Raw genomic sequence first — 57,671 nt, 5'->3', positions numbered from 1 at the left:
GCCGGACGGTTCCATCAGCTCCACTATCAGGACACGCCGTTGCTGCTGCCCAATGTGTGGGACTTCGCGACCGCGGCGGCGCTGGTCGCGGACGGTCATCCGGCGATCGGGACCACCAGTCTCGGAGTGGCTGCGGCGCACGGACTTCCGGACGCGGCCGGATCGACCCTGAACGAGACTCTCACGCTGGCAGCCGCACTCGTCCGGCTCCCGGTCCCGGTGACCGTCGACATCGAATCGGGATTCGGCGCGGATCCGCGCGAGCTGGCCGCGCGCCTGTGGGAAATGGGTGTGGCGGGAGTGAACGTGGAAGACGCCGCCGGCGATCCCGGCGCGCACGCCGATCTGGTTCGTGCGCTCAAGGACGGTGCGCCCGGATTGTTCGTCAATGCCCGCGTCGACACCTACTGGCTGGACCGCGAACACGACACCACCCTCGACCGCGCCCACCGCTACGTGGATGCCGGCGCCGACGGCATCTTCGTGCCCGGTGTCACCCGCGACGACGACATCGCGGCGCTCGTCACGGCGATTCCCGTGCCGCTCAATGTCCTTGCGCAGCGCCCGCTCGCCGACCTGGCGCGGCTGGGCGTCCAACGCGTCAGCACCGGTTCCCTTCTCTACCGCGCGGCCCTGGACGCGGCACTGACCGCGGCACACACGGTCCGCAACGGCGGTCGCGTCGAACCGGCGACGTCCTACGGGGACATCGGGGGTCTGATTCCCGCCCCCGAAAGATGAGCAGGTGTGTCTCCGAGTTGCAGAGATAGCGGCGGCGATGGGCTCGAGTTCCGCGACGCCGCAGGTCAGAGGCCCTCTCGGCGATCATGCGGGCGCGTGCGGAAAGAGAGTAGAAGGTGAGCACTTCGTCGCTTTAGAGTTCGATCACGCCGATGACGTGCGTGGATCGGAAGGAGTCGACGATGACTACTGCTGGAGCGCTGCGAGGCGGCCTGATCGTCTCCGGACAGCCGATGTCCACCCCATTGCAGGACGTCCGCAGCGTATCCCGCCGACTGGTGGGACATTTCGTCGACAACGTGATTCCCTGCGGCACGCTGCCCGGGGACATCATCTCCGGTGACGTGACCGCCGTGACCCGGGTGTGCCTGGAACTGGCCGTCGCGATGCTGGACGGCAAGGACGTTCCCGAGAAGGCCGGTCGGCTCGCGGAGGCCGCGGCCGGCTGGGCCCGCGAGGGCGTGCCCATCGACACCGTCCTGCACTCCATTCACGAGGGCTTCCGGATCGGCATGGATCTGGTGCTCTCGAGGGCGACCGAAAACGACTTCGGCAGTCTGCTGGATGGCGCGAAACTGGTGGTGACCATGCTGGATACGATCAACGCCACCGTCTCCCGCGCCTACGTGCGCGAATTCAAGGCGGTGGTGAGCGAGCATCACACCGCGGTCCACACGCTCACCTCGGCGCTGATCGGGGGCCACCCGACCTCGACCATGGCCCGCGAGTGCGGCATCGAGATCGCCGCCGAGTATTCCGTGCTGGCACTGGACATTCCGGAGCACCCGGACGAGCGCCATCCGATGCTGGACGGGAAGGTCGTCGCGCGCCGGAAGCTGCGGCGGTTGCAGGCCGAACTCGCCATCCGCTGTGGTGAGCGCGCTCTCGCCCTGCTCAGCGTCGACGGGGGGACCGTCCTCATCCCGGCGGGCGCCCTCGCCGGCGAGGCCCTCGACGAACTCGTGGCACGACTCTCGGCCGCCGCGCATGTACCGGTCACGGCGGCCCTGGTCGTCTCGCCCGTGGACGAGGTGTCCGCCGCCGTGGATCGCGCCCACGAACTGCTCGACATGGTGCAGCGCCTGGAATGTCTGTCCGGGCTGTACCGGTTCGCCGACATGGCCCTGGAGTACCAGCTGACCCGTCCGGGCCCGGGCCGGGAATCCCTGGGCGCACTGCTGAATCCGCTCGACGCGCACCCCGAGCTCTTGCAGACCCTGCGCTGTCACATCAGCAATAATCTCAGCCGGCAGCGCACCGCGCGGGTGATGCATATTCATACGAATACCGTCGATTATCGGCTCAAGCGTATCCACCAGCTCACCGGATTCGATCCGACGGTGAATTCCGGGCTGTGGCAACTGCGTTCGGCGCTCATAGCGCGGACGTTCACCGGCCGCGGCAAGGAACGCTGAGAACGGCGAATTGCCCGGCAATATCACCAGCGCGCCGGAACAACTGGTGCGAAAGCGACTTCCGCGCTGGAGTATCCGAAAAGTCTGCGGCCCCGTGATTTCGCCTCGATCGCGACGGTGGCGGTGCGGTGGCGGTGATCCACCGCGATGACACGGCCGCCGAATTCGATCTCGGCGGCTTCGGTCTCCGAGACCGCCAGATAGTGCACCTGATTGGCGAACTCGGCCCGGTATTTCGTCACCGCGGCCGGGTCGCGGGTCCACGAGGTGAGATACCCGGCGGCCAATCCGAGGATCAGCTGGTGTCCGAGGAAGGTGTCCGCAGGCGAATCACCCGCCAGGCGTGCGTAATTCGCCAGATCGGCGGCGGTCACCGTGGCGCCTGCGCGCGGGAGCTCGGTATCGACGGCGAGCCGGTCGAAGTCGATGCGGGTGCACGCCGGGCGGGTGCTGCCGCGCAGCGAGGCGGGAATCGCTGGCACGGACTCCGATGGGCCGGTGAGTGTCACGGAGTCGCCGGCGCGGTGGTGTTCGGTGCCGTCGACGCGAGCCAGCAGCGCGGTCGAATCCGTCTGCACCGGATTCCCGTGCCGGTCGAGGAGTACGCCGGTGACGGTGATGACGTCGAAAGTCTTGAACTGCCGGAACGATTCGATATACACATCGCAGGTGATCACGTCCCCCGCGAGCAAGGGACGGCCGATATCGAGCGTCTGGTCGACGTGCACGATCCGGTCCGAGTGGTATCCGGTGATCAGCTGCTCCAGCGCCTCGCGGCGGGCCTGCCGCCAGATCGACGCCGCGAAAGTGGGCGGTGCGAGGATCTGGTCGAATCCCAGGTGCGCGGCCGCCGACTCCTGCCAGTAGGCGGGGTGGAATGCCTGGACGGCACGGGCGAATTCCCGGATCCGCCGGTGCTCCACCACGAAGGGTCGCGCGCACCGATACCGGTACCCGACCATGGCCCGCGCGTGCTCGGCTCCCGTGCCGAAGGTCCTGCCACCCATGGCCTCTCCTCTCCGGATGCGTTCCCTGACCGGCACGGCCCGGATACCAGGTCCGCCGGAATCTCCGACGATCCTTTTTCCGCGGGCGTTCGGGGCCATTCGGCGCCGATTCTTGGATATTTCACGGAATCGGGGCGCCCTGCTTTGTGAAGGACACTGGGAGCGGCCGTATTTGTGACGGCGTCCCGAAACGCCTGCCGAATATTGGTGAGCGGGTCCATATTTCGACCAATTGCCTTCTGTGCGTCTTTCGCAGCGGCCTACCGTGAGCGCGGTTTCGTCGCCGGCCATCGACTGCCGGCGCCCGGAAACCGATTCATGCACGGCAGCAGGAGGGCACGAAATGAGACGAAGTACCCACCGCGGGGTAGTGCGGGCATCCATCATGATGGGCGTCTCGCTGCTGGCGGTCGGATTCGCCGGGGCGGGCGCCGACGCCGCACCCGACCCGGCGCTCACCGATCGGCAATTGGCCGATTACATCGCCGCGGGCCTGAAACAGGCCGGTCCGATCGCCGACTCCGGATCCGCGTGCACCTCCGGCAGCGGCGCCGGCTCGGGCAATGGATCGGGTAACTGCTACGGCGGGTCCGGTTCCAGTTCGGGCTCCTCGGGCGGATACGCCACCGACACACAGGGTTACGGACCGTCCATGACCTCGTGGCTGGCGGCGTTCGGCTACGGCATCGCGCACCCGGACGCCACCCCACCGGGCGCCAACGACTGGAACTGCAAGCCGACCGTGGAGCATCCGCGCCCGGTGATCCTGGTGCACGGCACCTGGATGAACGCGTTCAACGGTTTCGCCTTCATGGGGCAGCCCATCAAGGACGCCGGATTCTGCACCTTCACCCTCAACTACGGCCGGTCGAATCTGATCGAGGGCGGCGGCCTCGGGTCGGTGCTGCCCGGCACCATGGGCACCGGCTATATCCAGGATTCGGCGAAACAGCTGTCCGCCTTCGTGGATCGCGTACTCGCCGCCACCGGCGCACCGCAGGTGGACATCGTCGCGCATTCACAGGGCGGTGCGATGGCCAACTGGTACACCAAGTTCGAGGGCGGCGCCGCCAAGGTCCACAATATGGTGACCTTCGGTGCCACCCACCACGGCACCTCGCTCGACGGCATCGGCGCGCTCGGCCGGGCGGTCAACAACTTCGGCATCGATATTCTCGGGTTCGTCGAGATGTTCGTGGGTCACGCCGGAATCCAGCAGACCATCGGGTCGGATTTCGTCAACAAACTGAACGCGAACGGGGACACCGTGCCCGGCATCGACTACACGGTGGTCGGCACCCGCTACGACGAGGTCACCAATCCCTACGACCTGACGTTCCTGAAGGCCGGGCCGGGCGCCCAGGTCACCAACATCACGCTCCAGGACGGGTGCGAGCAGGACGTCTCCGATCACCTGACGATGATGTACTCGCCGCGGGCGCTGTCCATCGCGCTGCGTGCCCTGGACCCGGCGAAACACCCGGATCTGCAGTGCACGTTCAATCCGTGGCTGCTGGGCGGCGGCGGGTCACTGTAGCGGGAGGATCCCGGCGGTCTCATGATCCGTTGTGCCGGTGGCGGTTCGGGCCTCGGCCTCGAGCCATGCGGTGATCATCTGCGCGGTCAGGGCGATCGCCTCCTCGCGCTCGCGATCGCCGACCTCGAACGCCGATGCTCGCAGCACGCTCGCGAAGCCGGTATTGATCAGCACGAAGCTCATCGCATCGTATCGGCGATCGTCGCCGGGGCCGAGGATCTGGATCAGCAGCACCTTGACCAGCAGGCGCAACCGCGGCTCGAACTCGGGCAGCCCGCTGCTGTAGAACTGCACGCCCGCCACCAGCGCGCGCACCAGTTTGGCATTGGCCACGAGTTCCGCGGTGAACAGCTCCAGCATCTCGGTGATCAGCCGCAGGCTCGACCGCGGCGGACTGCCGGCCGGTGGCCGCGACAGCTCCGAAACCCATTGGGTGAAACGGCGTTCGATTTTCTCGATGAGGCGGCTGAGGAGCTCGTCGACGATCACGGCCCGATCCGAGAAGTACCGGTACAGGGTCCCGATGCTCACCCCGGCCGCCGTGGCGATCCGGTTGGTCGAGGTGTTCGGGATCCCGCGTTCGCCGAACAACTGCGCGGCGGTGTCGAGAATGTGTTCCCGGGTCGCCTTCGAACGCTCCTGCGTGGGGCGGCGGCGCTCGCGAACAGCCTTCGGCGGCAACGCTGCCTCCTCACTGCAGAGAAAATGAGCGATTCTCAGTTTAGCGGAGGGGACAGTGATGATGTTGCCCCCGAGTGCGCCACGCATGTACTCCACGATCTGCTCACGCCCCTTGAACTCCGCGGGCATATCACCCGAGGATGAGCCGTACGCGGCGACGACGTCCTAACGTCTCCCCGAACTCGTCCCACAGTTTCAGATCCAGCGTGCGCAGATACCGATACTCGAGTGCACGGATCGCCTCGAATGCTCCATTGCTCATGTCGCCGAAGCTGAGTCCTCTCGCCCAGCGGCCCCGGCGGGTTCGCCATCTTCGTCCGGTGAGTAAGACGGCGACGCCGCCGACGCCTGCGTCGAACTTCGGTAGCGGAAGTGTCGCGGTGAGGGGCCGGCGGAGGTGGCATGCCTTCGCCGGCGCTGCGGCGAGGTGGTGTTATAGCTGCGGGGGCGCGGCGCGAGGTTGGTTGATTGGCTGGGTCTACAGTCGGAGGGTGTCCCCGGAGCTGCGTCATCTGCGGTATTTGCTGGCCGTGGCCGAGCATGGCAGCTTCACTCGCGCGGCCGAGGATCTGCATCTTTCGCAGCCGACGCTCTCGCAGCAGATTCGGCAGCTCGAGCGGCTGGTGGGGGCGCCGCTGCTGGATCGAACCGGTCGCGCGGTGCGGCTCACCGACGCGGGGGAGGTGTATGCGCGGCACGCGCGGCTGGCGCTGGCCGAGTTGGATGCGGCTGATCGGGCCGTTCATGATGTCGAGGATCTGACTCGCGGTCATCTGCGGCCGGCCTATACGCCGACTTTCGCGGCGTATCTGATCGGACCGCTCATCGCCGAACTGCGGGCCCGTCATCCCGGCATCACCCTCGACATTCGTGAAACCAGTCAGGACGTCATCGAATCCGGACTGCTCGCCGACGACATCGACGTCGGGATCGGGTTCGCGGGCGGCCATCTGCCCGGTATCGAGGCCGCCACGCTGTTCACCGAGACGCTGAGCGTGGTCACAGCGGATCGCCGGAGCCGGCGCTCACGTCTGCCCGCGGCGAAACTCGCCGAATACGATCTCGCGCTGCTGAATCGCGAGTTCGTCACCCGGCTGCACATCGACGCCTATTTTCGCGAGCAGGGGGTGGGTCCGCGAATTCTGTTGGAGGCCAACTCGATTCACGCCGTCATTGAGGCGGTGCAGCTCACCGACCTGGCCACGATCCTGCCGGACGGCATCGCACGCGAGCATGCGCGGCTGAGGGCCGTGGCCTTGGATCCGCCGCTGCCGACGCGAATCGCGGTCCTGCTGTGCCGCGAGAACGCCTATCGGACCGCGGCCACGCGCGCCTTCTGCGGGCTCGCGCAGGACTGGAGTGCCGCCCAGCCCGGGCCGCTGCCCAACTCCTGTCCACCCTTCGCGCCCGACATTCGCGGGTCATCACCGGGGCCGACGTGGCCGCAAGCACTGCGCAAATGGGCCACTGGCCCGAAAGCGGCTCAGCGCGCGAGGCATTCAGAGTGAAACGTACGTTGCTCAACGGTAGGGTAAACGGCCGTGACCCGATTGTTATCGGGTTCGTTCGGACTATTTGGAGATCCATGACTTCCATGAAGTACACAAAGTTCGTGGCCACCGCGTTCATCGCCGCCGCCTCGACCGGTATCGCCGCGGGCACCGGCTACGCCGTCCCCGTCGACCCGGCGCCGGCCGTGGAGCAGTCCCCGTCCGCGCTGCACGGCACCCAGCAGGGCGTCGACTACAACGTGGCGCTCACCGACGCGAACGACATCGTCACCCAGGTGACCGGTGGCCGGTTCAGCCTGGACGCGGCGAGCCAGACCGTGTTCCTGAAGAACCAGGCCGGTGACGTGGTCACCCAGGTGCCGCTGAACGGCACCCTGGCCGGCAAGCAGTACGGGCTCACCGCCGCCATCGACAGCGCGGGCACCCAGCTGACGCTGACCCCGGTCTCCGCGCCGGTGTCGACCGCCAAGGACATCGACTCGCAGTCGGACTTCTTCGGCCAGCTGCAGCACGCCGCGCTGGGCGGCATCATCGGCGGCATCCTGGGCGCCTTCCTGTTCGGCATCGGCGCGATCCCCGGCGCCATCATCGGCCTGCTGATCGTCGGCGGACAGCCGCTGATCGACTCGGGCTCGGCCTACTTCAGCGGGCAGCCCTGAGAACCCTGATTCTCGGCGGCACCCGGGAAGCCCGGGAACTCGCCGACGTCGCGTCGGGCGAGCGAGGATTCGAGATCGTGTCCTCGCTCGCCGGGCGTGTGCGCGAGCCGGTGCTACCGGTCGGCGAGGTGCGCCTGGGGGGATTCGGGGGGATCGACGGACTGCGGGAGTGGCTGCGCGACAACGGGATCGAGGCCGTGGTCGATGCCACACACCCGTTCGCCGGAGGGATCACCGCCAACGCCGCCGCCGCGGCCGGTGCTGTCGGACTCCCGGTGTTGCACGTACGGCGGCCGGGATGGACCGAGCGGCCCGGCGACCGCTGGATGCGTGTACCGGATCTGGCCCTCGCGGCGGAAGCCGCCGCGGCCCTGGGTAAACGAGTCTTCCTGTCCATCGGCCGCCAAGGGGTGGCCGCGTTCGCGCACTCGGACGCCTGGTTCCTGATCCGTGCCATCGACCCGCCCGACGGCGCGGTGCCGGTGAATCACGAATTGCTGCTCGCCCGTGGGCCTTTCGGCGTCGACGAGGAGATCGCACTGTTGACCGGGCGTGACATCGACGTCGTGGTGACCAAGGACAGCGGAGGAACGCTCACCGAGGCCAAGCTCACCGCCGCGCGTGCCCTCGGCATCCCGGTGGTGATGATCGATCGGCCGGCGCTGCCAGAGGGTGCGGAGCGGGTGGAGACCGTTGCGGCGGCCTGGGATTGGCTGCGCGCCCGGCGCGGAGCCGGGCGCTAGTCCGCGCTCAGGACAGGCGGCTGGTGCGGTCGAGCAGCTCCGGCAGCCGATCGAACCACTCCAGTACCGCGCGCTCGTAGCGGATGCCGAAATCCAGGGTGGCCCGCTCGTAGGGCGACATGCGCTGCTCGTCGTGACCCGACAGGTAGCCGGACAGCCGCTGCTCGTGGACCGTGCGATTGGCCGCGACAATGCGTTCGAGCCGCTCGAGGTCGATGAATTCACCGAAGGAGAGGGTCAGCAGCAGTGGGACCCGGATGGTCTCCGCGCCGGGATCGCGGGCGATCCATTCGGCGAAGGCCTCCCGGCCGTCCTCGGTGATCCGGTAGGGGGTGCGGTCGCGAGCGCCGGCCGCACCCTTCTCCAGCAGCCCGTGCTGGTGCATGGTGGCCAGCTCGCGGTAGACCTGGCTCTGGGTGATGGTCCAGAAGTCGCCGATGCGGTCCTGGGCCAGCGCCACCAGATCCCATCCGGACATTTCGCCCTGGTGTAGGAATCCGAGTAGGGACGCGGCCGTCGAGTTGAGCGGGCGTCGAGCATTGTCTTCAGGCACCGGCACTCCTTCCAGCCTACGTTCTACAGTGGAATATTAATCTCCATAGCGGCGCGACGTGAACACCCGCGGCCCACCGGCCGCGTCGAACACCGTGGTGGTGGACGCACCGATGATCAACAGGGTCCGCATGTCCACTTCGGTCGGATCCAGCTCCGCCAGCGTTACCACCCGCACCGACTCGGCCGGGCCGCCCACATCGCGGCCGATCACCACCGGCGTCTGCGGCTTGCGATGCTCGAGCACGAGATCCCGCATGGCGGCCACCTGCCAGGTGCGCTGCGACGACGCCGGGTTGTAGACGGCGAACGCCATATCCGCCGACGCCACCGCCGAAATCCGTTGCGCCACCGTCTCCCACGGCTTGAGCCGATCCGACAGCGAGATCATGGCGAAGTCGTGCCCCAGCGGTGCGCCCATCCGGCTCGCCACCGCGCTCGCCGCGGTCACCCCGGGCAGCACCCGCACCGGCACCTCCCGCCACTGCGGATCCGCCGACTCCTCGATCACCGCCGCCGCCATGGCGAACACGCCCGGATCCCCGGACGACACGACCACGACCTTCGCCCCCTGCTTGGCCATGTCCAAAGCCATTCCCGCACGCTCGGACTCGACCCGATTGTCACTGGCATGCCGCCGCTGCCCGGCCCGTACCGGCACCCGATTCACATACGTCGTGTACCCGACGATGTCGGTCGCCTCGGCCAGCGCCTCCCGCACCTCCGGCGTGGTCCAGCCCGCCGACCCGGGCCCGAGGCCCACGACTACGACTTCGCCGACCGACCCCGGCTGCGCCACAGCGGGTTCCGCGTCGGCTGTGATGACGGAGGCGGTCCCCGTCGCGGATGCGCCGGCGACGATCACGCCGCTGCCACCAGCCGAATTCTCCTCCGCCGCAGTCGATCCGGCCTGGGTAGCGGTCGCGGCGAGGGCACTGTCCGTGCCGGTCCGGCTGAGCTGGTCCTCGGCTGCGACGGTCAGCGGAATGCGGGTGGCGGGCGTGGGGCCGGGCACGACGGTGATGGCGAAATACGGCACGCTCGCCTCGTCCACGTCGGCCGCGCGCAGCACGCGCTGCCGATCCGAGCTGGCGCGTTCGACGTAGTAGGCGTCGGCGAGGCGGCCGGAGTCGGAGAGGGCCTGGCGGACACCGGGATAGGTGCGGCCGAGCTTCATGATGGCGGCGGCGTCGGCTTCGCGCAGGCGGCGGGTGAGTTCCTCGGTGGGCATGGTGCCGGGGAGGATGGTCAGCACCTGCTCGCCCTCCACCAGCGGGGTGCCGAGGGCCGCGGAGGCGGCGCTGACCGAGGTGACGCCGGGAATGATCTCGGTGTCGAAGCGGCCGGCCAGGCGGCGGTGCATGTGCATGAACGAGCTGTAGAACAGCGGGTCACCGGCCGCGAGCAGCGCGACCGTGCGGCCCGCCGAAAGGTGTTCGGCCAGTGCGGCGGCCGCGCCCTCGTAGAACTCGTCGATCGCGCCCTGGTAGCCGCCCGGGTGATCGGTGGTCTCGGTGGTCACCGGGTAGACCAGGTGCTCCTCGAGCTGATCTGCCCGCATGTACGGGGCGGCGATGGCGCGCGAGATGCTGCGGCCGTGCCGGGCGCTGTGGAAGGCGATGACGTCGGCCTCGCCGATGACCCGCGCGGCCTTCACGGTCACCAGTTCCGGATCGCCGGGTCCCAGCCCGACACCCCAGAGCTTGCTCATTCTTGTTCGCTCGCAATCGCATTGAGGGCGGCGGCGGTGATGGCGCTGCCGCCCCGCCTGCCCCGCACGGTCAGGAATTCGACGCCGCCGTATTCGGCCAGGGCCTGCTTGGATTCCGCGGCCCCGATGAATCCGACCGGAATGCCGAGCACGGCGGCCGGGCGGGGCGCGCCCGCGTCCAGCATGTCGAGCAGATGGAACAGGGCGGTCGGCGCATTGCCGACGGCCACCACCGCGCCGTCGAGCCGGTCGCTCCAGAGTTCCAGCGCCGCAGCGGATCTGGTGTTGTCCATGCGGGCGGCCAGTTCCGGCACCCGGGGATCGTCGAGCAGGCACAGCACGTCGTTGCCGGCGGGCAGCCGCTTGCGGGTCACGCCCGAGGCGACCATCTTGGCATCGCACAGGATCGGCGCGCCGCCCTGCAGCGCGGCCCGCGCCTTGGCCACCACATCGGTGCTGAACTCGACGTCACCGGCCAGATCCACCTGCCCGCAGGCGTGGATCATGCGCACCACCACCTGCGACACGTCCGCCGGGAACCGGGCCAGATCGGCCTCGGCCCGGATGGTCGCGAACGAGCGCCGGTAGATCTCGGCCCCGTCTCTGAGGTAGCTGGCACGCACGTCGGACATGGTGTCCACCCTAGATTTCGCCGTCGGAGCCATGCTGAGCGGGTCGCGTGCCGTCATCCCGGGCCCGGGTTCACGCCGCGTCACGGCGGGGTTCAGCTGCCACAGTGGACCGTTCGGCAACCGGGCCGGATCACGTGCGAGGCCGTTCGAGCAGCCGGGACATGACGATATTGCTGCGCGTGCGCCCGACCCGCGCGTTCTCGCGGATCCGCTCGACGGTCGCCTCGATCTCGGCCATATCGGTGGCTATCACATGGACCAGCGCATCGGCCTCGCCGGCGATGGTCCACACCCCGACCACCTGCGGGATGGGTTCGAGGCTGCGGCGCAGCTCCGCCGGGGAGATGTTGTCGCGGTAGAAGACTTCGACATACGCCTCGGTGCGCCAGCCCAGCGCCGCCGGATTCACCACCGCGGTGAAGCCGGTGATCTGCCCGCCCGCCACCATCTTGTCGACCCGGCGTTTGACCGCGGGCGCGGACAGGCCGATCTCGGAGCCGATGTCCTGGAACGAGGCACGCGCGTGCTTCAGCAGATGCGCCAGGATCCGCCGATCGAGTTCGTCCACGGTCGCCCCCTTCTCGCAATGATGCGTATGCCTCGGTGTCGCGCAATGAATCACCGAGCAAGTCGATATCAACGCAACAATTCGCTATTTCTAGCGCAACGGTACGCCATTTACCGTCAGGTCAACCCCGTCCACGCCGCTTCCGAGGGAGTCTCGTTGACGTCCGTAGCCACGCTGCCCGCCCGTGATCCCGCCGCCCGCCGGCCCATTCCCCGCCGCTTCCTCATGTGCCGCCCGGAACATTTCGACGTCACCTACGCCATCAACCCCTGGATGGATACCTCCGAACCGGTGAACCGCGCCCTGGCCCTGTCCCAGTGGAACGGGCTGCGCGCCATCTACGTGGCGCACGGGCATCGGGTCGAGGTCATCGAGCCCGTCGCCGGACTTCCCGACATGGTGTTCGCCGCCAATGGCGGGCTCGTGCTCGGGGACCGGGCCCTCTCGGCCCGCTTCGCCAATCCCGAACGCGCGGAAGAAGGTCCGGCCTACCACCGGTGGATGGCGGACCGCGGTTTCGCCACCGTGGCCGCCGCGTCCGAAACCAATGAGGGCGAAGGCGATTTCGCCATCGTCACCGATCGCATCCTCGCCGGGACCGGATTCCGCAGCGCCCCCCGCGCGCATCAGGAGGTGGCGGATTTCTTCGGATTGCCCGTCGTCTCACTGGATCTGGTCGACCCCCGGTTCTACCACCTCGACACCGCGCTCATGGTGCTCGACGACACCATCGCCTACTACCCGGGCGCATTCAGCGGGCCCAGCGCCCGGCTGCTGGCACGGCTGTACCCGGACGCGGTGATCGCCGAGGAGGAGGACGCGAACGTGCTGGGCCTCAACGGCGTCTGCGACGGCTACCACGTCTTCCTCAGCGAGAAGGCCACCGGATTGGCCGAGCAGTTGCGGGCACGCGGCTATCGGCCCGTCGGGGTCGACCTGTCCGAGTTGCTCAAGGCCGGCGGCAGCGTGAAGTGCTGCACGCTCGAATTGCACCCGGTCAGAACGGCAGCCGGGTCCGGAACGGATTGATCGCCGGGTCGTGCAGCGGATGCGCCAGGATCAGAAAGCGCAGCAGCAGGATCGCACCGGTGATCTGCAGCAGCGCCAGCGGGATCTCACCGATGATCGCCGTGCCCGCCGACACCCACACGTCCCGGGCGTCGGCGGTCACGATGTCGAACCAGGCGTCCACGAGTAGGAGCAGCCCGGTGCCGAAGGCCGGGAGCAGCAGCGCCACCCGCCGCTTCCAGCCCAGGTAGGCGGTGGTGGCCATCATCAGCACCAGCACGATGTCGTACCCGATCCAGGCCAGCGACCAGTTGTGCGCGTTGTACTCCGCCGGTAGCGAGAACCCCAGGTAGACGATCCACGGAATCAGGGCGAGACAGCCGCCGACCATGAGCGCCAACCGGACCCGCCGATGCACCCGCACCACCTCCGGCCGCGGCAGCAACCGTTCCGGTGGCGGCTGCAGCCGCCGGATCAACTCCCGACGCTCATCGTCCGACATCGCCGCGATCTCTTCATCGCTGAGCTTCGGCACAGCCATGACCGCCTCCCGTCTCCGATGCCGGCCGCTGCCATGGACAACCCACTGTGCGCCGATTTCCTCGACGCCCGCACCGGCGTGTTCCGCGGGCCGGGTGCGGAACGGGGCCGAGAGCGGGCGCGCTGCCGAGCGCTCGGCAGCAGCCCTCGGGGTTATCCGGCGGGGACGATGCGGTAGCCGTCGACCGTGGCGATGATGTCGGTGACCGCGCCCTTGGGGCGGCCGCAGCGGCGGTCGCAGCCGGACCAGTGCTGGCGGCCGGCGGCCACGATGTCGTCGGCGTCGAGGCCCTCGCGGGCGAATTGCGGTGCGCCGGTGGGGACTACGCGGCCTGTGTCGACGGCCTCGGAGGCGTCGGCGCGGACATCGGTGCGGGACTTCGCGCAGCCGGGACGGCCGGCGCAGGCGCTGACCAGCAGCCAGGGCGAGTTGGCGTCGAAGATCAGGCCCATGGGGGCCAGGACGCGGACCACCTGCTCGGCCATCCATTCGTCGAGATCGGCAAGGACCAGGCTGCGCCACGGGGTGAGGAATACCGGACGCTCGACGGCGGCGATGAATTCGGCGGTGCGGGCGGGCAGGGAGCCGAGACGGACGCCGGCGCCGAGCGCGACCTTGTCGTCGTCCTGATTCAGCCAGCCGATCGGAATGTCCTGGCGCACCGGCAGTTCGATGGGGTCGCCGGACGCGTCGAGGTCCGGACGGGCCGCCAGCAGGTGATCGGTGAGCCGGGCACTGCCCTGCGGTATCTCGTGCAACCGCCACTGGCCGTCGCGCAGTTCCAGGAAACCGTGGGCGGCGGCCAGCATGAGATCGACCGCATCGGCGGGGGAGACGCGGATGCCGGAGTCGTTGCCCGCCAACAGGAGTGCGTAGGTGTTCTCGTCGAGCGCGTGCACCCCGATGTCCCCGCCCAGGCCGCTGACATCGCCGCGGCCGTCGTCGAGGGTGAACAGCACCCGGCCCGGGAGCTCGGCCAACCGCGGATGGGCTCGCAGGCCCCCGTCGAGGGCCGGAACCAGGGGATGCACGTCGGTCCACCCGCCGATCCGCCCGGATAGTGGCGAGGCGACGATGTTCCGCACCCGCTCGTGGGTCGCGCTGGGCAGCAGGCCCGCGCCGGTCAACCGCTCGGTGAGCGCCGCCGCATCCCGCACCTGCCGCAACTGCACGTTGCCGCGGGAGGTGAGCTCGATATTGCCGTCGCTCAGATCGACGGCCGCGGCGGCCAGGTCCTGCAATTGCTCGGGGGAGAGGCGTCCACCCGGCACCCGGATGCGAGCGAGGGGACCATCGGCCGCTTGGTGCAGGCGCAGTACGCCCGGGCAGGAATCGGGATCGGTTCGCGTCATGACGCCCCCCAGCCTACGGAGGATGCCGAGGCCGAGCACCCACCGGCCAGGGGAAGGCCACTCTTCCAGTCACACGTATCCACATCTGGAGATATTGCAATCTGAGCATGTGTTACGAAGTGTCGCCCCTCGCGGAACTGAGAGCACAGATTGCGGAGCGGCAGTTCGCCTTCCGCCGAACAGCGGAATTCCGGGGCGGTGGGCCCCGGAATTCTGGTGGTGGGTTGGGTCGGTTCGGGTGGGTCAGCGCATCCGTCGGGGTTCGATGGCCTGGGGAGCGCCGCGGCGGCGGGCGAAGCCGGGAGTGGTCTCCCAGGTGTCGTTGAGGAGGCTGGGCACGTTGTGGTGGTCGACATGGTCGCGGTGGACGGTCGTCGTCATGACCGTGAGGCCGAACAGGATGGTCGCGGCGCAGATGATGCCGGCGAGCATGGCCCACTCGGTGTGGCCGGAGCCGGCGGCGGTGAGGGCCATGGCCAGCGTTGCGAAGGCAACCAGCGCGCAAAAGTATCCCGACCAGGCAGCAAAGCGATTCCGCCTGACCCATCCCGGAGTGGTTGGCATAACGGCAGCGTACGCGTCGACTGGTCGGTCTCCCAGGGATGCAGAGCAGCCTTTGCCGCACTGTGATCCGGGCGCGGTACCGGCCCGCCGGACCGGGCGCGATAGCATCGGCGAGCTCGTCGAACGGAAGAATCCGGTGCAATTCCGGTGCGGTCGCGCCACTGTGACAGTCAGACCTTCCCGGCGGGCGCCGAACCGTGCTGGGCGCGTCACCCTAGGAAGGCCTGAAACCTGTGATCCTGCTGCTGTCCACCTCCGATACCGACCTGCTGAGCGCGCGTGCGAGCGGCGCCGAGTACCGGCTCGCCAATCCCGCGCGCCTGCTGCCCGCGGACCTGCCCGCCCTCCTCGAGGGCGCCGAGCTGGTGATCGTGCGCATTCTCGGCGGCAAGCGCGCCTGGGAAGCCGGGCTGGACACGGTGCGCGCCAGCGGTATTCCGATGGTCGCGCTCGGCGGTGAGATCGCGCCCGACGCCGAGCTCATGGAGTGCTCGACGGTGCCGGGCGGCGTGGCGGCCGACGCCCACAACTACCTGGCGGCGGGTGGCCCGCGAAACCTGCTGCAACTGCACAACTTCCTGTCCGACACGGTGCTGCTCACCGGGCACGGCTTCGAGCCGCCGGTGGAGATGCCGAGCTGGGGTGCGCTGGAACGCGATTCGCGCCCGGTCGCCGCGGACGCGCCGACGGTGGCGGTGGTGTACTACCGCGCCCAGCATCTGGCCGGGAACACCGGCTACATCGACGCGCTGTGCTCGGCCATCGAGGACAAGGGCGCGCGAGCGCTGCCGGTCTACTGCGCTTCGCTGCGCACCGCGGAACCCGAACTGCTGGCGGAACTTCGCACGGCCGACGCCCTGGTGGTGACCGTGCTGGCGGCGGGCGGCACCAAGCCCGCGACCGCGTCGGCCGGTGGCGACGACGAGGCGTGGGATGTGGGCGCCCTCGCCGACCTGGATGTGCCGATCCTGCAGGGACTCTGCCTGACCAGCGGCCGCGAGCAGTGGGAGGCCAATGACGACGGCCTGTCCCCGCTGGATGTCGCCACCCAGGTGGCGGTGCCGGAGTTCGACGGGCGCATCATCACGGTCCCGTTCTCGTTCAAGGAGTTCGACGCCGACGGGCTGTCGACCTACGTGCCCGATCCCGAGCGCGCGGCCCGGGTGGCGGGCATCGCGGTGCGCTACGCGCGCCTGCGGCACATTCCGGCCGAGCGCAAGAAGATCGCCCTCGTGCTGTCGGCGTACCCGACCAAACATGCCCGCATCGGCAACGCGGTCGGCCTGGACACCCCCGCCAGCGCCATCCGGCTGCTCAACGAAATGCGGCTCGCCGGTTACGATCTCGGCTCGCCGGGGGAGATCCCGGGACTGGAGCAGGCCGACGGCGACGCGCTGATCCACGCGCTCATCGCCGCGGGCGGGCAGGACCCGGACTGGCTCAGTGCCGAACAGCTGGAAGGCAACCCGATCCGCATCGGCGCGGACCTGTACACGCAGTGGTTCGAGACACTGCCGGCGGATCTGCGCGACGCCGTGATCGAGGCGTGGGGGCCGCCGCCGGGCGAGCTCTACGTCGACCGGTCCGTGGACCCGAAGGGCGAGATCGTCATCGCCGCATTGCGTTTCGGCAATGTGGTGCTCATCGTGCAGCCGCCGCGCGGCTTCGGCGAGAACCCGGTCGCCATCTACCACGACCCGGATCTGCCGCCGAGCCACCACTACCTGGCCGCCTACCGCTGGCTGGCCGCGCCGGAGGGTTTCGCCGCCGACGCCGTGGTGCATCTGGGCAAGCACGGCAATCTGGAGTGGCTGCCGGGCAAGACCCTCGGCATGTCGGCCTCCTGCGGCACCGACGCCGCCCTCGGCGACCTGCCGCTGATCTACCCGTTCCTGGTCAACGACCCGGGCGAGGGCACCCAGGCCAAGCGCCGCGCTCACGCCACCCTGGTCGACCACCTGATCCCGCCCATGGCGCGCGCCGAAACCTACGGCGACATCTCGCGTCTGGAGCAGCTGCTCGACGAGCACGCCAACATCTCCGCCCTCGACCCCGGCAAGCTGCCCGCCATCCGCCAGCAGATCTGGACGCTCATGCGCGCGGCCAAGATGGACCATGATCTGGGCCTGACCGAGCGGCCCGACGAGGAATCCTTCGACGACATGCTGTTGCACGTCGACGGCTGGCTGTGCGAGATCAAGGACGTGCAGATCCGCGACGGCCTGCACATTCTCGGGCAGGCCCCGGCGGGGGAGGCCGAGGTCGACCTGGTGCTGGCCATGCTGCGCGCCCGGCAGCTGTGGGGCGGCGAGGTCAATGTGCCCGGCCTGCGAGAAGCGCTGGGGCTCAGCGAATCCGGTGATGAGGTCCGTCAGCGGGTCGACGCGTTCGAGACGCTGGCGCGTGAACTGGTACTGAGCATGCAGGAGGTCGACTGGGACGTCGACTCCATCGACGCGATCACCGAGACCCTGCTCGGCGGGGAGCTCGCCGAGGCGGCCGGCCTCACCGAGGTCCCGGTCCGGCTGGTCGAGGTACGCAAGGTGCTGGGCTTCGCCGCCACCGAGGTGGTGCCGCGGCTGCGGCAGACCGGGGTGGAGATCGCGCGAATCCTGCACGCGCTCAACGGCGGATTCATTCCGGCCGGGCCCAGCGGTTCGCCGCTGCGCGGCCTGATCAATGTGCTGCCCACCGGTCGCAACTTCTACTCGGTCGACCCCAAGGCGGTGCCGTCGCGGCTGGCCTGGGAAACCGGTCAGGCCATGGCGGATTCGCTGCTCGAGCGATACCGCGCCGACCACGGCGAGTACCCGCGCTCGGTGGGCCTGTCGGTGTGGGGCACCTCGGCCATGCGCACTTCCGGCGACGATATCGCCGAGGTGTTCGCGCTGCTGGGCGTGCGGCCGGTCTGGGATGAGGCCAGCCGCCGGGTGACTCGCCTCGAGGCCATCTCGCTCGAGGAGCTGGGCCGGCCGCGCATCGACGTGACCGTGCGCATCAGCGGCTTCTTCCGTGACGCCTTCCCGCACGTGCTCGCGCTGCTCGACGATGCTGTGCGCCTGGCCGCCGGTCTCGACGAGCCCGCGGAGTCCAACTTCGTGCGTGCCCACGCGCAGGCGGACCTGGCCGAGCACGGCGACGAACGTCGCGCCACCACCCGCATCTTCGGGTCCAAGCCGGGCACCTACGGTGCCGGCCTACTGCAGTTGATCGACTCCAAGAGCTGGCGGACCGACGATGATCTGGCCCAGGTGTACACGGCCTGGGGCGGTTTCGCCTACGGCCGCGACCTGGACGGCGCCCCCGCCGCGGAGGACATGCGCACCGCGTACCGGCGAATCGCGGTGGCGGCCAAGAACACCGACACCCGCGAGCACGACATCGCCGATTCCGACGACTACTTCCAGTACCACGGCGGCATGGTCGCCGCGGTGCGCGCGCTGACCGGCAGGAACCCCGAGGCCTACATCGGCGACAGCACCCGCCCGGACGCGGTGCGCACCCGCACCCTGTCCGAGGAGACCACCCGGGTGTTCCGGGCGCGCGTGGTGAATCCGCGCTGGCTCGAGGCCATGCGCCGGCACGGCTACAAGGGCGCGTTCGAAATGGCCGCCACCGTCGACTATCTGTTCGGCTACGACGCCACCACGAATGTGGTCGCCGACTGGATGTACGAAAAGCTCGCCGAATCCTATGTTTTCGACGAGACCAATCGGAAGTTCATGGAGCAGTCGAATCCCTGGGCGCTGCACGGTATCGCGGAGCGGCTGCTGGAAGCGGCGGAACGGAAACTCTGGGAACAGCCCGAAAACGAAACGCTGGATCGGTTGCGGCAGATCTATCTGGAAACCGAAGGCGAACTGGAGTAATCGAATTCGACCGGTGTACGACCGGTCGCGGCGGGCCGGGCGACGCGCAGGACAGGGGCGGACAACCCCGGCACCTCCGTCTTTCCTGCTCTCGTCCCTGAGGGGGTCATGAGAAAACATGGCCGCCGGAGCGCTCTTCGCGGTCCGGCGGCGTGCGGCGCGTGAATTTCGTTATGCCGGAACGATTTCGATGCCGATTGTGCCCTCGCTGCCGCGGCGCAGCTTGCTGAAGGTGATAGCCAGCCAGCCCTGAATGCCGTAGCGCCGCTTGATGAGGTCACGCACCCGCTCACTGCCGGCCGCGTCGAGCACGGTCGCGCTGCCCTTCACGATCTCACCGTGGGTCTTGCCGCGCAGATCGCACGGCTGCAGTGTGACGGCGGGATTGCGGCGGACGCGCTTGACCTTCCAGCTGTCAGTGACGGTCCAGACATAGAGGCGGTCATTGTCGAGCGCGGCCCATACCGGAGTTCCGACCGGCGTGCCGTCCTTCTTGTAGGTGACGAGATTGACGTAGTTCGCGGTGCCCACGGGGCCGAACGGGTTGTCCACGTTCGCAGCCTATCCGGAACCGGCGGGCGAGGCGGATCGCGGGCCGCGCCATAGGCGCGTAGCCCCGCCGATTCCGTAGCGTGGACCGCCGGTGGGCAATGCCGTCATCTATATCCAGCGCGATGAGCCCGACCCCGAATACGGCGGTGCGAAGGGACTCGAGGGCCTGGCCCGGGTGATCGATAATGCCCGCATCTTCCGCGATCTGAAGAACGACGACGGGACCGCCGTGCGGGTGCTGGAAACCGGCCTGCGCCGGTTCGGGGATGCCGCCCCGGCCGAGGACAAGGCGCGCGCCCTGGCCATGATCGCCGAAATCGCCGGTGCGGCACGCGATTCCGGAGAGAATTGACCTGCCTGTCGTCGCCTGGGCGGGGGTGAGCGCGCCCGCGGCGCCGCGAAATCCGCGACAAGCTCGGTGAACGTGGCGGCGCGGTCGATCTCGTGATGAACGGCCTGACCACGAGGCGCGGCGCGCTAGGCGGGATCGACTCCGACCATCCGCAACGCCAGCACGGCGTAGTCGGCGCCGATCTCCTCGGGCGAGCGGCGGTAGTCCTGGTAGTACCAGCGCGCGGTGTCCACACACAGCGACATCAGCGCCAGCGTGGCGGCATTGGTGTCGGAGACGTCGAAGACGCCGTCGGCGCGGCCCTGGGCGACGAGATCGCGGACCAGGCGGTGGATGGCGACCTGGATGTCGATGACCTCGGAGCGGTGCTCGGGGGTGAGGTCGGTCATGTGGTGCAGGACCACGCGCACCGAGGCGGCATGCTCGGCATGCCAGACCGTGAGGTCGCGAACCACGGCGCTCAGGTGGTCGGCGGCACTGCCCGGGCCGGCGGCCGCGGCCGCCGCGACCTGGTGCGTCAGGCGCATCGACGACAGCGAGATGCGGTAGAGCACTTCCTCTTTGGAGCCGAAGTGCACATACAGCCCGGCCGGGCTGAGACCGGCGCGGGCGGCGATATCGCGGGTGGTGGTGGCGTGGAAGCCGCGCTCTGCGAAGGCGTCGATGGCGGCCAGGAAGATCCGGCGCTGGCCCTCGGGGAAGCGGCGCTGGGTGAGCTCCAGATGCGCCACCGCGGCGGTGTCGCTGGTGCCGCGAGTGCCGTCTGCGGCGGTGTCGTCGTTGCCCATCGAATGAGTATCTCCCAGAGAATGTTTCACCCGTTCACCGGCCGGGCGCGAGGGACGCCCGGCCGGTGGGGAAGCACCGGGCCCGGGATGACGACCGGACCCGGCGCGGGCTCGGGTCAGCTCGCGGGCTTGGGCGCGGGCGGGGTGAAGGGGGCGTTGATGGTGGTGAAGTACTGGACCGCGGCCGCGATCGCCACCGGGGCGGTCACCAGCAGTTGACCGGCCAGGGTGCCCAGGAAGCCGACCGCGGCCGCGCCGCCGATGCAGCCGGCCAGCGGGCCCGCGCCGAACAGGGCCAGCATCGGGGCGGTGGCCACGCCCGCGACGCCCGCGCCGACCAGGCAGCCCAGCGTCGCGCCGCCGATACCGCCGACGAAGGTGCCGACGGTGGCGCCCATGCCGACGGTGTCGCGCAGGCGGTTCCAGGCGTACTGCTCGCGCTCGAACTGGCTCTTGAATCCGGCCTGGTCCTCGTAGGGGAGAGCGACCGGCTGGTAGACGGCGTGTGCCTGGTCGAACCGGGGGGTCAGGGTGGCGGTGCGGTCGTGGATCTCGGCGGCGATGGGGAAGACGAAATCGTCGACGCGGAAGGACAGTTCGGCGCCGGTGAGGACGGTGCCGTCGGCGGCCGCGATGGTGAACACGCCGTTGTCGACGCGCATCGAGCCGGCGTCGGTGCGGATCACGGTCGCGCCGTCGGCGCCGGTGTTCGCGACGTAGTTCACCGGGGCCTGGCCGGCGGTCGCCGGGGCGGCGTTTGCCGTCGCGCATCCGATGACGGCGGAGCCGATCAACAGGGCGGAGGTGGCGGCGATTGTCCTCATCTGCGGTCCTTCACGAGCCTGCACCTGGCGGGACCAGGTGTTCGACGGACCGGATCCCCGTCGGGGATGACGTGGCTCCGGTCACATGTAGGCTAAGCGGGCGCTTAGTTCGCGGCGAGAAGTTAGCTGGATCACAGCGATGCGGTCAAGCGCGCTGCGCACGAGCACGGAAGGGAGCTCTGGATCCACATGAGCGGGCATTGCGGCCGGTATCCGCCGAGCCGCACAGTCATTGCGCGCGGATCGCTACCGCGATCGCGCCGCGAGTCGCACAGGTGCGCGGAACTGGTTGTGCTGTCGGTAGATTCGCGCCCGCAGCCACCGGAGAGGTTGCGCGAGTGGAGGATCGAGGCGACATATCTGGGGATGCTCGGCCTGCGCCCACTTCGACACCGATGCCCTGGAACCGATGCTGACGCAGCCGATTCCGGGGTCCGGGCGGGCAGCGCCGCTCGCCCGGACCCGGGTCTTGTCACGCGGCGCGGGTGAGGATCTGCGCGCCCGTGTCGGTGATGGCGATGGTGTGCTCGGAGTGGGCGGTGCGCGAGCCGTCGGCCGAGCGCAGGGTCCAGCCGTCCGGATCGGTGACGATGCGGTCGGTACCGCGCGCGAACCAGGGCTCGATGGCGAGGGTGAGGCCCGGGCGCAGGCGGAAGCCGCGCCCGGCGCGGCCGCTGTTGGAGACGTGCGGGTCCTCGTGCATGGTGCGGCCCAGGCCGTGGCCGCCGAACTCGGTGTTGATCGGGTAGCCGCCGGCGCGGGCGACCTCGGCGATGGCCGTGGACAGGTCGCCGATGGCGTTGCCGGGCCGGGCCACCGCGATGGCCGCGTCGAGGGCCTGCTCGGTGGCGCGGACCAGGCGCGCGTCCTCCGGATCGGGGGTGCCGACGATGGTGGTGACCGCGGAGTCTGCCACCCAGCCGTCGATGCTCACCGCCAGATCCATGCTGAGCACATCGCCGTCGCGCAGGGTGTAATCGAACGGAAGCCCGTGCAGCACAGCGTCGTTCACCGACAGGCAGACGGTGTTGCGGAACGGGCCGCGCCCGAACGAGGGCGAGTAGTCCCAGTAGCAGGACACCGCGCCGCGCTCGCGGATGCGTTCGCGCACCACGGCCTCCAGCTCCAGCAGATTCACCCCGATCCGCGCCTTCTCTCGCAGTTCGTTCAGCACCCCGGCCACGAACTGCCCGGTCACCCGCATGCGTTCGATCTCGGCCGGGCTCTTGAGCTCCACCATGGCAACCTCCACTTTCGGTATTTTTATACCGACCATAGCGGGTTGCGGTATTTAAATACCAACCGTAGGGTGGCAGCATGGTCCGCCTGCCTCTCACGCCTGCCCAGCTCGAAGCCGGTCGCCGTCTGGGCGCCGCCCTGCGTGCCGCCCGTGGCGGCCGGGAGCTGCTGGAGGTGGCCGAGCGCGCGGGCATTTCGCCGGAGACGCTGCGCAAGATCGAATCGGGCCGGCTGCCCACCCCCGCGTTCGGGACCGTGGTGGCGCTGAGCCGCGCCCTGGACATCCCGCTCGACGAGCTCGCCGAGATCTGGCAGCCGGGCGATACCCGCCGGCGCTCGGCGTCCTGACACCGGACCGTCCGGTCAGTCGACCGACAGCTCCACCGGCACCGCGATGACATCCACCATCGCGCCGTTGCGCAGCACCGTCACCGGCAGTGACCGGCCGATGGCGTCGGCGAACAACTGCCGCTGAATCCCTTGCGCGTCACGGATTTCGGTGCGCGCGATACTGAGCACCAGATCCCCGCGCCGCAGTCCGGCCCGTTCGGCCGGGCCGCCGCGCACCACCTCGACGATCCGCAGCCCCGCGTCCTGCCCGGTGCGGGTGGCCACCGCGGTCGGCAGCGGCGCGGGCACCCCGACCACGCCCAGATAGGCGCGCCGCACCCGGCCCTCGGTGAGCAGGGTGCTGATGATGCGGCGGGTGGTGACATTGATCGGGATGGCCAGGCCCAGCCCGATGCCGGCGACCGCGGTATTGATCCCCACCACCCGGCCCGCCGAATCCGCCAGCGCCCCACCGGAATTACCGGGATTGAGGGCGGCGTCGGTCTGGATCACGTCCTCGATCACCCGGGCGGCGCGGCGAGTGCCCACCGGCACCGACCGGCCCAGCGCGCTCACCACGCCCGCGGTCACCGACCCGGCCAGCCCGAGCGGACTGCCGACGGCGACCACCAGCTGACCCACCACCAGGCGGTCGGCGTCGCCGAGTGAGACCGCGGCGGGCGCGCCGCCGCGGGCGCGCAGCACCGCCAGGTCCGAGAGCGGATCCACGCCCACCACATCGAATTTCGATTCCAGCCCGTCGGCGAACACCACGGTCCCCTCGCGCGCCTCACCCACCACATGCGCGTTGGTGAGCAGGAATCCGTCGTCGGTGAACATCACCGCCGAGCCTCCGCCGCGGCGGGTCTGCACGCTGGCGACGTGCGGTGTCACCGACAGGGCGACCGCTGTCACCGTGCGCGAATAGGAGTCCAGCGCCGCGGCGTCGGGTGTGCCGAAGCCGGGCTGCGGGGTCGATGCCGCGGAGTCCGCGTTCTCGTCCCTCGACGAGGGGTCAGCTTCGTCGTCCACGACGACCACCATCCCGATTACATGATTACGTTGCGTAACCCCAGGATGCGCGCGGAACGACCGCCGCGACAACCGGTTCGCCGACAGCGCAACCACGCCTGCGCGCCGGGGGAGTCTCAGCGCAGCCGGTACTTCAGGTGGGTGACACGGGTGCCGGCGACGATCTCGGGATCCTCCAGCAGCACCGGCGCGTTCGGCAGTTCACCCAGCAGCGGGACGCCGCCGCCGAGCAGCACTGGCACGAGATCGACCCAGATCTCGTCCAGCAGACCCTGTTGCAGGCACTGCCGGGCGACAGTGCCGCCGCTGACGCCGGCCATCTTCTCGCCCGCGATGCCGCGCGCGACCTCCACGGCCTCCTTCACACCGCCGGTGACGAAGGTGAACGGGGCCTCGGGGTGCTCGGCCACCCATTCCTCGGGCACGGCGTGGGTGACCACCACGATGGGCTTGTCCGCCGGGTGCACGCCGCCCCAGCCGTCGGTCAGGGTGAACAGTCGCTTGCCGACGATGTAGACACCGACGCCGTCGAGCCAGGCTCGCAGGTAGGCGGCGTCCCCCGGGGCGAGGTTGAAGGGGATCTCGGGGTGGGTGCTGGGGATCGGGACACTGCCGCTCTGGTACCAGGCGAACAGGTGCTCGAAGCCGGATTCGCCCGGGCCCGCGATGTATCCGTCGAGGGACATGCTCGCGCCGGTGACTACCTTGCTCATTGCCGTACTCCTTCATCGGTGGAACGAAGCGGCGGGGAATCGCCGTCTCCGCGAGGAAGTCGGAGCCGGTATCGGCAAATCATCGTTCATGTCCGGAGAACTTTGTCGGGAAACCGTGGCGCGGAACCCGAACCGATTCATGCCTCCGGCCGCGCGCGGACCGATCCGCGCGCGGCCGGGCTGCCGTCTCGTTGCTCAGTCGTGGCGGGTGGCGTGCCGGGGGAGCAGCACACACAATGCCGCGCACCCGAGCATGGCGCCCACGATCCAGGGTGCGGCGGCGTGGAAACCGTCGGCCAGGCCTGCGGAGGTGTGATGGAAGAACACCGTGCCGATCACCGCCACGCCCAGCGCACCGCCGAATTGCTCTGCGGTGGAAAGGATTCCAGATCCGGCGCTCGCGGTCTCGGCGGGCACCGCGGACAGCACCACATTCGCCAGCGGCACCACCAGGAACCCGAGCCCGGCCCCCGCCAGCAGCAGTCCCGGCACCAGCGGCCAGGCCCCGGTGTGGTGGGCGGCGGTGTGCTCGGCGGCGCGGCCGACCCAGCCGAAACCGCCCGCCATCAGCAGCGCCCCGGCCGGCAGCACCCAGCGGCCGAACTTCACGGCCAGACCGTCGGCGGCGGGCGCGGTGAGGAAGCCGCCCGCGGAGAACGCGACGGTGAGCACACCGGCCTGCAGCGGGGTGTAGCCCTGGCCGGCCTGCAACCACAGCGCGAAGATCAGGAAGAAGCCCTGCATGCCGATCGAGAACAGCAGCTGCACGAGCAGACCCACCGAGAAGGCGGGACGCCGGAACACCGGCAGCGGCAGCAGCGGCGCGGTGGCCCGGCGCCGGGACTCGGCCAGCGCCAGACCCGCCAGCGCCGCGACGCCCGCGGCCAGGCACAGCCAACCCCACCCGGGCCAGCCATTGGCCTCGCCCTGGACCAGCGGATACACCACGGCCACCAGGCCGCCGGCCAGCACCAGCGTGCCGAGCAGGTCCGGGCGCGCCGCGCCGCGCTCGCCGGTATCGGGAATCAGCAGCGCGCCCGCCACCGCCACCGGCACGTTCACCAGGAAGATGGCCCGCCAGCCCCAGCCGAACAGGTCGGCGTCGGTGAGCACACCGCCGAGCAGCAGGCCGACGGCCGAGGCGAAACCGGCGATGGCGCCGTACATTCCGAACACCGCACCGCGCTCCTTGCCCTCGAACAGGATGCGGAAGGAGCCGAGCACCTGCGGCACGATGAGCGCGGCCGCCACACCCTCGAGGGCGCGGGCCCCGATCAGCTGACCCGGCGACTGCGCCAGCCCGCAGGCCCGGCTCGCGAGCCCGAATGCGGTTGTGCCGCACAGGAACAGCAGCTTGCGGCCGTACCGGTCGCCGAGGTGACCGGCCACGATGAGGCTGGCCGCGAAGCCGAGCAGGTACGCCGAGACCAGCCACTGCCCTGGCCCCCCGCCTCGGCCACCGGACTGGTCGATCGCCTGGAACGACGCGGCTACCTGCGTCGCGTCCCGCACCCCACCGACAAGCGCCGCGTCCTGATCGAACTCTGCGACCAGCCCGTCGGCACCGAACTGGTGCCGCTGTTCGAGGACTGGGCCCGCGAAGTCCACTCGCACTACGAGGATTTCAGCACCGAGGAACTCGAAACCGTCATCCGCTTCCTGCGCGGCTCCACCGCACGCCAGCGCGCACTCGCCGCACGGCTCGACGCGGAGTGAGCACGGCGACCGGCGGTCTCGGCACACCTGTCACGTGGCTGCGTGCGAAGACCCGGGCGGTCACGCGCAGACGATCGTCAACCTGCTCGATCACGCTCATGCGATCGCCGCTGGAGTCGTCGATGAGCGCGGTGCGACACAGCCGAACGGTGGCCGCTTGACCCCGGATCGGGTTGGGCGGCAACGGGATTCAGGTGTTCGGCGGGGCCGGGCTAGGTCGCCTGGCTGACCGAGGACATGTGGAAGTCCGGAATCCGCAAGGCCGGCATGGCCGTCCGGGTGAACCAGTCCTTCCACTCGCGCGGCAGCGTGATCTCGGTGCGGCCCGCCTCGCTGACCCGGCGCAGCAGGTCCAGGGGGCTCTCGTTGAAGCGGAAGTTGTTGACCGCCGCGGTGACCTCGCCGTTCTCGACCAGGTAGACGCCGTCGCGGGTGAGGCCGGTGAGCAGCAGCGTGGCCGGGTCGACCTCGCGGATGTACCACAGGCAGGTCAGCAGCAGGCCGCGTTCGGTGCGCGCGATCATGTCCGCGAGGGTGGCGTCACCGCCGCCGGTCATGATCAGGTTCTCACCCGGCACCGTGACGGGCGCGTCGAATTCGGCGGCCGTGGCGCGCGGATAGACCAGTGACTCGATCACGCCCTCGCGTACCCAGTCGGTGCGCTGCGCGGTCAGGCCGTTGTCGAACACCGACAGCGATTCCGACGAGGACGGCGTCGCGACGAACGGCCGGTACTCCAGACCCGCCGCGCTCGGATCCGAGGACAGGGTGAGCGGAATCCCGGTGAGCCGCTCCCCGATTCGGGTGCCGCCCGCCCGCGAGAACGCGGTGTGGCCCTCGTGCGCGCCGCGGCCCTCCATGGTCCAGGCCATGTAGATCATCAGATCCGCGACCGCCGAGGGCGGCAGCAGCGTCTCGTAGCGGCCCGCGGGCAGTTCCACGCGGCGCTTGCTCCAGTCCAGGCGTCGCGCGAGTTCGGCCAGCAGGCCGGGGGTGTCCACGTCGGCGAAATCGGTGGTGCCGGTGCCGACCCAGGCGCTGGCCAGGTCCGCGCCCGTGCCCCGCTTGCCGTTGATCTCCACCGAACCGGTGGGCTGCACCCAGCGCCGGCGCAGGCCGGTGGAGGTGCCCAGCCAGGTGGAGTGCATCTGGTGGTGGGCGAAACCGTAGAGGCGGTCGGTGCCGTCGAAGCCGGTCGCCAGATCGGTTGCCAGCCTGGTGAACACGCTGATGTCGGTGGTGGCCGGGTCGCCGTCCCAGTCCAGGAGCTCGTCGAGGGTGTCGGCGTCGACGGCGTCCGGGTCGAGCAGTGGCATGGCGTCGCGCGCGGGTTCGGCGGTCCGCGCGGCCTCTTCGCTGGCGCGCACCACGTACTCGATGTCGGCGGGATCGACGCTCGTGGCACTCACGCTGCCGACGCGGGCCGCATTCGGTCCGTCCCGGAACACCGAGACGACCGCCCAGTCCCGCGACACCGAGGACCCGTTGGTGGTCATGGAATTTCCGGCCCAGCGCAGCGACGCCTCGTGCGCGTCGGTGACGATCACCATGGCCTCGTCCGCGCGGGAGGCCCGCAGCGCGCGGTCGACGACCTCGGGGGCGGGGAGCACACTCACCGTGTCGGTCCTTTCCTACTGTCCGGCTTCGGCGCGGGTATTGAGAATATTGATGCCGCGCACCAAGACCGAGGGGCAGCCGTGCGAGACCGCCGCCACCTGACCGGGTTGCGCCTTGCCGCAATTGAACGCCCCGCCCAGCACCCAGGTCGAGGGCCCGCCGACCGCCTCCATGGAACCCCAGAAGTCGGTGGTGGTGGCCTGGTAGGCGACATCACGCAGCTGCCCGGCCAGTTCACCGTTGCGGATGCGGAAGAAACGCTGGCCGGTGAACTGGAAGTTGTAGCGCTGCATATCGATCGACCACGACTTGTCGCCGACGATGTAGATGCCGTTCTCCACCCGCGAGATGAGCTCGGCGGTGCTGGTGTCGCGCTCGGGATCGGGTTGCAGCGACACATTGGCCATGCGCTGGATCGGCACGTGATGCGCGGAATCGGCGTAGGAGCAGCCGTTGGAGCGTTCCAGGCCCAGCCGCGGCGCGAACACGCGATCGAGCTGGTAGCCGACCAGCACGCCGTCGCGCACCAGGTCCCACCGCTGTCCGGCCACGCCCTCGTCGTCCCAGCCGACCGTGGCCAGGCCGTGCTCCTGGGTGCGGTCGCCGGTCACGTGCATGATCGGGGTGCCGTACCGCAGCGTGCCCAGCAGGTCGGGGGTGGCGAAAGAGGTCCCCGCGTAGGCGGATTCGTAGCCGATGGCCCGGTCGTACTCGGTGGCGTGGCCGATGGACTCGTGAATGGTCAGCCACAGATTGGTCGGGTCGATGACCAAATCGGTGGGTCCGGCCTGCACGGTCGGGGCCTTGACCTTCTCGGCCAGCCACTCCGGCATGCGCGCGAGTTCGCCCGCCCAGTCCCAGGTCCCGTCCGCGCCGGTCACGTACTCCCAGCCGCGGCCGGCCGGGGCGGCGAGGGTGCGCATGGTCTCGAACACGCCGGCCGACGGGTCCACGGTGATGGCCTCGAACTGCGGGTGCAGCCGGACCCGCTGCTGGGTGATGCGGGAGCCGAAGCTGTCGGCGTAGAAGGTCTGCTCCTTGACCTGCAGCACCGACGCCGTCACGTGATCCACCCCGTCGGCGGCCTTCAGGCGATCCGAATAGTCCAGCAGCAGCGCCACTTTCTCCGGCGTCGGCACCTCGAAGGGGTCCACGTCGTAGGCGGAGACGTACTCGGCGCCGTCGTAGCGCGGCTCCGGGGCGAGTTCGACGCGTTCGCGATTGAGCGCGCGCAGGGTCTGCGCCACCGTCACCGCGCGGCGCGCCACCTCGGCGGCAGTGGTGGTGGTGAGGTCGGCGTGCGAGGCGAAACCCCAGGTGCCGTCCACGATCACGCGCACCGCGAACCCGAGATCGGTACTGTCGGACACCGATTCGACGCGGCCGTCGCGCAATCGGATGGACTGCTGCACAAGTCGGTGCACGCGCAGGTCCGCGTATTCGGCGCCGGCCGCACGGGCCGCGGTCAGCGCGGCGTCGGCGAGCGCGGACAGCGGCAGTGCGCGGAACTGCTCGTCCACGACGGTGGTTGCGATGCTCACCCGCACCACGCTAGAGGCCGACACGCCGGGCGTTCAACAATCGACGCACCCCGGCCGAAATTCGCACCCCGCAAACATGCATACGCTGCAACAATGCGCGAGGTGCGCAACGACACATACTGAAACGCCGCGCACGACAGCTGGACATGCCACGTTTTGCTGATCGGATGCCGTACTGTCTGCCCGCGTGCCGCCATCCGCACTCCGCGATCGCAAACGGGAACGCACCCGCCGAGCCCTGCTCGAAGCCGCCGTAGAACAGTTCGAGAGCCGAGGTTATGAGGCGACCACCGTCGCCGATATCGCCGCCGCCGCCGAAGTCGGCACCCGGACGTTCTTCAACTACTTCGCCAGTAAAGAGGAACTGTTGTTCCCCGAGCCGGACGAACGGGTGCAGGCCGCCGTGCGCGCCATCGCCACCCGCCGGGCCGGGGAACGCCCCGTCGAGGTACTGCTGCGCGCCCTGCGCGCCGCCGGTGACAATCCCGGCGACCACCTCGGCGACACCCTCGCCGCCCGCATCGCCGTACTGCGCGCACAGGTCTCGCGCACCGTACCCGCCGTATCGGGCCGTGCCGCCTACGCCCAGCTCGCCTCCCAGCAGGAGATCGCGCGCCAGTTGCGGGCCGCCTTCCCCGACGAACTCGACGACGTCGGCGCGGCCGCCCTGGTCGGCGCGGTGGTCGGGGCCGTGTCCGGCGCGCTCACCGTGCTGTTCCAGCGGCCCGGCCTGGAGGACGGCGAAGCGCTGCAACGCAAGATCCAGGAGACGACCTCGAAGGTGCTGGCGCCGTGGCTGACCCAGCCCGAGCCCGCCGCCCCGCGCGAATTACCCGGGGAACAAACGGCGTTGCCGGTCGAGGGGCCAACACGCCAGGATTCCGACGCCTTCCGCCCGATGGCCGCCGTGCACCGGCTGGGCCCGGAATCCTTGCAGCGCTCCGCCTTCGACGGCGGTGCCCCGCGCTCGCTGCCCGGCGGTCACCGCTCCAGCGAGGACGCACGCGTCTGACCGTGGTGACCCGGCTCAGCCGAACTGCTGCCAGCCCAGCCGGATCACCATGGCGACGACCACCACCAGCAGCACGACGCGGACGAAACCCGCGCCCTTGGCCAGCGCCATGCGCGAACCGACCACGGACCCGGCCACATTCGCCACCGCCATGGACAGACCCAGCGCCCACAGCACGTGACCGGTGCTCGCCAGGAACAGCAGCGAGCCCAGGTTGGACCCGCAGTTGATCACCTTCGCCATGGCGGCCGCGCGCACGAACTCGGTGCCGAGCAGGGTGGCGAAGGTGATGATCAGGAACGTCCCGGTGCCGGGGCCGAGCAGGCCGTCGTAGAGCCCGATCAGGCCCGCGGCCAGGGCGACCACCAGGATCGTCTTGCGGCGGGTCGGGGGATGGGTGGCCATGGTGACGCCCACCGAGGGGTGCAGGGTGACGAAGATCGCCACGCCCACGAGCACCACCATCACGATCGGGATGAAGTACTTCTTGTCGATCAGCGCCACCGCCGCGGATCCGCACGCCGCCGCGATCGCGGCGATGACCGCGCCCGGGATCAGGACCCGCCAGCGCATCGGCACCCGGCGGGCGAAGGTGAGGACGGCGGCGCTGGTGCCGGAGAAAGCGGCGATCTTGTTGGTGCCCAGGGCCGTCTGCGGGGCCAGGCCGGGCAGCACCACGAACAGGGTGGGCAACACGATCAATCCGCCGCCGCCGACCACCGCATCGACCCATCCGGCCGCCGTCGCCGCGGTCAGTAAGACCGCCCAGTCCGCAAGGCTCACAGGGCGACCCAACCAGAAAGCCCGCGGCAAGATCAAACGGTTGAGTGGCGGGGGCGCGCCGACCCGAGGCAACTTCCAGCGCAACCGTAGGGTGGACGGGTGCGCCGGTTCAGTTTGTGGCTGCGCGGCAAACCGCTGATCACCGATTCCATGGTGGCGCTGCTGCTGCTCACCATCGATGTGTTCGCCCTGAGCAACAGTCAGTACAAGCCGACCTACCTGGTCTTCAGTGTGCTGCTGCCGCTGCCGATCGTGTTCCGCCGCACCCATACCCGCGCCGCGGCCATCGCGGTGGTGCTGCTGTCCATCGCGGCCTCGCTCGTGCACGGCGCGGTCGGCGACACCTCGGTGCACCCGGCGCTGCTCGGGCTCGGCATCATGCTCTACACCCTGGTCGCGTATGTCGGCCGCCGCCAAGGGCTCATCTACCTGAGCATCTTGCTGGTCGACAGCCTCATCTCGGCCGCCACCATCGGCAAACCCTCGGGTACCGACATCGCCTTCACCGCCCTCTACTACGCGCTGTGCTGGACGCTGGCCGAATTCGTCGGCGCCCGCCACGCCTACGATGCCGAGGTCGCCGCGCGCCTCGCCGTCGCCGACTATGACCGCGAACGCCGCGCCCACGACGCCGTCGCCGCCGAACGCACCCGCATCGCCCGCGAACTGCACGATGTGGTCGCGCACGCGGTCAGCGTCATCATCGTGCAGGCAGACGGCGCCCGCTACGCCCTGCGTCAGGATCCCGACACCGCCGAGCAGGCGCTGTCCACCATCGCCGGAACCGGCCGCGACGCCCTGCGCGAACTGCGCCGCACCGTCGAACTACTGCGCACCGAGCATGCGCCCGAACAACTTCCGCAGCACGGCACCGCCGGCATCGCCAAGGTCGTCGACATGATGCGCAGCGCCGGTCTGGACGTCACCCTCGAACTGCGCGGCGAACTCGATTCCGTCACAACCGAAGTCAGCCTCGGCATCCACCGCATCGTCCAGGAGTCGCTCACCAACACCCTGCGCCACGCCGGCCCCGACCCGCACGCCGAGGTCCACGTCACCCGCCGCGAATCCGACGTCCTGCTCGACATCACCGACTCCGGCGGCACACCCCTCGATCCGGGCCCCGCCACCGGTGGCTGCGGATCCTCCAGCACCCCAACCACACTCACCGCAGTCCCGTCCCCGGCCCGCATCCCCGGCAGCGGCCTCGGCCTGGTCGGCATGCGCGAACGCATCGCTGTCCTGGGCGGCACCCTCACCGCGGGCCGAAACCCGCACGGCGGCTGGACCGTCCGCGCCACCATCCCCCTCGACCGCGACACCCCCGACTGACCGCCTCCGACCTGCGACGACCAGAGCGTTCCGCGATCGGCCCCGGCCCGCGCGCACCGGCGCAGCGGCCGGCCGGATAGGCGGTACCCCTCCGCATTCGCTCCGGTCATGCGCTGGGCTGAGGACGGCTCCGCCGACAGCGCCCATTAGGTTGTGGGGGTGCCGATCACCGTTCTCGTCGTCGATGACCAGGAGCTCATGCGGGCCGGACTGCGGATGGTGCTCGGTGCCCACCCGGACCTCGAGGTGGTCGGGGAGGCCGACAACGGGGCGACCGCGATCGCGCGGGCGGGGGAGCTGCGGCCCGATGTGGTGCTGATGGATGTGCGGATGCCGGTCACCGACGGCGTGACCGCGACCGCGCGGATCATCGAATCCGGGTGCGGCAGCCGGGTTCTGGTGATGACCACCTTCGACCTGGACGAGCACGCGCTCGGCGCGCTGCGGGCCGGGGCCAGCGGCTTCCTGCTCAAGGACACCCCGCCCGAGGATCTGATCTCCGCGATCCGCAGTGTCGCCGCGGGGGACGCGGTGGTCTCGCCCAAGGTGACCAAGCGGCTGCTGGATCGCCTCATCGCCGAGGATCCGGCCGCCGGGCGCGACCCCGGCGTCCTCGAGGTGCTCACCGCCCGCGAACGCGAGGTCCTCGAACACATCGCCGCCGGCCGCTCCAATGCCGAGATCGCGGGCGTGCTGTTCCTGTCCGAGGCGACCGTGAAGACCCATGTCGGCCGCGTGCTCACCAAACTCGGCCTGCGCGACCGGGTTCAGGCCGTGGTGCTGGCCTACGAGACCGGGCTGGTGCGACCGGGCAGCGCCGAGCCGATGTGACCGGTGACGCATCCGGGAGAAAATCCGGGCCGTCGCGCGTTGCACGGGTAGATCGATCGAAAGGATCGCCCGATGCCTGCCATGCTGTTCCTCGCGTACTTCGTCGCCGAGATCGCCACCCTCGTCGTGGTCGGCCACTTCATCGGCGTGTTCCCCACCATCCTGCTGCTGCTCGCGGGCTCGGCCGTGGGTTTGGTGCTGGTGCGCTCGCAGGGCCGCCGCGTGTTCCAGGGCTTCCGCCGCGCGGCTCGCGGTGAGCTCGAACCCACTACCGCCGTCGCCGACGGCGCGCTGGTCGCGGTCGGCGCGGTCCTCATGTTCGTCCCCGGCCTGCTCACCACCGCCCTGGGCCTGCTGGCCCTGCTGCCCTTCACCCGCTTCCTGTTCCGCCCGATCGTGGCTGCCTTCGCCGCCCGCCGCCTGAGCCGCGTCGCCACCGCCGTCGGCCCCTACGGCTACCGCAATGTCGTCATAGACCCCGACGGCGAGGTCATCGACGCCACCGTCGTCACCGAGTACTACGACGACGGCCAGGGCAACGGCTACAAGATGATCGACCCCCGCTGACCCCACCGCCGACTTCACCCCGGTGCGCGAGCGGCCGCAGAGCCGCTCGCGCACCGGGGTGATCACGTTCTCGACCAGCAGGACGGTTCGGTGATGGTGGACCCCGGGCGCAGGATCTCGGTCAGCTCGGGCCGGTCGGCCCGGGCGGCGATGTCCGGCATGCGCCACACCGATGCGGCCGGTCGCCGGTCATCGCCGTCTCAGTAAGTGGACCTGGGTCAGCCGGCCAGCATGGCCTCGAGCTGCACGGGTGGACGGCTGCGGCAGTACCGGCCGCCGCCTCGGCGGGGTTGTCGCGGCATCAGCGCACGCCGTGGCCTCGATGTCACCACGGTCGAGGGCGTCGACGAAGCCGGCCTGAAGAATTGCGGATTCCGCGAACCGTTGGTTCGTATGGCGAGCAGCTGTGGGCTGTAGCGGTGGGGTGTGGTGGCGGCAAATCCGCGATCGCCGGCGGCGGTTCGGCGCCGAGTGACTAGAGATCGAATCGGGCGCGCAGTGCCATGCGCACGTTCTCGAGGGTTGCCGGGTCGAGCATCCCGATCTTCTCGAGGAACAGCGATGCGCTGAACGTGCCGAGCCGGAAGACGGCTACGGCCTGGTCGGTGTCGGCGATCGGAACTGTCAGCAGCGCACGGGGATTGGGAACCTCGCGGGCGGGGATCACCATCGCCACGGCGATGAGGCCGCCCCGGACGACGTGTGGCACCGAGTCGAGGACGACGACGGTGTGCACGAGGTCGTGGACACCGCGCAGCTTCCAGATCTCACCCTGGATGGCGGGGACGTCACTCATCGCCGGCCCACGCCTCGAGCGACGCCGCCTCGGACGCCTCGGCGAAGGCGTCGGCCTCGGAATCGGGTGTGAGTGCGGCCAGTTCCTCGGCCACGAGCATGCGGCGTGCGGCGCGATAGAGGAAATCGGAGACGTTCGGCTGTTGCTTGATGAGCTCGGTTACGCGGTCATCGGGGAGCGAAACGGAGATCTTCATCCCACCACGGTAACACTGGGGTACTACCGGAGTGTGTGGTTGCCGTGTGCGGTGCGGTTGTCGGTGTGGCAGGCGCGTCGGGCAGACTGGAGACCCGTGAGTACCCAGTTGCTTGTCGGTGGTCGTATCTACAGCTCCAGCAATCCTGACGCGACGGCCATGGCCGTCAGTGACGGAACCGTGGTGTGGGTGGGGTTGGACAAGCCTGGGCGGGCGTTGCATCCGGACGCGGAGATCATCGAGCTGGACGGGGCGTTCGTGGCGCCCGGGTTCGTGGACCCGCATGTGCACGTGACCGCGCTGGGGCTGAAGCTGACGGGACTCGATCTGGCGCAGGCCCGTTCACTCGCGGAATGTCTGGAACTGGTGCGGGAGTACGCCGCGGCGCATCCGGACGGTGTGATCCTCGGCGAGGGCTGGGACGAGACCACCTGGGCCGAAGGACGACCGCCCGCGCGCGAGGAGCTCGACGCCGCCGCGCCGGGACGGCAGGTGTATCTGGCTCGCGTGGACGCACATTCGGCGGTGGCCTCCTCCGCGCTGCTCGACGCGGTGGCCGGGATCACCGAGGCGAACGGGTTCACACGCGGTGAGCCGCTGCGCACGGACGCGCACCATCGCGTGCGCGGGGCCGCGCTGGGCGCGCTGGACCGGGCGCGGCGCGATGCCGCCCGGCAGGTCGCGCTGGACGTGGCGGCCGCCAACGGTGTTGTGGCCGTGCACGAATGCGCGGGACCCGAGATCTCCGGCGCCGACGACGTCCGCGAACTCCTCGAATTCGGGCACGGCGTCGAGGTGCGCGCCTACTGGGGACAGGCCGTGCGCACCGCCGACGAAGCCCGCACCCTGGTCGAGGAACTCGGCGTGCAGGCTCTCGGCGGCGACCTGTTCGTCGACGGGGCCCTCGGCTCGCACACCGCCTGGCTGCGCGAACCCTACGCCGATCGCGACACCACCGGCGCCGCCTACCTCGACGCCGATGCCATTGCCGCGCACGTGCTCGCGTGCACCCAGGCCGGCATCCAGACCGGCTTCCACGTCATCGGCGATGCCGCCATGGACGCGGTCGTCGCGGGCTTCGAGCGGGTCGTCGGCGAACTCGGCGGCCCGGCCGTCGCCTCCCGCGGGCACCGCCTCGAACACGCCGAGATGATGACCGGCGCGCAGATCGAGAAACTCGCCGCCTGGGGCGTGATCGCCAGCGTCCAACCGGGATTCGACGCCGCCTGGGGCGGCCCGGACGGCATGTACGCCACCCGCCTGGGCGCCGAGCGCGCCGCCACCCTCAACCCGTTCGCCGCCATGGCCGCCGCGGGCATCTCCCTCGCCCTGGGCTCCGACGCCCCGGTCACCGCCCTGAACCCGTGGGCGGCCGTGCGCGCCGCGGCCCACCACCGCACCCCCGGCCACCAGATCTCCCCGCGCGCCGCCTTCGCCGCCGCCACCCGCGGCGCCTGGCGTGCGGGCGGCGTCCGCGACGGCGTCGCGGGCACCCTCGTCCCGGGAGCCCCTGCCTCCTATGCCATCTGGGACGCCCGCGAGCTGGTCGTCGCGGCCGCCGCCGACTCCGTGCAGCGCTGGTCCACCGACCCGCGCTCCCGTGTCCCCGGCTTGCCGCCGCTGACCCCGGAGGCCACCCTGCCCCGCTGCCTGCGCACCGTGCACCGCGGAGTCACCATTCATGAAGCCTGAGCCCGGCCCCGAAAACCCCACCACCACAGCCGATTCCACGACGCCTCAGCGGGATGACCGGGTGAAGCGCACGAGATTCGCGCTGGCCGCCGACCGGATCCGAGCCCACCCGAGACTCACGCGACTGCTGGCGGCGGCGGCATCGGGACTGCTGCTGTACGCGAGCTTCCCGCCGCGGACGCTGTGGTATCTGGCCCCGGTCGGCATCGCGGTGCTCACCCTGGCGGTGCGTGGAACGCGCCGGGCGCGTGGAGGATTCGGGTTCGGGTTCGTGGCCGGACTGGCCTTCTTCCTGCCGCTGCTGCCCTGGACGGGCATCTATGTCGGGCCGGTGCCGTGGATCGCGCTCTCGACGGTCTGCGCGCTGTACGTGGGACTGTTCGGGATGCTGACGCGGTGGGTGGCGACGCTGCCCGGCTGGCCGCTGTGGGTGGCGACGGTCTGGTCGCTGACCGAGTGGGTGCGGGCCAGCTTCCCGTTCGGCGGGTTCCCCTGGGGCAAACTGGCTTTCGGGCAGGCCGACGGCTGGTATCTGCCGTTCGCGATGGTGGGTGGCGCCCCCCTGGTGAGCTTCGCGGTGGCCCTCACCGGGACGGGCCTGGCCTGGCTCGCCAAGAGTTTGCTGCGCCGCCTCGACTCAGGTGCGGAGGGTAATGGGGAGGGGTCCGGAACCGCCTCGAATTCTCCCAGATGGGGGGCTATCCGTCCCACATCGTGGAACCGGATTGTTGCTGCGGCAATGCTTGTGGCTATAGTTCCCCTCACCGGAGTGATCCTCCGGACCGCGCTGCCCGGCCCGGAGGACGGCAACCGGCCGATCACGGTCGCCGCCATCCAGGGCAGCGTGCCGCGCCTGGGCCTGGACTTCAATGCCCAGCGCCGCGCGGTTCTCGACAATCACGTCAAGCGCACCGAGGAACTGGCCCGCGACATCGCGGCCGGCCGGGCGCCGCGGCCGGACGTGGTGATCTGGCCGGAGAACTCCTCCGATATCGATCCGCTGCGCAACGAGGATGCTGCCCAGGAGATCTCGCAGGCGTCCAAGGATGTGAGGGCCCCCATCCTGGTCGGCGCGGTCCTGGTGAACGACGACCGCACCACCACCAACTCGGTCATCGTCTGGAACGGCGACGCCGGACCAGGGGAGCGGCACGACAAGAAGATCATCCAGCCCTTCGGCGAATATCTGCCCTATCGGAACTTCTTCCGGCACTTCTCCGAATACGCGGACCGCGCAGGCTATTTCGTGCCCGGCACCGGCGACGGCATGGTACACGTCCGGCCGGTCACCGGCGGTGACCCGATCGCCATCGGCGTGGCCACCTGCTACGAGGTGGTCTTCGACCGCGCCTTCGAGGAATCGGTCCGCGCCGGCGCGCAGCTGCTCACCGTTCCGACCAACAACGCCACCTTCGGGCGCAGTGAGATGACCTATCAGCAGCTGGCCATGTCGCGGGTGCGCGCGGTGGAACACGGTCGCGCCGTGGTGGTCTCGGCGACCACCGGTGTCAGCGCCATGATCACCGCCGATGGCGTGATCCGCCAGCAAACCCCGCAGTTCGAACCGGCGGCGCTGGTGGCGAGGTTGCCGCTGCGCAACGACACGACATTTGCCACCCGATTGGGCACCGCGCCCGAGGTAATCTTGTGTATTCTGGCCGCGGCTGCCACTGCGGCAGTGCTGATTCGGCGCCGGGCGCAGCATTTGTGACATCGTCCGAGCGCGTTCGAATCCCGGAGACTTTTCCGGCGTATTACCAGCGGGCACGTGTGAGAGGGCCGTCCCGCGTCGGCGAGAGTGGTTCGCCGGTTCGTTGCCAGAGCTGGTCGGCGTCTCTGATATGTCTGTGGTCGTGCGGTTTCCTTAGGTGAGTTAAGCGATCCTCGCGAGGTTTGCTATGAGGTAACTGAACTTAATCTTCGTTCCGTCGACGCTGTTCGTTGCGGATAACTCGAGATCACCACCGATCCAGTCGGCGGGATGCTCCGAATCATAGGACGTGGATCACGTCCTACGGCTCGCGCGTGCGCGCGATCGCCGGCCGTCGGAGACGGGCCGTGATCGATTTTTTCGGGGCTCGGGGAGTTGCGTCTACAGCGGCAGAACGGAGTTTTTTGATGAGTTCATTGGCCACCGACCGTGTCGACCAATGTTCTTCGGGTGAATTCTCAGCTCAACCCTTCGCGCTGTCTCCCGCGCAGGCGGCCCTCTGGTACGCCCAGCGCATCCGGCCCGACATCCCCCTCACCATCGCGCAATACGTGGAGATCCACGGTGATCTGGACGTCGGCCGCCTGCTCTACGCCATCGAACGCTTCGGCGGCGAGAGCGAGTGCGGCCACGTGCGCCTGCTCGAGATCGACGGTGTGCCACACCAGATGGTGGACCTCACCCGCCGGGCCGGCTGGGGACGCCTCGACATGCGCGGCGAGGCCGACCCCCGGGCCGCGGCCCTCGCCTGGATGAACGAGCACGCCAGCTCGCCCATCGACATCGAAAAGGACCCGCTCACCATCAATGTGGTGCTGCAGGTCGGTGACTCGGACTGGATCTGGTACAGCCGTGGTCACCACATCGTCATCGACGGTTACGGCGCCATGAACGCCACCAGCCGGGCCGCGGAGATCTACACGGCCCTGGAAGAGCACGAGGAGCCGACGGATTCGCGGGCCACGCCGCTGGCCACCATCTACGGCGACGAGAACCGCTACCGGGAGACCAGCCGCTTCGTCACCGACAGCGACTACTGGCGGCAGCAGCTCAACGGCGCCGGCGAGCCGATCACCCTGTCCAGCAACGGATTGCTGCCCGCGGTGTCCGACGCGGGCCGCCGCAGCGCCAACGCCGTGCTCGCCGAGGACGCGCAGGCCGCCATCGAGGCCGCCGCGACCGCGTTCGGCTCCAACAGTTCCGCGCTGTTCGTGGCCGCGCTGGCCGGGTACGTGCGGGCCGTCACCGGCACCCAGGACGTGGTGCTCAGCCTGCCGGTCTCGGCGCGCACCACGGTGGCGCTGCGCCGCTCCAGCGGCGTGGTCTCGAATGTGGTGCCCATCCGGGTGCAGTTCACCGACACCTACACCATCGCCGATACGGTCCGCGCGGTCGAGCTGCAGATCACCGGTGCGCTGCGGCACCAGCGCTACCGCAGCGATGACATCCGCAGGGACTGCGGCTATTCCCGTGATGCCCGCGGCTTCTTCGGGCCCATGGTCAACCTCATGCTCTTCCACAGCGAGTTGAAATTCGGCAGCCTGATGGGCTCCATCAATGTGCTGTCCACCGGCCCGGTCGAGGACCTCTCGATCAACCTGTACAACGGGCTCGGCGGCAAGATCCACATCGATTTCGAGGCCAACCCGCGCCTCTACAGCGACGCCGAGCTGAGCGCGCACCACGGCCGGCTGCTGGACTACCTGAACCGCTTCGTGACCGCCGCCCCGGAGTCACTGGTCGCGGACATGCCGGTGCTCACCGACCAGGAACGCGAAAACGTCCTGGGCGGATGGAACTCGACCCGGGTCGCCCGCCAGGAGGGCACCCTGGCTGGGCTGTTCGCCGACCGGGCCGCCGCCTCCGCCGACCGGGTCGCGCTCGACTACGAGGGCGAGACCCTCACCTACGCGGCCTTCGACGAGCGCGCCAACCGGCTCGCACGCGAGCTCATCGCGCGCGGCGCGGGACCAGACACCCCGGTGGGCCTGGCGATCCGCCGCAGCCTCGACCTGCTGGTCGGCATGTACGCCATCGTCAAGGCGGGCGCGGCCTACCTGCCCATCGACCCGGACCACCCGGCCGACCGCATCGAGGCCGTCCTCGACCAGGCCCGGCCGCTGTGCATCCTCACCACCGAGCGCGACGACCTCGACTTGCCCAGCACCGCACCGCGATTCGACATCGACACCGCGGACGTGTCGAGGTACCCGGGCAACCCGGTCACCGACGCCGACCGGACCACGCCGCTGCGGGCCGACCACCTCGCCTACGTCATCTTCACCTCCGGCTCGACCGGCAAGCCCAAGGGCGTCGGGGTCACCCACGCCGCCATCGTGAACCGGCTGCGCTGGATGCAGGACGCCTACCCGCTCGACTCGTCCGACGTGGTGCTGCAGAAGACCCCAGCGACCTTCGACGTCTCGGTGTGGGAGTTCTTCTGGCCCTTGCAGATCGGGGCCCGCCTGGTCATCGCCGCCCCCGACGGGCACCGCGATCCCGCCTACCTGGCCGGCGTGATCGCCGAGAAGGGCGTCACCACGGCGCATTTCGTGCCGTCCATGCTGTCGGTGTTCCTCACCGACACCGACGTGCGCGGCTGCACCGGGCTGCGGCGGGTCTTCTGCTCCGGTGAGGCGCTGCCCGCCGCCACCGTCGCCGAATTCCACGCCGCCCTCGGCGCCGGTTCGGACGCGCCAGAGCTGCACAACCTGTACGGCCCGACCGAGGCAGCCGTCGACGTCACCGCCTGGCACTGCACGCCGGGCAGCACCACCGTCCCGATCGGCGCGCCCATCTGGAACACCCAGACCTATGTGCTGGATGCCCGGCTCCAGCCGGTCGCCCCCGGCGTCGTGGGCGAGCTGTACCTGGCGGGCGTGCAGCTGGCTCGCGGCTATCTGGGGCGCGGCGCGCTCACGGCCGACCGGTTCGTGGCCAACCCGTTCACCCCCGGGACCCGCATGTACCGCACCGGTGACCTGGTACGGTGGCGCGCCACCGGTGTCCTGGAATACCTGGGCCGCAGCGACTTCCAGGTCAAGGTGCGCGGCCTGCGCATCGAACTCGGTGAGATCGAGGCCACCCTGCTGGCCGACGCCCGCGTCGCGCGCGCGGTGTGCGTGGCCCGCCGTGGCCGCGGCGGCGACGAGCTCATCGGCTATGTGGTGGCCGCCCCCGGCGTCGGCGACCTCGACGTGTCCGAGCTCGCCGGCGCGCTGCGCCGGACCCTGCCGAGCTACATGGTGCCGGCGTTCCTCATGGTGCTCGACGAACTACCGTTGAGCGCGAACGGCAAGGTGGACCGCAAGGCACTGCCCGCACCCGATGCGGGCGCCCGCCGCCCGGCCCGGCCCGACGCGACCCCCAGCACCGCCATGGAACGTCAGCTGGCCGGCATCTTCGCCGAGGTGCTCGGCACCGACGAATTCGGTGTGCGGGACAGCTTCTTCGACCTGGGCGGCAATTCGCTGACCGCCGCCCGCGCGGTCGCGCGCGTGAACGCCGCCCTCGGCGCCTCGCTCACCATCCGCGACATGTTCGAGACGTCCACCGTCGCCGCGCTCGCCACCCGGCTCTCGACCGAGCGCCCGGAGAAGGCCTCCCCGAAACTGGTGGCCGGGCCACGGCCGCAACAGATTCCGCTGTCGCTGGCCCAGCAGCGGCTGTGGATCCTCAACCGGTTCGCCGAGCACGCGGCCGCCTACAATATGGCGTTCGCGGTGAAACTGACCGGGCCCCTGGACATTCCGGCCCTGCGCGCCGGACTGGTGGACGTGCTCGAACGGCACGAGAGCCTGCGCACCACCTTCCCCGACACCCCCGACGGGCCCTGCCAGCTGGTGCACCCGGCCGCGGAGATCCCGCTGACACTCGATCCCATCGACGCCACCGGCGACGACGCGGTCGCGCTGGCGAACGAATTCGCCGGGTACGGTTTCGATCTGCGCAGCCAGGCCCCGATCCGGGTGGCGCTGTACGCCACCGGGCCCGGCACCCACCTGTTCCTGGTGGTGCTGCACCACATCAGCGGCGACGGCTGGTCCATCGCCCCGCTGAGCCGCGACATCATGACGGCGGTGGCCGCCCGCGCTCAGGGCGCGGCGCCCCGGTGGACGCCGCTGCCGGTGCAGTACGCGGATTTCGCGCTGTGGCAACGGGAACTGCTCGGCGACGAGGCCGACCCGGGCAGCGCCCTGGCCCGCCAGCTAGCCTTCTGGCGCGCCGCGCTCGCTGACCTGCCCGACCAGCTGGACCTGCCGCTGGACCGCCCGCGCCCGCGGCAGCGCAGCACCGGCGGCGGTGCCGTCGAATTCGACATTTCCGCGCAGACTCGCCGCGCGCTGACGAGCGTGGCCGCCGAACGCGGGGTCAGTACCTTCATGGTGCTGCACGCCGCGCTGGCCGCGGTACTCGCACGCCTGTGCAATACCACCGATATCGTCATCGGCACGCCGATCGCCGGGCGCAGCGATCCGGCGCTCGACGAGCTGGTCGGTATGTTCGTCAACACCCTGGTGCTGCGCACCCGGGTGGATCCGGCCGCCGGCTTCGACCGCATGCTCGCCGAGGTCCGGGAGACCGACCTGAATGCGTTCGCCAACGCGGACGTGCCGTTCGAGCGGCTCGTGGAGGTGGTCAACCCCGAACGCTCCGCCGCCCGCCACCCGCTGTTCCAGGTGATGCTGTCCTACGACAGCACCGCCGCGCTGGATGTCGACCTGCCCGGCGTCGAGGCCGACGTGGTGCCGCTGGCCACCGACGTCGCCAAGTTCGATCTGCAGCTGACCGTCCACGAACCGGTCGGCATCCCCGCGGGCGACGCCGGGTTCACCGCCGAATTCGCCTATGCCGCCGATGTTTTCGACCGCAGCACGGTGGAGGCCATCGCGCGGCGCTTCGGCGCCGTCCTGGCCGCCGCGGTCGCCGACCCGGCCGTCCCCGTCGGCGACCTGCCGCTGCTGGACGCCCGGGAGACCGCGAAGCTGGTGCCCCTCGCGGGTTCGCCCGCCGAGCCCAGCATCAGCCTGGCCCGGCTGCTCAGCGACACCGCCGAGCGGGTGCCCGACGCGGTCGCGGTCCGCTACCTCGGCGTCGACACCACCTACCGCGAGCTCGACGAGCGCTCGAACCGCCTGGCGCGGGTGCTGATCGAGCACGGCGCGGGCCCGGAGGTGGTGGTGGCCATCGCGCTGCCGCGCGGGCTGGACAGCATTCTCGCGGTGTGGTCGGTGGTCAAGACCGGTGCGGCCTACGTTCCCGTCGACCCGGACTATCCGGGCGACCGCATCGCCCACATGCTCGCCGACTCCGGCGCGATGCTCGGCATCACCAATGCCGAACTGCGCGAGGACATGCCGACCTGGCCCGGTAATCGGGGCCGCCACCGCAAGAGCTACGTCGACTGGCTGCTGCTCGGCTCCGAGCAGCTGGCGCGCGAGTGCGCGCAATTCCCCGACACCCCCGTCACCGACGTGGACCGGCACCACCCGCTGCGCATCAGCAGCCCGGCCTACCTGATCTACACCTCCGGTTCCACCGGCAAACCGAAGGCCGTGGTCGTCACCAACGCGGGCATATCCTCGCTGGCGCACGAGCAGATGCACCTGTTCAAGGTCACGGATTCGGCTCGCACCCTGCACTTCTCGTCGCCCAGCTTCGACGCCTCGGTGCTGGAGCTGCTGCTCGGCTTCGCGGCCGGCGCCACCATCGTGGTCGTGCCCGCCGGCGTGTACGGCGGCGCCGAACTGGCGCGCGTCCTGCGCGAGGAACGCGTGACGCACGCGTTCGTCACCCCCGCCGCCCTGGGCACCGTGCCCGCCGACGACCTGCCGGAGTTGGAGGCCGTGATCGTCGGTGGCGAGGCCTGCCCCGAGGATCTCGTCGAGGTGTGGACCGCACCGGATTCCCGGCCCGGTCTGCCGCCACGGCGCATGCACAACATGTACGGCCCCTCCGAGGCCACCGTCGCCGCCACCGCCACCGGGCCCATGCTCGCGGGGCGGCCGGTGCCGATCGGCGGGCCGGTGCGCGGTATGCGGCTGTTCGTGCTCGACGGCCGCCTGCACCCGGTGCCGCCGGGCGTGGCGGGCGAGCTGTACGTGTCCGGTCCCGGTCTGGCCCGCGGCTACCTGGGCCGGCACGGCATGACGGCGCAACGCTTCCCGGCCAACCCGCACGGTCGGCGCGGTGAGCGCATGTACCGCACCGGCGACCTCGTGGTCACCGACAAGGCCGGGCAGCTGCGCTTCCTGGGCCGGGCCGACGACCAGATCAAGATCCGCGGCTTCCGCATCGAACTGCGCGAGATCGACGCCGTGCTGGCCGCGCACCCGGGAGTCGGCTTCGCGCTCACCATGGTTCACCACGACGAGCGCGGAATCCCCCGTCTGGTCGCGTATCTCACCGCCGACACCGAGCTCGACCCGGCCGCGGTGCTCGAGACCGCGCGCGGACGGCTGCCCGGCTATATGGTGCCCTCGGCACTGACCGTGCTCGACGCCATGCCGGTCGGCCCGTCCGGCAAGCTGGACCGCAAGGCGCTGCCCGCGCCGGAGTTCGTGGCCGCCGCGCCCACGCGCGCCCCGGAAACCGAACTGGAACAACAGGTCGCGCTGGTCTTCGGCAGCGTGCTGGGCGGGCTCACACCCGGCGCCGAGGACAACTTCTTCGACATCGGCGGCAACTCGCTGCTGGCGACCCGCCTGACCGCAGCTCTACACGCCGAGTTCGGGGTGGAGCTGCCGGTCCGCGAGGTTTTCGAGGCGCCGACGGTGGCCGGGGTGGCTGCCCGGCTGGCGGATGCGCCCCGGGCCCAGCGCGTCGCGCTGGCTGTGCACACGCCGCGCCCGGAGCGCGTACCACTGTCCCTGCCTCAGCAGCGACTGTGGTTCCTCAACAGATATTCCCCGGAATCGAGCGCTTACAACATCGCATTCGTGCTGCGGATCGACGGCGATCCGGATATCGGCGCGTTGCGGGCCGCCCTGGCCGATGTGGTGGAGCGCCACGAGGTGCTGCGCACCGTGTTCCCCGAGGACGAGCAGGGCGCCTACCAGGTCGTGCTGGACACGGCGCGGTGCCTGCCGGTACCGGAGGTGGTCGAGACCGACGAGGCCGGTGCACGGCACGCGCTGCGCTCGCTGGCCCGGCGCGGCTTCGACCTCGCCCGGGAGATCCCGCTGCGGATCACACTGCTGCGCACCGGAACCCGCCGCCACCTGCTCGGCATCGCGCTGCACCACATCGCCGCCGACGGGTGGTCGCTGAGCCCGCTCACCCGGGACCTGGCCGTCGCCTACACCGCCCGCAGCGGCGGCGCCGCCCCCACCTGGACGCCGCTGCCGGTGCAGTACGCCGACTTCAGCCTGTGGCAGCGCGACCTTCTCGGCGCCGAGGACGACGCCGAGAGCGCCGCCGCCTCCCAGCTGGCCTACTGGCGCACCGCGCTGGCCGGCCTACCCGGGGAACTGCCGCTGCCCTACGACCGGCCCCGCCCGGCCGAACCCACCCAGCGGGCCGGCACCGTGCAGTTCGAGGTGCCGGAAGCCGTGCAGCGCAAGCTCGCCGAGGTCGCCCGGGCACACGGCGTCAGCCTGTTCATGGTGCTGCGCTCCACCCTGGCCGTGCTGTTGCGCGCGGTCACCGGCGGCCGCGACGTCGTGATCGGCACCCCGGTGGCGGGACGCACCGACACCCGTCTCGACGAGCTGGTCGGCATGTTCGTCAACACGCTGATCCTGCGCTCGGACGTGGATCCCGACCGCAGCTTCGCAGAACTGCTGCAGGCCGACCGCGACACCGAACTGGCCGCCATGGCGCATGCCGAGGTGCCCTACGAGCGGGTCGTGGAGGAGGTGCAGTCCGCCGACGCGGGCCGGCGCCGCTACGGCGCGAGCCCGCTGCTGCAGGTCGCGCTGACCGTGCAGGACACCCCGGTGCCCGCGCTGCGGCTGCCCGGATTGTCGCTGCAGGCCGAGGAACTCGATATCGCCCTGGCCAAGTTCGATCTGGAGCTGCGGGTGCTGCCCGGCCTGGGCGAGGACCGGCGCGTCTTCGAATTCGTCTACGCCGCCGAGCTTTTCGACCAGTCGACCGTCGATACCCTGGCCGAGCGCCTGCTGAAGGTGTTCACCGCCGTCACCTCCGACGCGCAGCTGCGGGTCCGTGACATCGACGCGCGCACCGAACTCGAACGCGACATGTTCACCCCCGCGTGGGGCCCGGCTCCGGAACCGCAGTGCAGCCTGGCCGCCTACTTCACGGCCACCGCGCACCTCAACGCCGACCAGGTGTTCCTGCGCTTCGAGGACACCGAGCTCACCTATCTCGAATCCGATGTGTACTCGAACCGCTTGGCGCGGGCCTTGATCCAGCGCGGCCTGGGCCCGGGAGACCGGGTGGCCCTGGGCCTGACCCGCTCGGTCGAGTCGGTATTGACCGCGCTGGCCGTCACCAAGTGCGGTGCGGCGTTCGTGCCGGTGGACCCGAACTATCCGGCGGATCGCATGCAGCACATGCTCGCCGACTCCGGCTGCCGCTACGGCGTCAGCATGACCGAGCACTCCGAACGGCTGCACGCCGCCGCCGACCACGGCGTCGAGTGGCTGCTGCTCGACGACACGGGCCTGCTCGAGGAACTCGAGGTGCTCGACGGCGCTCCGATCACCGACGCGGAACGCACCAGCACGCTGTGGACCTCGGACGTGGCATACGTCATCTACACCTCCGGGTCGACCGGAAAACCCAAGGGCGTGGCCGTCACACACGGCGGCCTGTCCAATTTCGCCGACGAGGTCCGCGAGCGCGCGCGGGTCGATCGGGACTCGCGGACCATGCATTTCGCGTCCCCGAGCTTCGACGCCTCGGTCTACGACCTGTTGTTCGCGATCTGCGCGGGCGCGACCATGATCATCGTCCCGCCCGATGTGTACGGCGGCGACGACCTGGCCGAGCTCATGGAGCGCGAACAGGTCAGCCACACGTTCATAACCCCGGCCGCGCTGGCGACCATCGATCGGGACCGCTGGCCGCTGCCGCACCTGCGGGCGGTCATGGTCGGCGGCGAGGCCGTCGGTCCGGAACTGGTGGCGCGCTGGGCCCCCGGCCGCATGATGTTCAACGTGTACGGTCCGACGGAGACCACCATCGTGGTGACCATCGCCCCGCTCACCGTCGGCGAGCCCGTCACCATCGGCAATCTGGTCCGCGGCGCCCGCGCCCTGATCCTGGACGAGCGCCTGCGCCCGGTCCCGGTCGGCGTGCCCGGCGAGCTGTACATCGGCGGACAGGGTTGCGCGCGCGGCTATGTCGACCGGTTCGAGCTCACCGCCGCCCGGTTCGTCGCGGACCCGTACGGCCCCGAGGGCGCGCGGCTCTACCGCACCGGTGACGTGGTGCGCTGGACCGCCGGCGGCGACATCGTCTACCTGGGGCGCAGTGACCACCAGGTGAAGCTGCGCGGTTTCCGCATCGAGCTGGGCGAGATCGACGCCGTGCTCACCGCCCACCGCGCGATCCGCTTCGCCCACACCGAGGTTCGCGAGATCGCGGGCGCGCGCCGCATCGTGGCGTTCGTGCTGCCCAAGGACCTCGCCGCCGCACCGGATCTGGACCAGCTGCGCGCCCACTGCGCCGAGCACCTGCCGGCGCACATGGTGCCCAGCGCCCTCACCCTGCTCGATCACATTCCGCTCACCCCGGTAGGCAAGCTCGACCGCGACGCACTGCCCGAACCCACGGCCGTCACCGCCGGGGTCTCCCGCGATCCGGAGACCGACACCGAGCGCCTGGTCGCCGAGGTGATGGCGGAGCTGGTCGGCACCGAGGCCCTCGGTGCCGACGACAGCTTCTTCGAGGTCGGCGGAAACTCGTTGCTCGCCACCCAGCTGGTGGCCCGGCTGGCCACCGCCACCGGGGTCCGGTTGGAGGTGCGCACGGTCTTCGCCGCGCCCACCGTCGCCGGACTCGCCGCGGCCCTCGACACCGGATCGGCGTCCGCGGACCTGCGGCCGGAGCCGCGCAAGCGCACCCGGCCCGAACGGATTCCGCTCTCGGCGGCACAGCGGCGACTGTGGTTCCTGGAGAAGTTCAACGCCGGTGACCAGGGAGAAGCACTGGGCGCCTACAACGTTCCGGTCGCCCTGCGCCTGCACGGCGAGCTGGACATCCCGGCGCTGCGCGCGGCCCTGCACGCCGTGCAGGACCGGCACGAGACCCTGCGCACCGTCTTCCCGGAGATCGACGGCGAACCCTGCCAGCGGATCCTGGAGCCTGGCGAGGCGGCGATCGGGCTGCCGGTGCGGACGGTCGCGCGGGACGAGGTGCCCGAGGAGATCCGGCGCATCACCGGGGGCGGCTTCGATCTGGCCACCACCGTCCCGCTGCGCGCGGCGCTGCTGCGCCTGACCGGCAGCCGGACCGAGCACGTGCTGGTGCTCGTCGCGCACCACATCGCCATGGACGGCTGGTCGCTGCAGCCGCTGGCCGCCGATGTGGCCGCCGCCTACCGGGCGCACACCGGCAGGCAGGAGCCGGAATGGCCCGAATTGCCCATCCAGTACGCCGATTACACGCTGTGGCAGCAGGATGTGCTGGGGCGCGAGGACGATCCGGAGTCGGTGATCAGCCGCCAGCTCTCCTACTGGCGGCGCGAACTCGACGGCATTCCGGAACTGCTCGCGGTCCCCGCCGATCGGCCCCGCCCGCCGGTGCCGACCTATCGGGGCGGCACGGTGGAATGCCGGCTCGACGCCTTCACCCACCGCGAATTGCAGGCGCTGGCAGCCGAACACGGCGTCACCATGTTCATGGTGCTGCACGCGGCATTGGTCACGCTGCTGCACCGGTTGACCCACAGTGACGACATCAGTGTCGGCACACCCATTGCGGGACGTGGACATCCGGCGCTGGATCGTCTGGTCGGCATGTTCGTCGGCACCCTGGTGCTGCGCACCCGCATCGACGGCGGCGCCGCGTTCGGCAACCTGCTGCGCGCGGTCCGCGACACCGACCTGGAGGCCTTCGCCCACGCCGACGTGCCGTTCGAACGCCTCGTCGAGGTGCTGAATCCGGCGCGCTCCCAGGCACATCACCCGATGTTCCAGGTCATGCTGTCGGTGCAGAACCAGCCGGTGCGGGTGCTGGAGCTGCCCGCCATGCGAATCGAGGCCGACGACGCCGACCCGGGCATCGCCAAGTTCGACCTGCAGTTCACCCTCACCGAATCGTGGACGCCGCGACGGGAACCCGACGGCATCACGGTGTCGGTCAACTACGCCGCCGACCTGTTCGAGGAGGCGAGCGCGCAGCGGCTGGCACAGCGCTTCGCCCGGTTGCTCGGGGCCGCGGCCGCGAATCCGGCCACCGCCGTGGGTGATCTGGATCTGCTGGACTCGGCCGAATGGTCGGCGCTGGCGCCGGTGCGGGGCACCGAACCGAACCTACCCATCACCTTCCCGGAGGTGTTCGAGGCCGCCGCCAATCTCAACCGGAAAGCCATCGCGGTCCGCTCGGGGAGCACCCAGATCTCCTACGACGCCCTCGACCGCTGGACCAACCGGATGGCCCGGGTGCTGATCGGTTATGGCGTGGGCCCGGAAACCCTGGTCGCCATGGGGATTCCGCGCTCGGCGGAATCGGTGGCGGTCACCGTGGCCATCGCCAAGGCCGGCGCCGCGTTCGTGCCCGTCGACCCCAACTACCCGGAACAGCGCATCAGCCACATGCTGCTGGATTCCGGTGCGGCCGTGGGCATCACGCTGTCGACCTATCGGGACAAGATGCCCGACGGCGCCAACTGGACGGTGCTGGACGCGCCCTCGTTCCGGCAGCGGGTACTGGCCACCTCGGACGCGCCGATCCGTGACGCCGAACGCACCGCGCCGCTGCGGATGCACAACCCGGCGTACGTGATCTACACCTCGGGGTCGACCGGTATCCCGAAGGGTGTGGTCGTCACCCACGGCGGCCTGTCCAACTTCGCCGCCGAGACCGCGCAGCGCTTCGATGTCGGCCCCGACTCCCGCGTCCTGCACTTCGCCACACCGAGTTTCGACGCCGCCATGCTCGATTTACTGTTCGCGCTCGGCGGTGCCGCCACCCTGGTGATAACTCCGCCGGGTGTGGTCGGCGGCGAGGAACTGGCGCAGGTGTTCGTCGAGGAGGGCATCACCCACGCCTTCATCACCACCTCGGCGCTGGGCACCGTCGACCCGGCCGGCGTGACCGCGATGCGGCATGTGCTGGTCGGTGGCGAGGCGCTGCCACCGGACCTGGTCGCCCGGTGGGCGTCGGGCTGCCGCAAGCTCTACAACGTGTACGGGCCGACGGAGACCACCATCGTCACGGTGATGTCGCAGCCCATGTCGCCCGGCGGGCAGATCAATATCGGCGGACCCATCCGCGGGGTCGGCGCGGCCGTGCTCGACGCGCGCCTGCACCCGGCCCCGGCCGGGGTCACCGGCGAACTGCACCTGTCCGGTGCGGCGCTGGCGCGCGGCTATCTGCGCCGCCCGGGCCTGACCGCGCAGAAGTTCGTGGCCAACCCGTTCGGCAAGCCCGGTGAGCGGATGTACCGTACCGGCGACCTGGTCCGCTGGCTCGAAAGGGACGGCCGCGCACGGGATCTGGAGTACGTCGGCCGCACCGACCACCAGGTCAAGATCCGCGGCTTCCGCATCGAGCTCGGCGAGATCGACGTGGCGCTGGCCAAGCATCCGGCGGTGGAGTTCGCGACCACCATCGGGCACCGCACCCCGGCCGGCTCCACCGCGCTGGTGTCGTACGTGAAGCCGCGCACCGGGACCGCGCCCACCGCCGCCGAGCTGACCACGCACGTGGCCGAGCTGGTGCCCAACTACATGGTCCCGCAGTCGATCATGCTGCTTGACCGGGTGCCGCTGTCCCCGGTAGGCAAGCTGGACCGGAAGGCTTTGCCGGAGCCGGTGTTCGCGGCCCGCGAGGGCTACCGGCCGCCCACCAACCCGATCGAGGCGGCGCTGTGCGACGCCTTCGCCGAGGTGCTGGGCATCGAACAGGTCGGCGCGGACGACGGGTTCTTCGACCTCGGCGGCAACTCGCTGCTGGCCACCAAGGTGGTGGCCCAGCTGCGGGCGGGCGGCATCGACCTGCCGGTGCAGGCCATGTTCGGCGACTCCACCCCGGCCGCCATCGCCGGGCGGCTCGCCGAGGCCAAGGGCGATGACGGAGCCGCGCTGACCGCGGCCCTGGGTGCGGTGCTGCCGTTGCGGAGCGCCGCCGAATCCGATGTGCCGCCGCTGTTCTGCGTGCATCCGGCGATCGGCCTGGCCTGGTGCTTCGCCGGGCTGCTGTCGCACCTGCCGTCCGATCGGCCGGTGTACGGTCTGCAGGCCCCGCACGTCTCTGGGGAGGCGAGCCACCACACCATCGCCGAGGCCGCGGAATACTATGTGGCGCACATGAAGTCGGTGCAGCCGCAGGGTCCCTACCATGTGCTGGGTTGGTCGCTGGGCGGGCTCATCGCCCACGAGGTGGCCGTCCAGCTGCAGGAGGCCGGCGACGAGGTCGCGCTCCTGGGCCTGATGGACAGCTACCAGCTGTCGGATCGATTGCTCGACCAGGCGGTGCCGTCGGTGGCGTCGGTCGTCGCCGAATTCGGTTCCGATCTGCTCGGCGGGGACGCCGAGATCGATCCGCGCCTGACGCTCACCGAGGCGGCCGAACTGCTCCGCGGGCGATCCGGGCCGTTCGCGGCGCTCACCGTCGAGCACCTGGAAAGGCTCTACACCGGATACGAGAACGGCGCGGTGCAGGCGCACGGGTTCCGGCCCCGCGTCTACGACGGCGACATGCTGTTCTTCACCGCAGCCGACGACGAGATCAACCGGGCCGATCCGGACCGCTGTGCCGCGGCCTGGCAGCCCTACGTCACCGGTGCGGTGCACGACCAGCTGGTGCGGTGCACGCACGCCGGCATGACGACGCCCGAATCCCTCGCCGTCATCGGGCCCGTGCTGCGGGATCAGCTGGCGGCCATCCAAGCTCGGCGGGAGGGTATGCGATGAGTCTGGCCGTGGAAGTCCGAGGGCTGGTGAAGTATTACGGCAAGGTGCGGGTGCTGGACGGGATCGACCTCGAGATCCCGTGCGGCACGGTGATGGGCCTGCTCGGGCCGAACGGCGCGGGCAAGACCACCACCGTCCGCATCGTCACCACCCTGCTACGCCCGAGCGCGGGCTCGGTGCACGTCGTGGGAGTCGACGTGCTGAAGCATCCGGCCCGCGCCCGCACCCGGATCGGTCTGTCGGGCCAGTACGCGGCCATCGACGCCAATCTGACCGGGTTCGAGAATCTGCGCATGGTGGCCCGCCTGTACGGCATGAACCACAAACATGCCGCCGAACGCGCCACCGAACTGCTCGGCGCGCTGGGTCTCGAGCATGCGGCCGGGCGGCGCGCGGGCACCTACTCCGGCGGTATGGCCCGCCGGCTCGACCTGGCGGGCGCGCTGGTCTGCCGGCCGCCGGTGGTCGTACTGGACGAGCCGACCACCGGGCTGGATCCGCGCGGCCGCCTCGACATGTGGCGGGTCATCGGCGAACTGGTCGACGACGGCACCACCGTGCTGCTCACCACCCAGTATCTGGAGGAGGCCGACCTTCTCGCCGACCGCATCACCGTCATCGACCGCGGGCGCGTCATCGCCCGCGGATCCGCCGATGAACTCAAGACCTCCATCGGCGGTGACAAGCTGACCGTCACCCTCGCCGCCGGGCAGGATCCCGCCCCCGCGCGCAAGGTGCTGGGCGAGGTCGGCATCGGCGATGCTGAATTCGACGAGGGCGCCGACGCGGTGACCGTGGTGGTCGGTGACGGCACCCGCACCATGGTGGAGGCGCTGCGCCGTCTCGACGACGCCGGGGTGCACGTGGTCGACGCCGCCGTGCACCGGCCCACCCTCGACGACGTATTCCTTTCCCTCACCGGCAAATCCACCGAACGCAAGTCGGACGTCCCCGCATCAGAGTCAGTCGAAGAGGAGATCTTGTCGTGACGACCCTCCCCGCCGAGGCCGAACCGGAAGCCGCCGCGCCGCCCGCGGCGGAACCCATTCGCGAGCGTGTCGAGGGACCGGTGATGCTGCTGCCCCGGGTGGTGCGCGACTCGGCGATCGTGGCCTACCGCAATCTGCTGACCATCCTGCGGGTGCCCACGCTGCTGGTGACGGCCACGATTCAGCCGCTGATGTTCGTGTTCCTGTTCGCGTACATCTTCGGCGCGTCGCTGGGCGGCGATCAGTACCGGGAGTTCCTGCTCGCCGGAATCTTCACGCAGACAGTCGCTTTCAACGCGGCGTTCACCACCGTCGGTCTGGCCAACGACCTGCACAAGGGCATCATCGACCGGATGCGGACCCTGCCCATGTCGCGGCTGGCGGTGCTGATGGGCCGCACCCTGTCGGACCTGGTGGTCAATATTCTGGCGCTGACGGTCATGGTGGTCTGCGGGTACGTGGTGGGCTGGCGGATCAATGGGGCGATCATGGACGCGGTGCTGGCGTTCGGCGTGATCCTGCTGTTCGCATTCGCCATGTCGTGGGTCGGGGCGATCACCGGGCTCATGTCGCCCAGTGTCGAGGTGGCCCAGAGCGCCGGTCTCATCTGGCTGTTCCCGCTGACCTTCATCTCCTCGGCGTTCATCTCCGGAGAGACGCTGCCCGGCCCGCTGCGCGCGGTCGCGGCCTGGAATCCGATTACGGCGGTGTCGGCGGCCGGCCGGAAGCTGTTCGGAAACGGCTCCCCTCCGACGTTCAAACCGGCGACCGGCTGGCCCGCCGACCACTGCGTCGAATACTCCATCTACTGCTCGCTGGCCATCCTCGCGATCTCGGTGCCGATCGCCCTGCTGCAGTACCGCAAGGTCGCCAGTCACTGAGCCGGCCGGGTAGCGCGCCCAGCTGCCCCAGCATGCTGAACCGTCGAAGGAGCCACGGAATTCGGTGATCCGGCCGTCGCGGATGCGAACGCGACGCCGGGCACCGCCACCTCGCGGCCGGTCGCCGAAATGCCCAGGAACTCGCCCAGCTGGGTGCCGTGCCCGGTCCTGCGCTCCGCCACCCGATTGCCGATCTTCTTGCCGCCCAGTGCAGCTCACCGGGGTGACCTCGGCAAACGGGAAGGGCCCCGCACCGATGTGGTGTGGGGCCCTTCCCGGGTCTTGGCGTGTGCTCAGCCGCGGCGGCGGGTCTTGAGCAGCTCCATGCGCTCCTGCAGGAGCTCCTCGAGCTCCTCCTTGCTGCGACGCTCCAGCAGCATGTCCCAGTGGGTGCGGGGCGGCTTGACCTTCTTCGGTTCCTGCGTGGTGCCCTCGAGCAGGATGCCCTCCTGGCCGTTGCGGCACAGCCAGGTCGGGGGGATTTCGGCGTCGTCGGCGAAGGGAACGTCGAATTCCTCGCCGTTGTCGGTGCGGTACCGCGCCATCCGACGCGGCGCCAGGTCGTGGTCGCGGTCGGTCTCGTAGCTCACCGCTCCGAGCCGAGACCCCCGGAGTACGCGATCTGCCATGAGTGCGGTCCCTTCTCGCCTGTCGGCAATGTTCTACATCAGTGTTTCTGCAGCTGCGCTACCTACTGTCAACGCGGCCGCGCACGTCTTGGTTCCCGTGGGAGAACCCTGCCATCCTACTCGTCCGGCGTGCCCGCTTCGCCGCGGCGTGCCCTTCCACCCGGTCGCGGTCGCAAACCGCTAATGTGACGGACCATGTCTCGACGCGTGCTGTCCTGCTGCCAGTGGTGCGGGCGGGAGATCGCCGAATCGGAGATCGGACGCCGCCGGCGCTACTGCCGGCAATCGTGTCGCCAGCGGGCGTACGAACACCGAAACAGCGTGAAGGGCACCGGCATTCCCGAGGATTCGGTGGTGCTCAGTGCCCAGGAGGTCTCCGACCTGTCCGATCGCTGGTTCGCCGCCCGCTGCGCCGCCGAGGATGTGGCCACGGCGGTCGCGGAGGGCGCCGAGATGATCGAACTCGCCGATCTCACCGCGACATTGGTGGCGTTGACGCGTGAGGCGGAACGGCTGCGCTGACCGCGGTGTGGCGGCCGTGCGGGTTCAGGGCGTACACGACCCCGATACCGAGGGCGGTGACGGCGGCGACAAGGCCGAGGGCGGTGAGGGTTTCGCCGTCGGGCCGGGTCACCGGTTGCCCGCGCAGCGCCTGCCACAGCAGCAGCGCCACCAGACCGCTGTACCCGAGGGCCAGCACCCCGATCAGCCGGGTGCGGGTGCGCTCGGGGCGCAGCCATGCCACGGCCGGGGCGACTCGGGCCAGCACGATGGCCGCGACGATGAGCAACTGGATGCCGTGCAGGCCCGCGAAGTGCGCGATCCGCATGTCGCCGCCCGCGGTGCTCCAGTGCGTGACCGGCATGCCCTCGACACCGTCGCGGACGGCGGGCTGCCCGCTGATGAAGGTGTGACCCGCGCCGAGGCGCACCGGGTGCCCGTAGGCGTCGGTGGCCTGCTGCTCGCCGCTGAAGCCCATCGTGTAGCCGAGCGCCATGCCGAACACCGCGATGCCCAGGCCCGTGCGGATGGCCAGCGAGGTGGGCCGGTCGGTGACGCGCTGCCACGAAAGGGTCACCGCGATCACCAGATTCGCGAGGAACAGTCCGGGCACGCCGGTCATGAACACCCATTGGCCGATGGTGTTGACGGCGTCGTGCTGGGTGTTGAAGTGGCTGAAGGTGCCGCGCGCGGCCTGCACGACGATGAAGCCGACGTCCACGACGCTGGTGGCGGCGAAGACGGTGCCCATCCACCAGGTGAGCCGCTGTCCGCGGTGCGGGAACGACACCAGCCAGGCCAGGGTGCCGCAGTAGAGGGTCATGGCGATGGCGAACTTGACGGGTTTGAGCCATACCGATTCGCCGAGCAGCAGACGGTCGTCGAAGGCCATGGCGCACAGCGAGAATACGGCCAGGGCCGCCATGGACGCGGTGGTGACGAGCAGCGGTCGGTGCAGTCGGCGGGGTGGCGTGGGAGCGGTGAGCGGCGCGAGCGTCGGACGATCGAGCGTGGTCATGACGGTGACGCTAGGTCCGCGATTCCGGACGCCACGTCCCCCGGCGGTGGGGTCGGCGCGTAGTACCCGGGTATGAGAACAGCCCCGGCGGTATGAGCCGGGGCTGTTCCGCGTGGGCCGCGAACGTCGTTGTCGCGCAACCGATCCGTGCACCCCTCGTCGGCGCTCGGACGAGTGGGGTCAGTCGACGGGGATGCCGACGTCCATGCCGCGCCCGGTCAGGTAGGGCAGCGGGTCGATGGGGGCGTTGCCGCCGGTGTGCACCTCGTAGTGCAGGTGGGGTCCGGTGGAGTAGCCGCGGCTGCCGACGGTGGCGAGCACGTCGCCGGCGCGCAGCTGCTGGCCTACCTGGACCAGGATGTCCTGCATGTGGCCGTAGACGCCGATGGTGCCGTCGTCCTGCAGTACCCGCACCCACAGGCCGAATCCGGAGGCCGGGCCCGCCTCGATGACGGTGCCGTCGGTGATGGCGTGGATGGGGGTGCCGAAGCCCTCGCCGAAGTCGATGCCGGCGTGCATGGCGCCCCAGCGCAGGCCGAAGCCGGAGGTGAGCGGTCCGGCGACCGGGCGCACGGTCTTGGGGCGGGTCTGTTCGGCGTGCAATCCGTTGAGGAAGTCGAGCACCGGCTGGGGGACGCCCTGCGGCATCTGGGCTTCGCGCGGGGTGAAGGCGGTGAACGTGACGTCGACCTGTGCGGCGTTTGCCACGGAGTCGCCCGTGAACTCGTGGGTGTCGGTGGCGCCCAGTGCGGTGAGGGAGGCACCGACGATGGCGGTGACGGCCACGGCACGGGTCGCGACCGAGCGGGACCGGCCGGCTCCACGCAGACGAGATAACGGAACGGTTACGGGCATGGATCGACCGTACGAGAACTCAGCCGCCGTTCAGAAAC

Annotated in this window: 45 protein-coding genes and 1 pseudogene (1 of these 46 only partly in view); 21 read left to right on the top strand and 25 right to left on the bottom strand. The window is 70.0% G+C overall.

All coding sequences use genetic code 11. The features are described 5' to 3' along the window. Both ON33_RS11130 and ON33_RS11125 read left to right on the top strand, forming a co-directional pair. Positions 1 to 741: the 3' portion of an isocitrate lyase/PEP mutase family protein gene (locus tag ON33_RS11130; RefSeq protein ID WP_085996721.1), read on the top strand. Its footprint begins 531 nt before the window's first position; the window shows 741 of its 1,272 coding nt (coding positions 532-1,272); its start codon lies off the left edge, out of view; the stop codon is at positions 739 to 741. Between the two features lie 182 nt (positions 742 to 923). Continuing rightward, complete coding sequence (locus tag ON33_RS11125; RefSeq protein ID WP_040858198.1) at positions 924 to 2,156, top strand: PucR family transcriptional regulator; 1,233 nt, start codon at positions 924 to 926, stop codon at positions 2,154 to 2,156. A 23-nt stretch (positions 2,157 to 2,179) separates the two neighbouring features. Here the strand turns inward: ON33_RS11125 and ON33_RS11120 are convergent, their stop codons facing one another. Further along, positions 2,180 to 3,163 (bottom strand): FAS1-like dehydratase domain-containing protein, encoded by a 984-nt coding sequence (locus ON33_RS11120; RefSeq protein WP_040857980.1) that lies wholly within the window; start codon positions 3,161 to 3,163, stop codon positions 2,180 to 2,182. 343 nt (positions 3,164 to 3,506) lie between these two features. Between ON33_RS11120 and ON33_RS11115 the strand changes: the two genes are divergently transcribed. Continuing rightward, positions 3,507 to 4,700, top strand: coding sequence for an esterase/lipase family protein (locus tag ON33_RS11115; RefSeq protein WP_040857978.1), 1,194 nt, complete (start codon positions 3,507 to 3,509; stop codon positions 4,698 to 4,700). Here the strand turns inward: ON33_RS11115 and ON33_RS11110 are convergent. Both ON33_RS11110 and ON33_RS43965 read right to left on the bottom strand, forming a co-directional pair. Next, positions 4,692 to 5,381, bottom strand: coding sequence for a TetR/AcrR family transcriptional regulator (locus ON33_RS11110; RefSeq protein WP_051151908.1), 690 nt, complete (start codon positions 5,379 to 5,381; stop codon positions 4,692 to 4,694). The genes ON33_RS11115 and ON33_RS11110 overlap by 9 nt on opposite strands. 130 nt (positions 5,382 to 5,511) lie before the next feature. Beyond that, positions 5,512 to 5,643 carry a hypothetical protein gene (locus ON33_RS43965; protein WP_281033204.1) on the bottom strand — a complete coding sequence of 44 codons (132 nt, stop codon included), beginning with the start codon at positions 5,641 to 5,643 and terminating at the stop codon, positions 5,512 to 5,514. 229 nt (positions 5,644 to 5,872) lie between these two features. Between ON33_RS43965 and cynR the strand changes: the two are divergent. From cynR to ON33_RS11090, 3 genes and pseudogenes are all read left to right on the top strand, one after another. Then, positions 5,873 to 6,736: pseudogene (gene cynR, locus ON33_RS11100) on the top strand (transcriptional regulator CynR); the annotation flags it as partial. Between the two features lie 230 nt (positions 6,737 to 6,966). Then, a complete protein-coding gene (locus ON33_RS11095) occupies positions 6,967 to 7,551 on the top strand; it encodes a DUF8020 domain-containing protein (RefSeq protein WP_245550475.1) in 585 nt (194 codons plus the stop codon). Next, positions 7,548 to 8,294 (top strand): cobalt-precorrin-6A reductase, encoded by a 747-nt coding sequence (locus ON33_RS11090; protein ID WP_040857974.1) that lies wholly within the window; start codon positions 7,548 to 7,550, stop codon positions 8,292 to 8,294. The genes ON33_RS11095 and ON33_RS11090 overlap by 4 nt, the downstream gene beginning before the upstream one ends. A 7-nt stretch (positions 8,295 to 8,301) precedes the next feature. Here ON33_RS11090 and ON33_RS11085 read toward each other — a convergent pair whose 3' ends face one another. From ON33_RS11085 to ON33_RS11070, 4 genes are all read right to left on the bottom strand, one after another. Then, complete coding sequence (locus ON33_RS11085; RefSeq protein ID WP_040858192.1) at positions 8,302 to 8,847, bottom strand: PadR family transcriptional regulator; 546 nt, start codon at positions 8,845 to 8,847, stop codon at positions 8,302 to 8,304. Positions 8,848 to 8,883: 36 nt separating this feature from the next. After that, positions 8,884 to 10,557, bottom strand: a complete 1,674-nt coding sequence (cobJ, locus tag ON33_RS11080; RefSeq protein WP_040857972.1) for a precorrin-3B C(17)-methyltransferase — start codon at positions 10,555 to 10,557, stop codon at positions 8,884 to 8,886. Further along, positions 10,554 to 11,189 carry a precorrin-8X methylmutase gene (locus ON33_RS11075; RefSeq protein WP_040858190.1) on the bottom strand — a complete coding sequence of 212 codons (636 nt, stop codon included), beginning with the start codon at positions 11,187 to 11,189 and terminating at the stop codon, positions 10,554 to 10,556. Before ON33_RS11075 ends, cobJ begins: the two co-directional genes overlap by 4 nt. 130 nt (positions 11,190 to 11,319) lie before the next feature. Beyond that, complete coding sequence (locus tag ON33_RS11070; RefSeq protein WP_040857970.1) at positions 11,320 to 11,757, bottom strand: Lrp/AsnC family transcriptional regulator; 438 nt, start codon at positions 11,755 to 11,757, stop codon at positions 11,320 to 11,322. Between the two features lie 156 nt (positions 11,758 to 11,913). Between ON33_RS11070 and ddaH the strand changes: the two genes are divergently transcribed. Beyond that, positions 11,914 to 12,786, top strand: coding sequence for a dimethylargininase (gene ddaH, locus ON33_RS11065; RefSeq protein ID WP_245550474.1), 873 nt, complete (start codon positions 11,914 to 11,916; stop codon positions 12,784 to 12,786). Here ddaH and ON33_RS11060 read toward each other — a convergent pair. From ON33_RS11060 to ON33_RS38140, 3 genes are all read right to left on the bottom strand, one after another. After that, entirely contained in the window at positions 12,755 to 13,306 is a 552-nt protein-coding gene (locus ON33_RS11060) for a hypothetical protein (RefSeq protein WP_040857965.1), read from the bottom strand. The two genes, ddaH and ON33_RS11060, sit on opposite strands and share 32 nt — an antisense overlap. A 152-nt stretch (positions 13,307 to 13,458) precedes the next feature. Then, positions 13,459 to 14,658 (bottom strand): precorrin-3B synthase, encoded by a 1,200-nt coding sequence (cobG, locus tag ON33_RS11055; RefSeq protein WP_040857963.1) that lies wholly within the window; start codon positions 14,656 to 14,658, stop codon positions 13,459 to 13,461. 243 nt (positions 14,659 to 14,901) lie between these two features. Beyond that, on the bottom strand, positions 14,902 to 15,222 hold the full coding sequence (locus tag ON33_RS38140) for a hypothetical protein (RefSeq protein ID WP_157184477.1): 321 nt from the start codon (positions 15,220 to 15,222) through the stop codon (positions 14,902 to 14,904). A gap of 233 nt (positions 15,223 to 15,455) precedes the next feature. Between ON33_RS38140 and cobN the strand changes: the two genes are divergently transcribed. Continuing rightward, positions 15,456 to 19,091, top strand: coding sequence for a cobaltochelatase subunit CobN (gene cobN, locus ON33_RS11045; protein ID WP_040857961.1), 3,636 nt, complete (start codon positions 15,456 to 15,458; stop codon positions 19,089 to 19,091). Positions 19,092 to 19,262: 171 nt separating this feature from the next. On the opposite strand, the gene ON33_RS11040 is transcribed toward cobN, so the two are convergent. Beyond that, a complete protein-coding gene (locus ON33_RS11040; RefSeq protein ID WP_051151888.1) occupies positions 19,263 to 19,643 on the bottom strand; it encodes a PPOX class F420-dependent oxidoreductase in 381 nt (126 codons plus the stop codon). A 91-nt stretch (positions 19,644 to 19,734) separates the two neighbouring features. On the opposite strand from ON33_RS11040, the gene ON33_RS11035 reads away from it, so the two are divergent. Beyond that, positions 19,735 to 19,995, top strand: coding sequence for a DUF8817 family protein (locus ON33_RS11035; protein ID WP_051151887.1), 261 nt, complete (start codon positions 19,735 to 19,737; stop codon positions 19,993 to 19,995). A gap of 125 nt (positions 19,996 to 20,120) precedes the next feature. Here the strand turns inward: ON33_RS11035 and ON33_RS11030 are convergent, their stop codons facing one another. The 3 genes from ON33_RS11030 to map form a co-directional block, all read right to left on the bottom strand. Continuing rightward, the gene (locus ON33_RS11030; protein WP_083868832.1) at positions 20,121 to 20,783 is read right to left on the bottom strand and encodes a TetR/AcrR family transcriptional regulator; all 663 of its coding nucleotides are present in this window, start codon (positions 20,781 to 20,783) and stop codon (positions 20,121 to 20,123) included. A gap of 116 nt (positions 20,784 to 20,899) precedes the next feature. After that, positions 20,900 to 21,607: a DUF8020 domain-containing protein gene (locus tag ON33_RS11025; RefSeq protein WP_040857958.1), complete on the bottom strand. Its 708-nt coding sequence runs from the start codon at positions 21,605 to 21,607 to the stop codon at positions 20,900 to 20,902. Positions 21,608 to 22,079: 472 nt separating this feature from the next. Next, positions 22,080 to 22,847, bottom strand: a complete 768-nt coding sequence (gene map, locus ON33_RS11020) for a type I methionyl aminopeptidase (RefSeq protein ID WP_040857956.1) — start codon at positions 22,845 to 22,847, stop codon at positions 22,080 to 22,082. 77 nt (positions 22,848 to 22,924) lie between these two features. Here map and ON33_RS11015 point away from each other — a divergent pair, with 77 nt between their 5' ends. Further along, positions 22,925 to 23,194, top strand: coding sequence for a helix-turn-helix domain-containing protein (locus ON33_RS11015; protein WP_040857954.1), 270 nt, complete (start codon positions 22,925 to 22,927; stop codon positions 23,192 to 23,194). A 15-nt stretch (positions 23,195 to 23,209) separates the two neighbouring features. On the opposite strand, the gene ON33_RS11010 is transcribed toward ON33_RS11015, so the two are convergent. From ON33_RS11010 to ON33_RS11000, 3 genes are all read right to left on the bottom strand, one after another. Then, positions 23,210 to 24,112 carry a S1C family serine protease gene (locus tag ON33_RS11010; protein WP_040858182.1) on the bottom strand — a complete coding sequence of 301 codons (903 nt, stop codon included), beginning with the start codon at positions 24,110 to 24,112 and terminating at the stop codon, positions 23,210 to 23,212. Positions 24,113 to 24,324: 212 nt separating this feature from the next. Then, positions 24,325 to 24,921, bottom strand: coding sequence for a dihydrofolate reductase family protein (locus ON33_RS11005; protein WP_040857952.1), 597 nt, complete (start codon positions 24,919 to 24,921; stop codon positions 24,325 to 24,327). A gap of 195 nt (positions 24,922 to 25,116) precedes the next feature. Continuing rightward, positions 25,117 to 26,310 (bottom strand): MFS transporter, encoded by a 1,194-nt coding sequence (locus ON33_RS11000; protein WP_218001406.1) that lies wholly within the window; start codon positions 26,308 to 26,310, stop codon positions 25,117 to 25,119. Between ON33_RS11000 and ON33_RS42720 the strand changes: the two genes are divergently transcribed. Next, a complete protein-coding gene (locus ON33_RS42720) occupies positions 26,299 to 26,637 on the top strand; it encodes a MarR family winged helix-turn-helix transcriptional regulator (protein WP_218001400.1) in 339 nt (112 codons plus the stop codon). The genes ON33_RS11000 and ON33_RS42720 overlap by 12 nt on opposite strands. A 212-nt stretch (positions 26,638 to 26,849) precedes the next feature. Here ON33_RS42720 and ON33_RS10990 read toward each other — a convergent pair whose 3' ends face one another. After that, positions 26,850 to 28,247: a TldD/PmbA family protein gene (locus ON33_RS10990; protein ID WP_040858176.1), complete on the bottom strand. Its 1,398-nt coding sequence runs from the start codon at positions 28,245 to 28,247 to the stop codon at positions 26,850 to 26,852. Between the two features lie 21 nt (positions 28,248 to 28,268). Beyond that, the gene (locus tag ON33_RS10985) at positions 28,269 to 29,795 is read right to left on the bottom strand and encodes a TldD/PmbA family protein (protein ID WP_373281024.1); all 1,527 of its coding nucleotides are present in this window, start codon (positions 29,793 to 29,795) and stop codon (positions 28,269 to 28,271) included. 187 nt (positions 29,796 to 29,982) lie between these two features. Between ON33_RS10985 and ON33_RS10980 the strand changes: the two genes are divergently transcribed. Next, entirely contained in the window at positions 29,983 to 30,807 is an 825-nt protein-coding gene (locus ON33_RS10980; RefSeq protein ID WP_245550473.1) for a TetR/AcrR family transcriptional regulator, read from the top strand. Positions 30,808 to 30,822: 15 nt separating this feature from the next. On the opposite strand, the gene ON33_RS10975 is transcribed toward ON33_RS10980, so the two are convergent. Beyond that, the gene (locus tag ON33_RS10975) at positions 30,823 to 31,590 is read right to left on the bottom strand and encodes a TSUP family transporter (protein ID WP_040857948.1); all 768 of its coding nucleotides are present in this window, start codon (positions 31,588 to 31,590) and stop codon (positions 30,823 to 30,825) included. Between the two features lie 99 nt (positions 31,591 to 31,689). Between ON33_RS10975 and ON33_RS10970 the strand changes: the two genes are divergently transcribed. The 3 genes from ON33_RS10970 to ON33_RS10960 all read left to right on the top strand — a co-directional run bounded on the left by ON33_RS10970 (position 31,690) and on the right by ON33_RS10960 (position 34,320). Then, positions 31,690 to 32,922, top strand: coding sequence for a sensor histidine kinase (locus ON33_RS10970; RefSeq protein WP_040857946.1), 1,233 nt, complete (start codon positions 31,690 to 31,692; stop codon positions 32,920 to 32,922). Positions 32,923 to 33,081: 159 nt separating this feature from the next. Beyond that, complete coding sequence (locus ON33_RS10965; protein WP_040858172.1) at positions 33,082 to 33,753, top strand: response regulator; 672 nt, start codon at positions 33,082 to 33,084, stop codon at positions 33,751 to 33,753. Positions 33,754 to 33,825: 72 nt separating this feature from the next. Next, positions 33,826 to 34,320, top strand: a complete 495-nt coding sequence (locus ON33_RS10960; protein WP_040857944.1) for an FxsA family protein — start codon at positions 33,826 to 33,828, stop codon at positions 34,318 to 34,320. 475 nt (positions 34,321 to 34,795) lie between these two features. Here ON33_RS10960 and ON33_RS10955 read toward each other — a convergent pair whose 3' ends face one another. Then, positions 34,796 to 35,116, bottom strand: coding sequence for a hypothetical protein (locus tag ON33_RS10955; RefSeq protein ID WP_040857942.1), 321 nt, complete (start codon positions 35,114 to 35,116; stop codon positions 34,796 to 34,798). After that, positions 35,109 to 35,312 carry a hypothetical protein gene (locus tag ON33_RS10950; protein WP_040857941.1) on the bottom strand — a complete coding sequence of 68 codons (204 nt, stop codon included), beginning with the start codon at positions 35,310 to 35,312 and terminating at the stop codon, positions 35,109 to 35,111. Before ON33_RS10950 ends, ON33_RS10955 begins: the two co-directional genes overlap by 8 nt. A 96-nt stretch (positions 35,313 to 35,408) precedes the next feature. On the opposite strand from ON33_RS10950, the gene ON33_RS10945 reads away from it, so the two are divergent. The 5 genes from ON33_RS10945 (at position 35,409) to ON33_RS10925 (ending at position 54,630) form a co-directional block, all read left to right on the top strand. Continuing rightward, positions 35,409 to 37,004, top strand: coding sequence for an amidohydrolase (locus ON33_RS10945; protein WP_040857939.1), 1,596 nt, complete (start codon positions 35,409 to 35,411; stop codon positions 37,002 to 37,004). Between the two features lie 82 nt (positions 37,005 to 37,086). Then, positions 37,087 to 38,715 carry an apolipoprotein N-acyltransferase gene (gene lnt, locus ON33_RS10940; RefSeq protein ID WP_040858170.1) on the top strand — a complete coding sequence of 543 codons (1,629 nt, stop codon included), beginning with the start codon at positions 37,087 to 37,089 and terminating at the stop codon, positions 38,713 to 38,715. Between the two features lie 407 nt (positions 38,716 to 39,122). Next, positions 39,123 to 52,760, top strand: coding sequence for a non-ribosomal peptide synthetase (locus tag ON33_RS10935; protein WP_083868826.1), 13,638 nt, complete (start codon positions 39,123 to 39,125; stop codon positions 52,758 to 52,760). Next, a complete protein-coding gene (locus ON33_RS10930) occupies positions 52,757 to 53,749 on the top strand; it encodes a daunorubicin resistance protein DrrA family ABC transporter ATP-binding protein (protein WP_040857937.1) in 993 nt (330 codons plus the stop codon). The genes ON33_RS10935 and ON33_RS10930 overlap by 4 nt, the downstream gene beginning before the upstream one ends. Positions 53,750 to 53,847: 98 nt before the next feature. Next, a complete protein-coding gene (locus ON33_RS10925; protein WP_085996720.1) occupies positions 53,848 to 54,630 on the top strand; it encodes an ABC transporter permease in 783 nt (260 codons plus the stop codon). A 293-nt stretch (positions 54,631 to 54,923) separates the two neighbouring features. On the opposite strand, the gene ON33_RS10920 is transcribed toward ON33_RS10925, so the two are convergent. Then, positions 54,924 to 55,259, bottom strand: coding sequence for an RNA polymerase-binding protein RbpA (locus ON33_RS10920; RefSeq protein WP_040857934.1), 336 nt, complete (start codon positions 55,257 to 55,259; stop codon positions 54,924 to 54,926). 195 nt (positions 55,260 to 55,454) lie between these two features. Between ON33_RS10920 and ON33_RS10915 the strand changes: the two genes are divergently transcribed. Further along, positions 55,455 to 55,781: a hypothetical protein gene (locus ON33_RS10915; protein WP_040857932.1), complete on the top strand. Its 327-nt coding sequence runs from the start codon at positions 55,455 to 55,457 to the stop codon at positions 55,779 to 55,781. Here ON33_RS10915 and ON33_RS10910 read toward each other — a convergent pair. Together ON33_RS10910 and ON33_RS10905 are read right to left on the bottom strand one after the other, a co-directional pair. Next, the gene (locus ON33_RS10910; RefSeq protein WP_040857930.1) at positions 55,732 to 56,778 is read right to left on the bottom strand and encodes a hypothetical protein; all 1,047 of its coding nucleotides are present in this window, start codon (positions 56,776 to 56,778) and stop codon (positions 55,732 to 55,734) included. The genes ON33_RS10915 and ON33_RS10910 overlap by 50 nt on opposite strands. Before the next feature lie 180 nt (positions 56,779 to 56,958). Continuing rightward, positions 56,959 to 57,633 (bottom strand): M23 family metallopeptidase, encoded by a 675-nt coding sequence (locus ON33_RS10905; RefSeq protein WP_040857928.1) that lies wholly within the window; start codon positions 57,631 to 57,633, stop codon positions 56,959 to 56,961. Positions 57,634 to 57,671 lie beyond the last annotated feature (38 nt).

The organism is Nocardia niigatensis NBRC 100131 (genome assembly GCF_000308655.1).
Taxonomy (GTDB): domain Bacteria; phylum Actinomycetota; class Actinomycetes; order Mycobacteriales; family Mycobacteriaceae; genus Nocardia; species Nocardia niigatensis.
Note: the sequence above shows the minus strand (reverse complement) of the source record. Positions and strands in the feature narration are given on the sequence as shown.

What these genes read in the sequence shown, in the direction of transcription:
- ON33_RS11125 (WP_040858198.1), top strand. Translation starts at nt 924, where the DNA reads ATGACTACTGCTGGAGCGCTGCGAGGCGGCCTGATCGTCTCCGGACAG.
- ON33_RS11120 (WP_040857980.1), bottom strand. Translation starts at nt 3,163, where the DNA reads ATGGGTGGCAGGACCTTCGGCACGGGAGCCGAGCACGCGCGGGCCATG.
- ON33_RS11115 (WP_040857978.1), top strand. Translation starts at nt 3,507, where the DNA reads ATGAGACGAAGTACCCACCGCGGGGTAGTGCGGGCATCCATCATGATG.
- ON33_RS43965 (WP_281033204.1), bottom strand. Translation starts at nt 5,643, where the DNA reads ATGAGCAATGGAGCATTCGAGGCGATCCGTGCACTCGAGTATCGGTAT.
- ON33_RS11095 (WP_245550475.1), top strand. Translation starts at nt 6,967, where the DNA reads ATGACTTCCATGAAGTACACAAAGTTCGTGGCCACCGCGTTCATCGCC.
- cobJ (WP_040857972.1), bottom strand. Translation starts at nt 10,557, where the DNA reads ATGAGCAAGCTCTGGGGTGTCGGGCTGGGACCCGGCGATCCGGAACTG.
- ON33_RS11075 (WP_040858190.1), bottom strand. Translation starts at nt 11,189, where the DNA reads ATGTCCGACGTGCGTGCCAGCTACCTCAGAGACGGGGCCGAGATCTAC.
- ON33_RS11060 (WP_040857965.1), bottom strand. Translation starts at nt 13,306, where the DNA reads ATGGCTGTGCCGAAGCTCAGCGATGAAGAGATCGCGGCGATGTCGGAC.
- cobG (WP_040857963.1), bottom strand. Translation starts at nt 14,658, where the DNA reads ATGACGCGAACCGATCCCGATTCCTGCCCGGGCGTACTGCGCCTGCAC.
- ON33_RS38140 (WP_157184477.1), bottom strand. Translation starts at nt 15,222, where the DNA reads ATGCCAACCACTCCGGGATGGGTCAGGCGGAATCGCTTTGCTGCCTGG.
- ON33_RS11030 (WP_083868832.1), bottom strand. Translation starts at nt 20,783, where the DNA reads ATGGGCAACGACGACACCGCCGCAGACGGCACTCGCGGCACCAGCGAC.
- ON33_RS11025 (WP_040857958.1), bottom strand. Translation starts at nt 21,607, where the DNA reads ATGAGGACAATCGCCGCCACCTCCGCCCTGTTGATCGGCTCCGCCGTC.
- map (WP_040857956.1), bottom strand. Translation starts at nt 22,847, where the DNA reads ATGGTGGAGCTCAAGAGCCCGGCCGAGATCGAACGCATGCGGGTGACC.
- ON33_RS11015 (WP_040857954.1), top strand. Translation starts at nt 22,925, where the DNA reads ATGGTCCGCCTGCCTCTCACGCCTGCCCAGCTCGAAGCCGGTCGCCGT.
- ON33_RS11005 (WP_040857952.1), bottom strand. Translation starts at nt 24,921, where the DNA reads ATGAGCAAGGTAGTCACCGGCGCGAGCATGTCCCTCGACGGATACATC.
- ON33_RS10960 (WP_040857944.1), top strand. Translation starts at nt 33,826, where the DNA reads ATGCCTGCCATGCTGTTCCTCGCGTACTTCGTCGCCGAGATCGCCACC.
- ON33_RS10955 (WP_040857942.1), bottom strand. Translation starts at nt 35,116, where the DNA reads ATGAGTGACGTCCCCGCCATCCAGGGTGAGATCTGGAAGCTGCGCGGT.
- ON33_RS10950 (WP_040857941.1), bottom strand. Translation starts at nt 35,312, where the DNA reads ATGAAGATCTCCGTTTCGCTCCCCGATGACCGCGTAACCGAGCTCATC.
- ON33_RS10935 (WP_083868826.1), top strand. Translation starts at nt 39,123, where the DNA reads ATGAGTTCATTGGCCACCGACCGTGTCGACCAATGTTCTTCGGGTGAA.
- ON33_RS10930 (WP_040857937.1), top strand. Translation starts at nt 52,757, where the DNA reads ATGAGTCTGGCCGTGGAAGTCCGAGGGCTGGTGAAGTATTACGGCAAG.
- ON33_RS10920 (WP_040857934.1), bottom strand. Translation starts at nt 55,259, where the DNA reads ATGGCAGATCGCGTACTCCGGGGGTCTCGGCTCGGAGCGGTGAGCTAC.
- ON33_RS10915 (WP_040857932.1), top strand. Translation starts at nt 55,455, where the DNA reads ATGTCTCGACGCGTGCTGTCCTGCTGCCAGTGGTGCGGGCGGGAGATC.
- ON33_RS10910 (WP_040857930.1), bottom strand. Translation starts at nt 56,778, where the DNA reads ATGACCACGCTCGATCGTCCGACGCTCGCGCCGCTCACCGCTCCCACG.
- ON33_RS10905 (WP_040857928.1), bottom strand. Translation starts at nt 57,633, where the DNA reads ATGCCCGTAACCGTTCCGTTATCTCGTCTGCGTGGAGCCGGCCGGTCC.